The organism is Staphylococcus sp. HMSC055C03 (genome assembly GCF_001809385.1).
GTDB classification, from domain to species: Bacteria; Bacillota; Bacilli; order Staphylococcales; family Staphylococcaceae; genus Staphylococcus; species Staphylococcus simulans.
On sequence record NZ_KV797491.1, the window covers coordinates 239,157 to 296,827 of the forward strand.

The window sequence follows — 57,671 nt, forward strand, 5'->3', positions numbered from 1 at the left end:
TGTAGTTCACAATAATATCGATTAAAGGATACTGAATGACTTCGTAATCTCCATCTGCAATTTCTTCTATTAATTTATCTACTTCATGCGGCAGCCAATCTGCATAAAATCCTAAATGCCCTGTATGTACACCGACAAATGCAGTTTCATTCACACGATGACAATATTGATGGAAGGCTTCTAATAAAGTTCCATCCCCGCCGACAGAAATAACAATTTCAGGTTCGTCGGCATCTTTAATCATATTGTTCGCTTCCATTTGTGCTTCCATATTTTCTTTGATGCTGTTTGATTTGTGGTCCCCTTTAGACACGATATAATAACGCATAAAGCACCTCACTCTTGATTATGTTTTTTCGCACGTTTTTTAGAATAGTAACGTTGTGCTTCTTGTATTTCGTCTTTGATCTCAGACATCTCTTCATCTAGTGAAAAGGCAGCTTCTGCCGCATTTTCTAAGCGTTTTTGAATTTCAGGAGGATAGTCTCCATCGTATTTATAACGTAAAGTATGCTCAATAGTCGCCCAAAAATTCATCGCTAGCGTTCTGATTTGAATTTCAGCTAATATCGAACGTTGCCCATCCAACGTTTCAATCGGATACTGAATAATCACATGATATGAACGGTAGCCGCTTTCTTTTGTATTGTTGATATAATCTCTTTCTTCAACAACTTTAAAGTCTCTGCGTTGTCTAAGCAGATTAACGACAACGGGTATATCATCCACAAACTGGCACATAATACGTAAACCAGCGATGTCATACATTTCTTCATGCAGATGATCAAATGATATATCGCGCTCAGTCGCTTTTTCAATAATACTTGTCAACGGCTTCACACGTCCGGTTACAAATTCGATTGGCGACGCATCGGCTTCTAAATCATAAATTTTACGCAAACCTCTTAATTTTACTTTAAGTTCTTCAACTGCTTGTCTATAAGGTGCTAAAAATCGATCCCATTGATTCATTGCGATTCACTCCGCTTCACTCTAACTCAAACGTTTTTTCGACTTCCGCCACAAAATCCTTACCATAGTTTGAGTTCCCTTTGATATTACTTAAGATATAATCTAACTCTTGGTCAAATTGTTCTAATTTTAAATCGTCATTTACATAAATTGCTTTCCCCTTATTTTCATGAAGCATAGACCAAGTCTCTTGCACAAAGATAAGATAGGAATAGGATTGTCCATCATCAAGGATATGAGCAAACCCGTAATTGTCACTATCAACGAGCATTTGCCCTGCTTCAGTCAACCCTTCTGTCGATTTATCTGTATAGCAATAAATGCCATCATCTTTCACTTTTATTTCGTTCACATAAATACGCATAACCTAAATCCTCCTTGTGTTATTCCTACTTATTTTAACATATGTACATCACTCATTACACAACCTAAATGCTTTGTATCACGAAGCCTATAAATTGAAATACTTTCAAATAGTTTTCAAATCGTCCATAATATATAGTCACAGAGGTGAACTGATGACTATTAATCAAGAAATCGAATATAAGCAACTACTGACACATAATCAATACGAAGCATTAAGAAATAGATATTTTAATACATTAAAACCTTTTACGCAAAAAAATCATTATATTGATACACCGGATTTCGCTTTAGCTGAACACTTGATGGCACTCAGAATTCGTGAAATTGATGACACGTATGAAATGACATTAAAAGTACCTGCTAAAGTAGGTTTAACTGAATATAATCACATGACTGAAGTCGTGCCAAAACAAGACATGCATCTTACACCTGACAAACTGCCAGATCCGATTCATTCTGTCTTACAAGAAACAGGTATAGATGTTACACAACTTTATGTATTAGGGGCATTAACTACCCACCGCATGGAGACAGAGATTGATGAAGGTCTCCTTGTACTAGATCATAGCGAATACCTTGGTACTGAGGATTTCGAGCTTGAATTTGAAGTGGAACAACCCGAAGAAGGTTTGAAGAAGTTTCAAGAAATCTTACAAGATTTCAATATTCAATCGTATATTCCTAAAAATAAAGTCGCTCGCTTTTTTGAAGTAAAAAACAAATAATCATTAAGCACAATTCGGTAGCACTCAGTCAAAAGTCGTATTACTTTTAATTGTAAAAATTCATGTTATATTAGATATATATTAAAGAAACAGGGTGAGAAAATGGCTTTGACACCTTACGAAGTAATAGGCCAAGAACGTCTATATCACATGATAGATTACTTTTATTCTCTTGTTGAACAAGATGAAAGAATCAACCACCTCTTCCCTGGTGATTTTGCGGAAACCAGTCGAAAACAAAAACAATTTTTAACGCAGTTTCTAGGAGGCCCAGCACTTTATACTGAAGAACATGGCCATCCGATGTTAAAAATGAGACATATGGATTTTCGCATAACAACCTTTGAACGAGATGCTTGGTTAGAAAATATGAATAAAGCGATTCAACATGCAGAGCTGCGTGCGGGTGTTGATGAATACCTATATGAAAGATTGCGATTGACCGCAAATCATATGGTTAATTCTGAAAATTAATTGTAGGTGAATGAGATGTCTGAAGAGTTAAAGTTAATATGTAATCATAGACAAGATGAAATGAACCTTTCACCTGTGAGCAAGATAGAAATTTATTCTTTCTTCGATCCGTTTGATGAAGATTGTTTTAAACTATCCGCAATACTATCTAAATTAAGAGTTGAATATAAACAATATATCCGTATTCGTCATATATTAAACCCATCCTTACGCATACTGACGAAGTGCCAAGCTCAAAGTAGTTCAGAAAACGATAATATCGCATTGGCATATAAAGCTGCTGAACTTCAAGGGCGTGCACGTGCAGAACGTTTTATTCATTTAATGCAGAATGAAATTATACCGAAACGTGATATTATCACTGAAAATATGATTGAAGCGTCTGCGAAGAATGCAGGTTTGGATTATGACGTATTCAAAGAAGATTTAAAGAGTGGAAAGCTCACTGAAAGTCTGAAAGTCGACTTGCATATTGCGAGAGAAATGGAAGTCGATCAAGCACCTTCTCTTGTCTTTTTCAATGAAGATGTAACCGAAGAAGGTTTAAAAGTCGAAGGCTTATATCCTTACCACATTTATACTTATATCATTAATGAATTAATGGGCACACCTATAGAAAAGGAATTACCGCCTAAACTTGAAACGTATATTCAAGAACAGCAATTCGTTACACTAGAAGAGTTACTAACAATCTATGAATGGCCGAAAAAATTGCTGCAAAAAGAATTGAAAAAACTAGCTTTACAACAAAAAATTGAAAAATTAAGCAGTCCAGAAGGAGAATTCTGGAAAGCTAAATAATAGCTCGAGTGGAACACTTGTCATTGCGACAAGTGTTTTTTTATTTTATTTAAACCCGCACAACCCAATCATATTCAATTGTTTTCATTTAATAAAATTATCAATTATTCTTATCACAAACTAGAAACCGATAGTAATATCAAATACTTAAAAACTACCCTATTTTTTAAATTCTTTTATGTTATATTAAAAATGAGATATTTCACAAATCAATTTTATTGAATGGAGGAATAGCAATTGAATATAGCAAAAACATTTTTCAAAAATGCTTCCATGTTGCTGCTTGCAGCCATCATGGTCATCAGCGGTGCATTGTCATACGTCACACAACAAACAACTACCGCAAATGCTTCATCCGATTCACTTAAAATTAAAGTTGATAACACCGATGTTCCGGGTCAAGCAAAACAAGAAGCGAAACAACACTTCTCAAGTTATGCACAAGCCCTTTCTCAAATTGATCGTTCCGGTAATAACGGAGAATTCAAACTCGGTCACTCCTTTAAAATCTACAAATTCAATGGCCAAGAGGATGGCAACTTCTACTACCCTGTTATGCAAGGCGACACAATTAAGTATATCCTCACTGTAACGCCTAAGAGTGAAAATGACGTACACGCAAATAAAAATAATGCCAACTATAGTGTGCGTATTTCAAAATTCATCTCTGACGAATTAAATCAATATCGCCAAAACAATACCCCTATTACAATATTCACAAATAAAGACGGTTACTACATTGAACATGACAAACGTTTAGATCTAGTCATGCAAACAAAATTACCAAATGATAAAACAAAACCGTCAACACCTGCAGTTCCGAATTTAGAATTAAAACAAACCGTTAATGCGACACAAACAGAAGCTACACACAGCAGTGTTGCGACTAAATATGTCAACTTACTACCTAACTTCCAAATTCGTGAACAACAAGGCAACAATGGTTGGTGTGCAGGTTATACAATGGTTGCATTATTAAACGCTACTAAAAACACAAGCCAATATAGAGCACAAGACGTTATGCATCAAATCCACCCCGGACTATCTGGTCAAGCATTCCAATTCACTGGTTTGACTGCAGATGAAATGATTCAATACGGCCGTGCTCAAGGTAAAAATACATCTTATTATAATGGAATGCCAAGTTTTAATATGGTAGACCAATATACTAAGGACAATAAGGGTATAGCAATACTAGGAAAACAAATTGAAGCGACTCAAGGTATGCATGCTGGACATGCAATGGCAGTTGTAGGTAACGCAGTTACTGCAGATAACCAACAAGTCATTGTATTCTGGAATCCTTGGGATCGTGATTATTCATTACAACCAGCAGACAGTAACGTGATTCCTGTGTCTAATGGTGACCATTACCACTGGTACGGTTCTGTTGTTGGTTTCTAAAAGGACGGATAGCTAATATGGAAACAACTAGTATTAATGTGAAATATCTCAACTCGTTATCTGATTCAGAAGAAACGCTGTTAAATCATTTCCAAGGAGAGTGGCTAAGTCAAGACGATACCCTCTCTTTAGATATACGTATACTTTATTCAATCCCAAGCACTTTAGAAGATGTTTATGAAATTAAATCTATCAGTACAACAGATGACGAAATCGCCTTAACGCCGACATCTGACTCAGATTTTGTCATTTGTTTAAAGAAAAAAGATTTACAACACGTCAGCTATCAAGTGATCAATGCTGATCGTATGGGCAGTTCTCAGCCTTATATTTTAGAAAAAGGTTAATCCTTATCTAAAATACATCTCTCTACACCTATCGCGCAATAAACAAGACGCCGGCAGTTTCATGGTAACCCCTACCATGACTGCCGGCGCTTTTCTATATGTATCTATAAAATTTTAAAATTCACTTTATTAAATTTAAGCATAAAAAAAACGCCGTGTCTGAATACACGGCGCTAAACAAAGGGGATGGGAGAAATTTTTCACTTCAAACAAAGGGGTATGTTTGTTATGTGATTAATTTCATGGTCATAATATACCACGTGCCAAACCCTATTTCAAGGCGCTTAACCCATGAAAACGTTTTTGTCACAAACTTGTCATATTGTAAACGATTTCACAAACTTTACGCTTTAATTAGTTTTTCAAATTCATCTAATTTCTGTTCAAACATTTTACATGCTTGTTCGATTGGTTCTGGTGTTGTCATATCTACACCTGCATTTTTTAAGATTTCAATCGGATAATTAGAGCTTCCTTTTTTCAAGAATTCATTGATATAACGATCTACTGCAGGTTTACCTTCATTTAAGATTTGATAACTTAAACTTTGTGCTGCACTGTAACCTGTCGCATATTGATAAACATAATAATTCATATAGAAGTGCGGAATACGTGACCATTCTTTACTGATATCTTCATCAGTTTCTACAATATCACCGAAGTATTCACGATTTAATTTCGCATATTCTTCATTCATACGATTTGCAGTTAGTGGTTCCCCTGCTTCTTCAATTTGGTGAATTTTATGCTCGAACTCTGCGAACATTGTTTGACGGAATAATGTCGCACGGAAACGTTCTAATTCTTGGTTTAATAAGAGCAATCTGCGCTCATCATCTAAATTTTTCTCCATATAATCACTCAACAATGCTTCGTTTGTTGTAGAAGCAACTTCTGCGACGAAGATTGAGTAATCACTATGATTAGATGGTTGGAATTTTCTGCTGAAGTAGCTATGCGTTGAGTGACCAAACTCATGAATCAATGTAAATAAGTCTGAGACTGTATCTGACCAGTTTAATAAGATGAATGGGTTTGTTAAATGTGCACCTGAAGAATAACCGCCTGAGCGTTTACCTTTGTTTTCATACACATCGACCCAACGATTATTTAAACCTTCTTTAACGACATCTAAATATTCATCACCCATTGGTTCTAAAGCTTTTAACATCCATTCCACAGCTTCATCATAAGGCATTTCAAATTTGATATCTTTCACTAATGGTGTGTAGAGGTCATACATTTTCATATCTTCTAAACCTAAAACATCTTTACGTAATTGAGTGTAACGATGTAATAATGGCAGATATTTGTGTACTGTTTTAACTAAGTTATCATAAACCGCTTCAGGAATATGGTTGTTGCTTAAAGCTTTTTCACGAGCAGTTTTATAATTGTGTGTACGCGCATTGAACACATGTTTTTTCACTTCACCTGTTAATGTCGCTGCTAAAGTATTGTTGTAAGCACCATAAGCTTTATATAAGTTTCTGAATGCTGAACGACGAAGTTCACGATCATCAGATTCTAAATATTTAATAAACGTACCTTGAGTTAATGGGTGTTTATTACCATCTTTATCTACCGCATCTTCAAATTCTAAATCTGCGTTACTGAACATACCATATACGTTAGATGGTGTTGATAAAGCATCTTGCGCTTCTGTTAATAATTTTTCTTTATCTGCACTTAAGACATGCGGACGTTCTTCATTAATTAATTTTAAATCAAAGGCATAACGTTCTAAGTCTTTATTTTCATCGATGAATTTTTGAATTGTCTCTTCATCAATTTGTAAGATTTCAGGTACTAAGAAACTCCAGCTTGAGCTTAATTTAATCGCAAGTTGATGCGCACGAGCTTCATAGCCAGTATATTTATCGTTGCCTGTATCTTGGTCTTGTTTTAAGTGTGCATAGACATAGACCTTTTCAAGTTCAGTTTCAATTTTATCTTCTAAAGCTAATGCTTCATATAGCGTTTCAGCGCTGTCCCCTAAGTGCCCTTTGAATTTCTCTTCAGCACCTAAATAGCCTTCTACTTCTTTAAACGCTGCTTCAAATGCTTCATCGCTTTCAAAGATTGTTGTTAGATCCCAAGTATACTCAGGATATTTTTGTTCTTGTTGTTCTCTTGTTAATTGTTGACTCATAAAAAAAGCCTCCTCTTATGCTAATGTCAATACTTAGATTTTCTCATTATTTCGTTTATTTTGCACGTCATTACCTCTATTAACTTGTATAGAAGAAACAATACAAATTCAAAACAAAACTTCTACACCTCAACGTTGTCATTCCATTTCCCAGGAAATAGAAAAAACCTGTCCAACAAGGACAGGTTTAATCAATTAAATTTATATTATGCTTCTGTTGTATCGTTAAAGAAACGACGTACTTGTGCAGTTACATTATGGCTCATAATGATTTTACCGTAGTCATTTAAATAAACTTCAGAATGATCACTTGGCGTTGCAAATTCTAACAATTGACTGTAGAAGTCATTGATTGTTTCTTCTACTACGCTGTCATCAAAATGAATTGCATAATAATATTCGTTATTCAACATATATAATAAATCTTCAAAGTCATCAGTTGGTTGATTATGGTGATGTGCATAATCAATGACAGATTCTAAATCTTCAAATTTAACAATAACTAAACGACCATTAGTACGACGTGGTTGTTGGAAACGATCTCTTGCTTGAGAGCGATTTGAACGTGATTGCTGTTTTTGTTCAGCTTCTTCATGTTCTTCTTCGAAAGTCTGTTCAAGCAATTCGTTTAATTGACGATCGAATTCACTGTTCATACTATCATCATTTAAGTTCATCATTTCTTCGTTTTTAGATTTAGAAATAGTGACTTCCACACCTTTTTCAAAAGCATGTACTTGAATCCATAATGGACCTTCAACTACAAAGTCTTCTTCTTCATTGATTTCTTCCATCATTGACCAGAAGAATTCTTCACCACGTTGACGGTTTGTCCATAAGTCTTCTCTTTTGAAACCTCTTGCTTCAATGTCACCATACGTTATGAAAAGTTTAACTGTTGTATCATCTACGCGCTCTATTCTCATATCATCTCACTCCTTACAGTCGATGAATAGCAATATCTAGACTTTAGACAAACTTTTCTAGAGTCTAGGCAGCGTCTACTTTGTCGACAACCTAGAATAGTACCCATATTGTATAAAAACGGTGTGCAAATTACAATTTATTTGTTTATAAAGGCATAACTGCTCTACCGTTGGCCTATTATAATAACATATTCCCTGAAAACACTCTATAAAAACTACTTATATCAGTAGTTGATCTTTTTTATTACATGCAAAAAGCCACAGTACTTTTGCACTGCAGCCCCTCACATTCATTTAATTGGATTTTAAATCCTATAAGTCTACCATACGTTGCGCTTCTTGTAGTTGGAACGTACGCACTTTTCTTGGTAAGAAACGACGAATTTCATCTTCGTTATAACCAACTTGTAAACGTTTTTCATCTAAGATAATCGGACGACGTAATAAGCCTGGGTTATCTTGAATAATTGTATATAATTCTTGTAGTGGTAATGAATCAATGTCCACGTTTAGTTTTTGATATGTTTTAGAACGAGTTGAAATAATTTCGTCTGTTCCGTCTTCTGTCATTTTTAAGATTTGTTTAATTTCATCAATTGTTAAGTGTTCTGAAAAAATGTTACGCTCCGTATACGGAATGTCATGTTCTTGTAACCATGCTTTCGCTTTACGGCAAGATGTGCAGCTTGGTGATGTGAATAGTGTTACCATACATCTCACTCTCCTATTTATCATGAATTAAATTCATTGATTTTGTTGATTTAGTTAAGGAATTTATCTAAAATCAAAACGCAGTACTCATCTATGTCCAAATAACTCGTGTTACTTTCAACTTAAACTTTGTCTACACGTTAAAATTTCCTTCTCTTAACTCTATGATTAAAGTATACCCTTTCAACATTAAAATTAAATGAGAAAAAAAGGATTATTTATAGAAAATTTAAAACATACCGAATTCTTGAGATCGAATAGCTAAAATGACGATAGCTTTTCAATATTTTGAATATAAAATGCCACACGGGTATGAGGTTAAAAATTTAGCTACATCTATATTTTAACACACATTACAAATATTTAAAATACTGCTATAATGAAACCATTACTATATTACGTAAGAAAGTGGGCATCTTAAATGGAAACTCTATTTTCAGGAATTCAACCAAGTGGAATTCCAACATTAGGCAACTACATCGGTGCACTTAAACAATTCAGTGAAGTCCAAGATGATTATAATTGTTTCTTCTGCATCGTAGATCAACATGCGATTACAGTACCGCAGGACAGACTGAAATTGCGTGAGCGCATCCGTCAATTAGCCGCAATTTACTTAGCATCAGGAATCGACCCAGAAAAATCAACATTATTTATTCAATCAGAGGTTCCTGCACACGTTCAAGCAGGATGGATGCTGACAACTATTTCTTCTGTAGGCGAATTAGAACGTATGACACAATTCAAAGATAAATCATCTAAACAAACAGAAGGTATCCCTGCTGGTCTTTTAACTTATCCGCCACTTATGGCAGCTGATATCGTACTTTACAATACGAATATCGTACCTGTCGGCGAAGACCAAAAACAACATCTTGAATTAACAAGAAATCTTGTAGACCGCTTCAACAGCCGCTACAACGATGTCTTAGTAAAACCAGAAGTACGTATGCCGAAAATCGGTGGTCGTGTCATGAGTCTTCAAGACCCTACTAAAAAAATGAGTAAAAGTGATGATAATACAAAAAACTACATCTCTTTATTAGACAATCCAAATACAGCAGCTAAAAAAATCAAAAGTGCTGTAACTGACTCAGATGGTATCATTAAATATGACAAAGATAATAAACCAGGTATCAGCAATCTTCTTTCTATTTATTCAAGCCTAACTGACGAATCATTCTCAGACCTTGAAAAACGTTATGAAGGCAAAGGTTATGGCGACTTTAAAGGTGATTTAGCAGAAGTCGTTAAAAACTTCTTAACAGAATTCCAAGAACGCTATAACGATTACTACCATTCAGATAAACTAGATGAAATCTTAGATCTTGGTCGAGACAAAGCTATTAAAGCTTCTTCACGTACATTACAAAAAATGGAAAATGCGATGGGCTTAGGCCGTAAACGCAAAAGATAAATAGTGACCTATTGAACAAGTGCTCTTGTGAGTGCTTGTTTTTTTATTCATAAGAAAAGCACCATTACTAAAAAAGTAACAGTGCTTAATCTTATTTATTCAATTATTTCAATTCTACTTTATCTAAGCTGTAATCAGGACCTACTTGATGATTTTCTAATCCTTTTACATTAGTTCTTAAAAGTTGAGCTAGACCACGTTGATACAATGGTACAACGTTACCACTTTCTAATACTTTATCTTCTGCTTGTTGTAAAGTTTTTAAACGTTCAGCAGGATTTTTAAGCGCTGTATCAGAGTTAGCTTTTTCTAATAAACCATCATATTCATCACTAGCATAACCAGTTTGGTTGTGTGGACTGTCTTTTTTGAATAAATCTAAGAATGTTGTTGGATCTGGATAGTCAGGAGCCCAACCAGCATATGAAATGTCATAGTTTTTCTCAGATTCTACTTTTAATTTTTGTTTGAATGGTAATTGTTTGATTTTTAAAGTCACACCAGGTAAGTTTTTCTCGATTTGTGCTTTCATAAATTCTGTTTCAGTAATTGCATTATCTTTGTCGTATGTTAAGAATTCAATTTCAAATTTATCTTTACCTAATTCTTTTTTAGCTTTTTCATAGTATGCTTTTGCTTCTTTAGCATCATAGCTTAAAGATGATTTAACGCCATCAGTGTAATCACGACCATCTTCTTTAACGATACCTTTTGCTGTTAATTTATCAGTCGCTGCAGAACCATTGTCTAATAATTTTTTAACGAATGTTTCTCTGTCGATTGATTTCGCAATAGCTTTTCTTAAGTTTTCATTTGCTAAGTCTTTATTCTTAGTTTCATTGACTCTTAAGAAGAAGACAGCTGATTCAGGTGTTGTTTTATAGTTTTTGTTGCCGTTATATTTTTTGATGTTTTCAGGTGTTAAACTTCTTACATAATCTAAATCTTTAGATTCAAACATATTCACTGCTGTTTGTGCTTCTTTAACAACTTTATAGTGAACTTTTTCTAATTTGATTTTGTCTTTGTTGTAGTATTTATCATTTTTAACTAAGTCCCAAGAGTCTTCATTTTTCCAATTTTCCAATTTGAATGGACCGTTGAAGATAACATCTTTGTCAGTTGTACCAAAATTTTTCTCATGGTCTTTGACGAATTTTTCATTTTGAGGTAAAAAACTACCGAATGCTAATAAAGCTTTCATATATGGTAAGTCTTTAACCAATTCAATTTTCAATGTGTGTTTGTCTACTGCTTGAACACCAAGTTCTTCTACTTTTTTCTTACCTTCAGTAATTTCTTTGGCATTTTTAATGTTTTCGAACATGTAAGCATATTCAGCAGCTGTGTCTTTGTTTACAGTTCTACGCCATGAATATACGAAGTCATCAGCTGTAACAGGATCACCATTAGACCATTTTGCATCGTCACGAAGTTTAATTGTCCATGTTTTACCATCATCTGATTTTTTAGGTTCGCCTTTCGCAAGTGCAGGGATAATTTCATCTCCTTTACCTACTTTATAAAGGCCTTCATAAATTTGTTCGAATTGTGTGAATGCAACAGCGTCAGTCGCTTTTGATGGATCTAATGTCGGGATATCTGCTGATTCCGCGATTTTCAATGTCTTTTCGTCTTTACCTGCGTTGCCTCCGCCACTAGAACATGCTGTCAATACTAAAAGCGACGACAGAATACCAGTAGCTATCTTAGCTTTCTTATTCATGTTGTTTCCTTCTTTCTGATGTAATTTATATTAATGAATTAATATACTAGAGTTGTTGTGCTAATGCTTTCGCTTTTTCTTCAGTACAATAAACAAAATGTTTATCTTTCACTTCATATAATTTCAACGCTTCAGAGCGTTTAAAGCCAATGTTGCTGTCATCTTCAGGATGATACTCAATTATTTGTCTTTGGCGTTCAATATTCGGATTTGAAATCGGAATAGCTGATAATAAAGATTTTGTGTATGGGTGAAGCGGATTTTTGTAAATTTCTTCCACATCTCCAAGTTCAACAATTTTACCTTTATACATCACGCCAATACGATCCGAAATGTATTTGACCATAGATAGATCATGAGCAATAAATAGTATTGTTAATCCCATGCTTTCTTGAAGCTCTTGAAGCAAGTTAACCACCTGAGCTTGAATAGAAACGTCTAATGCTGAAATAGGTTCATCAGCAATAATAAGCTTAGGATTCACTGCTAAGGCACGTGCAATACCGATACGTTGACGTTGCCCACCTGAAAATTCATGCGGATAACGATAAGCACTTTCTTTATTAAGACCTACTAATTCAAGCAGTTCAAACACACGTTGTTTTCTTTCTTCTTTTGATTGATGTAACTTTTGTACATCTAACCCTTCCGAGATAATATCGATAATTTTAAATCTAGGATTCAAAGAAGCATATGGATCTTGGAAAATCATTTGGACATTCTGTGTGAATTCCAGTTTTTCTTTTCGTGATTTTATTTTTTGAGAATCCTTACCTTCAAAGATAATTTCACCATCTGTTGCTTGATACAAATGCATAATCGTTCTGCCTAGTGTTGATTTCCCACAACCTGATTCACCAACAAGTACGAATGTTTCTCCTTTAAAAACCGTTAAGCTGACATCATCAACCGCTCTCACTTCATTCGGTTTACCGATATTAAAATACTTTTTGACATGTTTCACTTCTAAAATTGGCTCTGTCATGCTTTACTTTCCTCCTCTACTTGAAGAAGTAAAGGTTTTTCAAAAGTCTCTTCTTCAAACTCTTCATTCAACACTTTAACTGCATCAGGTACTTCAAATGCTGGTGTTGCTTCATGATATAACCATGATTTAGCATAATGTGTTTTACTGAATTGATATGTTGGCGGTGCTTGTTCAAAATCAATGTCCATCGCATAGTCGCTTCGTCTTGCGAATGCATCACCCACCGGTGGGAACATTAAATCTGGCGGCGAACCTGGAATTGAGGCTAATTTAACAGACTTATCAGTTTCCAAATGTGGCATTGAACCTAATAATCCCCATGTATACGGATGTTTTGGATCATAGAATATTTCATTCACTGTGCCATATTCTACAATTTCACCTGCATACATTACCGCTACTTTATCCGCAACATTCGCAACAACACCTAAATCATGAGTAATAAAGATGATGGAAGTTTTATATTCTTGTTGTAATGCTTTAAATAGTTCTAATATTTTTGCTTGAACTGATACATCTAGCGCTGTTGTCGGTTCATCCGCAATAATGATTTTAGGATCTAATATTAATGCCATTGCAATAACAATACGTTGACGTTGCCCACCTGAAAATTGATGCGGATAATAATTAAACCGTTTCTCCGCATTAGGTACACCCACGCTTTCAAGTACTTTGATAGCTTCTTGTTTGGCTTCGTTATGTCCTATCCCTTTATGTACTTTTAATAATTCGGTGATTTGCTTTCCAATTTTCATTGTTGGGTTCAATGCTGTCATTGGATCTTGGAAAATCATTGAGATTTCTTTACCTCTAATTGATTGCAGTTCTTTATTCGTTAAATCAACAAGATTTTTATTTTCAAAAATAACACTGCCTTCTTTGATTTTAGCTATTCTTGGTGGCAATAATTTTGTAATAGCTTTTGTTAATACAGATTTACCAGAACCTGATTCCCCTACAATTGCTAATGTTTCCCCTTCTTCTAAATTCAAGCTTACATTACGAACGGCTTGAACAACGCCATTGTCTAAATGAAAATCTATATATAAATTCTTGATTTCTAATATCTTATTCATATGTTACACTCCTGATGTTTATTCTGATTTAGGATCAAATGCATCTCGAATTCCGTCACTAAACAAATAGAAACAAAGTATTAATAGACTTAAAACAATCGCCGGAATAAACAATTGATACGGGAATGTTAATAAGAACTTTCTACCAGTATTCACAAGAGAACCTAAAGAAGCTTGTGGTGCTGGGATACCAAGTCCGATAAAGCTTAAAAATGCTTCGAAGAAAATTGCACTTGGTACTGTGAACATAGAGGTTACAATGATTGCTCCAGTTGCATTTGGTAAAATATGTTTGAAAATAATTTTTAAATTTGAAACGCCTAAAGAGCGTGCAGCTAATACAAACTCTTCATTTTTTAATTTCATAAATTGACCACGTGTAATACGACTCATCCCAATCCAACCTGTCACACTCATGGCTAAAATGATAGTCCATATCGATGGTTCAAAAATAAGCACAAATAAAATCAATACAATCAAGTTAGGAATCGAGCTTAATATCTCAATTAAACGTTGTAAGAATAAATCTGTTTTACCGCCAAGATAACCTGATATCGCCCCATAGGTCACTCCGATTGTGACATCCATAAAAGCGGCTACTAAACCGATAAAGATTGAAATTTGTGTACCCTTCCATGTTCTCGTCCAAATATCGCGACCTAAATTATCTGTACCGAACCAATGGTATTTTTCAACATGTTGTTCTGCATATAAATCACGACCACTCGCGTCCTTACCATCAAACGGTAAAAATGACACTTTATCTAAGCCTTGTATTTTAGGCGGTAAATTGGCACTGTTTGTATCTTGTTCATAATACGTATATGAACTAACAAGTGGCCCTATTAGTGCAAATAATACGAGTATGATTAATCCGATCATGCCGTAAAAAGCTGCTTTATTTTTACGAATTTGCAACCAGACATGCTTAGCTGTCGAATGATATTCTCTTTCATTTTTCTCAATATCGTTCACATCAATCGTTCTGAATCTGAACTTCGATAAATCAACACGCTTTAGTTCATTTGATGACTTAGTCTCTGATGATAATTGCGTCATGATTCTTTACCTCCTTGTGTTCTGATTCGTGGATCGATAATGCCATAAAGAATATCTACAACAAAAATTGAAACTACAAATAAGAAACTGAATAATAATGTCAATGCCATAATAACTGGATAATCATTAGTTTGAATTGATCTTACAAATTGATCACCAATACCTGGTATGGCAAAAATTGTTTCAATTGTAAGCGTTCCTGTTAAAACGCTGGCTAACATTGGAATTGCAACCGTTACAAGTGGAATTAAAGTATTACGTAACGCGTGCACAAATAAAATTCTTGGTTCTGATAATCCTTTAGCTCTTGCTAATAAAATATAATCAGAACTCAACACTTCAATCATTTCTGATCTGATATACCTTGCAATAACTGCTATCAATCCTAGTCCTAACGAAGCAGTCGGTAATACAGCAGACTCTAATGATGTCCATCCACTAACTGGGAAAATTGCTAATTTCACTGCCAAGAAATATTGCAGCAATACAGCAAGTACAAAAGCAGGAACCGAAATGGCAAAGACTGTAATAACAGTAGATGTATAATCAATCCATGTATTCTTTTTAAATGCTGAAATCAATCCGAATAAGATACCGAATATTACAGCAACAATCATGGCATACAATCCAATTTCCATTGAAGGCCCTAAACGGGGTTGTATAAGAGACCAAACCTCTTTATTATCGTATTGAAAAGATACTCCGAAATCTCCTTTGATTACTTTTCCTAAATAATGTACATATTGAACAGGCAAACTATCGTTCAAACCATATTTTTCATTAATAATCGCTTTCTGCGCAGCACTCAGCTTTTCATCGTTAAATGGAGATCCTGGCATCAGTTTCATTAAGAAAAATGTGATAGACATAATTAAAAAAAGCGTGATGGCCATAAAGCCTATTCTTTGTAGTATATACTTAATCATGTTGTTCACTCTCTCGCTTGTATTTTCTGAATCTTTTGATAAGCGTATTATACCCACTTTCTTGGTTTAGTGCAATAAAGATTTTTATTTCATTAGTAATAAAAATACACTATAATAATTGCATATCATATCGAAGAGGTGGCTTGGCTTTGCAACCAAAAATCTATAAAATTTCAATCTCAATTATTTTAATTGCATATAGTTTGATTAGCTTGTTTGTCTATTTTAATGAATCACTTAATTCTCTTTTATTCGTATGTTCATTTTTAATATTTGCTTTACTTGTTATAAAACCATTGATTTTTAACGGTTCCTTACATCTTTTAAACTACGTTTTTAGTCGATTTAATTCAAAAATCAGTAAAAAGAAACAATCTAAAATACCTGATACCTTGTTTGATCATTACAAGAAAGTCTCTCAAATTAGAAAACCTAATTACTTTTGGATTTTAATCAGTCTTAGTTTCTTTATTGCTACTATTTTTATTGCTTTATTTCATTCTCATTGATTTAGAAAAGCATTTCTTATTTTATCTTTCTTGCCTTGAACAATCTAAATAGTAATACCTCTATTAACTTAAATGTTATATAATAACGATATAAAATGAATGAGAGGTGTAGCACATGCTTTCTACAATAATAAGAACAGTAGCTTGTATCGCAGCAACGATTTATGTGGGGTATAGTCTTTTTGTACATTACGATATGGTTATTAACACAATTTTATTTATTGGTTCATTTATCGTTTTTGCATTCTTTGTGGGTGTTTCATTGATTAAAAACGGTAACCTTCCGTTCTTTCATAATGCTCAACAACGTGCTGAATCTATCGGTACGAATTACTTTTGGATTTACGCGAGTTTGACTTTTTATATCGGTACAGTTTTTATTGCGGTTTTCCATGCGCTATAAGTAAAAAAAACAGCACCAGTACATTAATTTTCTTGTACTGGTGCTATCTTTATTAGTTTGCTTCTAACTATTGATAAATCTTACTGCCTTGTTCTACGAAATCTTTCGCTTTTTCTTTCATCGCATCTTGTCTTTCTTGCTCATCAAAATGATGTTGACGTAAATCATGAGAAATACGCATTGAACAGAATTTAGGTCCGCACATACTACAGAAGTGTGCAACTTTTGCTGACTCTTTTGGTAAGGTTTCATCATGATATTCACGCGCACGCTCTGGATCTAAAGATAAATTGAATTGGTCAATCCAACGGAATTCAAAACGTGCTTTACTAATTGCATCATCACGTTCTGATGCACCTTTCAAGCCTTTCGCTAAATCTGCCGCATGTGCTGCAATTTTATAAGTAATTACACCTTCACGTACATCGTCTTTATTTGGTAAACCTAAGTGTTCTTTAGGTGTAACATAACAAAGCATTGCGGTACCATGACTTGCGATTTGTGCTGCTCCGATGGCAGATGTGATATGGTCATAAGCTGGTGCGATGTCTGTTGTAAGTGGTCCTAATGTATAGAACGGTGCTTCTTTACAGTAAAAATCTGCTAAATCTTGGTTTTCTTTGATTTTATGCATTGGAATATGTCCTGGACCTTCAATCATAACTTGAACATCATGTTTCCAAGCGATATCTGTTAATTCACCTAATGTTTTTAATTCTGAAATTTGGCTTTCATCGTTCGCATCATAAATTGAACCTGGTCTTAATCCATCTCCTAAAGAGACCGCAATATCATAACGATTTAAGATTTCACAAATATCATCAAAGTATTCATATAAGAAGCTTTCTTCGTGATGCGCTAAACACCATTGCGCCATAATAGAACCTCCACGGGAAACAATGCCTGTTAAACGATCAACAGTTAATGGAACATAACGTAGTAATACACCTGCATGGATAGTAAAGTAGTCTACACCTTGTTCTGCTTGTTCAATTAATGTGTCACGATAGATTTCCCATGTTAAATCTTCCGCAATACCATTCACTTTTTCCAATGCTTGATAAATTGGAACTGTACCTACAGGAACAGGTGAATTTCTTAATAAATATTCACGTGTCGCATGAATGTTTTTACCTGTAGATAAATCCATAATTGTATCTGCACCCCAGTGTGTAGCCCATACTAATTTTTCAATTTCCGCTTCAATCGATGAAGACACTGCAGAATTACCGATATTCGCATTAATTTTTACTTGGAAGTTTTTACCAATAATCATCGGTTCAGATTCAGGATGGTTCACGTTATTAGGAATAATTGCGCGACCTCTCGCAATTTCATCTCTGACAAATTCTGGTTCGACACCTTCGCGTGCAGCTACAAATTTCATTTCTTTTGTGATGATACCTTGTTTTGCATAATACATTTGTGTCACACGTTTACCTTCTTGTGCACGTTTAGGCTGATATTTAAATGGCGTTTCAACGAATTTATGATGACCTTCTTTTTTAAAGCCATTATCAATCGATTGCACCTTACGTCCTTCATATACTTCTATATCTTCACGCGCTTCAATCCAGTTAGAACGTAATTTCGGAATACCTTTTTGGACGTCTACTTCATAACCTTCTTCGTGATATACACCCGCTGTATCATACACTGTAAGAGGTTCGTTCTTTTGTGTGCTATAATCTGTCACCGTATCACTGAGTTCAATTTCACGAAACGGCACACGAATATCTTCATCTGCCCCTTGTTTAAAGACACGTCTGCTTGCTGGAAAACCTTTTTTCAATTCAATTTCTTCTTGTTTCATAAAATAATTCCTCCCTGCATCATTGCTAGGAGGCCTATAAAACATCAAGACAAGACAAATAAGAAAACGCATTCATAATTTTATGAATGCGTAAGGATTTTATACATATACAACTAAAAATAAACATATCTCTATGTCCATCTATCGTCATATTGAATTTCTGTTTCTTAATCATCTATGTACGCTTCCCTACGCTAGTACTAACTAGATCAGGTTCAAAGGGTTGATGGTATATCTTTCAGCCATTTCGGCACCCCTAGCAATGAGATATTTAATTTACATTTTTATACTAACATTCAACAATCTATTATACAAGTCAATGTGCGGTATCACATTTTAAAAGTCATAGTTATGTTATTAAGTTAAGTGTTTTCTCATTCTATTTAATGTAATCATTGAGGCTTTTGCTTCACCCGCTTTTTCATAACCTAACTTTTGATATAGAGCATTTGCTTTGTAATTGATTTGATTTACAGTTAGCGAAATCTTATTAAATCCTGCTGCTTTAGCTTTATGTTCCGCTTCTTCTAACAAAGCTTGTCCGACACCTCTACGTTGAAACTCGGATGAAACAGATAACATACTGACATGATACTCATCATCTTCACCCTCTTGCATACAAATTAATGACAAGATAGATTGATAATAATTCAAAATATGCGGAAACACAAAAATGTGTTTTAACAAAGCAATTTGAATGACTGTCGAAACTAAACTTCGTTCTAAGTCACGATATGGCATACATGTCATCAACCCTGCTACTTTATCATTAATCGTTGCTTGAAGTGTATGTTCATAGCTGAAGCGATTCTTTTTCTTGCGATACATTTTCTGCATATAGTGTTCAATTAATCGGTCATTCTGACTCCCTAACATCGCATGACACATATCACCAATCGCGACATAGCTTAAATGTCCAGCTTGATCAAAATCACGTGATGCTGAAGTTATTTTTATAGTATCATTCACGCTTAGCGCTCCTTTTTTCTAGTTTGTTGGTGCAAGTTGTCTTACTGTATTCATACGCAATTTATGATTTGGAATCGGCATGTGCAACATCCACTCATCAATCATATGCTTCCTATTAATTTCATCTAACTTGCTTTGGACTTCTTCCTTATTCCCACTAATAATATGCATACGTTTTTCTGTCACTTCAAATTTTTCATCAGTTTGTGATAAATAATCATCAACTTGTGCTTTAGTATTTAAAACCGTGCGTCTGCCATCTTTAGAAATCAATTCAAAATGACGTTGTGAAAATCGAAATGGTAATTGATTATCACCAACTGCTGTAACCATTGCGGGTATACTTACAATAAAGCGTCCTTCTGGGAAGCGTGATTTATAAGCCTCTAAAGCCTCCTCTAGCGCTTCTTGTTCAGCGTTAATAAAGAATGCATAGATGACACCAACTTTAGCTTCTGCAGCTTGTATTACTGAATTTAAACTCGTGCCCAGTAAATATACAGGTACACTTGAGGTCTCACTTTGACGTTTGGACGTTTTTAATCCTGCGTATTTAGATGAATTATCAAAATTTTGAGTGTTCAAGCGATTCAATATCTCAAATTTCTCATCAAATGAAAAGTAGTTCTCTTTCAACTCTTCTTTTAAGATCTCAGTTACCTTAGGATATCCTCCTGGTGCTTTTCCTACCGCCAAATCTACACGATGGTTAGATAATTCATCCATTAAATGAAATTGTTCGATTATTTTAAGCGGATGATAATGCTGCAACATAACACCACCAGAACCTATGCGTAGATTTTTAGTTTGATTCAATAAATGCATCGTTAAGATTTCTGGAGATGTTCCAATCACATCTTTCAAATTATGATGTTCTGCGACTAAATAACGTGTATATCCTAATTGATCTGCAAGTTGCGCAAGTTCTATCGTTTGTTTTAAAGCTTCTTGTGACGTTTGATTTTTAGTAATGGGCGTTTGGTCTAATATACTGACCGGCAACATATAACCCTCTCCTGTTCTTGTCTCTCTTACTTGTCATGCTAGGGTTAAGCGTACATAAAGTCAAAGACTACGATTTTCTTAAATTATGCATAAAGAAAAACACGGCCAAAACTGACCGTGTTTCAATATTTAAATCCCCTTATTGTGTGAAAAATTATCCCTTTGTTTATTACTCTTTATCTTTCTTTTTCTTACCTGTTTTTCTATCGATATCTTTATCGATGTAGGCTGTTTTCAATGAATCTCTACCACCAACTTGGTGATAAACTACACCTTTAATTTGTGGATTTTTCAAGTAAGCTCTACCTTGTTGATAAAGTGGTGCAACTGGTGCTTCTTTCAACATTAATTCTTCTGCTTCTTTCAATTTATTAATTCTCTCTTTTGGATTCTTTAATAAAGGTCCATTAGCTTCTTTTAACATATCATCATACTGTTTACTGCCCCAATCTGTATTGTTTTGAGCATTTCCAGTAGTCATAATGTCTAAGAAAGTCATCGGGTCTGGATAGTCTGGTCCCCATCCAGATAGAGACATAGAATAATTCATTGATAATTCAGCTGTGACACGCTGTTTGAATGGTAATTGTTTAATATTGACAGTTACACCTGGTAAGTTTTTCTCCATTTCAGACTTGATAAATTGTGCTGAAATTTTTGCTGATGCTGTATCTTGAGTATTTAAAGTGAATGTGAATTCATCTTTACCAAGAGCCTTCTTCGCTTTTTCAAGATGTGCTTTAGCTTCTTTCGGATTATATTTCAATGGAGATTTTACCAATGAAGCATAATCTTTACCATCTTCAAGAATAGCTGTTTTCTTAGCTGTAAAGCCATCAAATGGTGCAGATCCATTATTTAAGACTGTATCAACGTAATCTTTTTTGTTGATAGATTGTGCTACTGCATAACGCATATCTTTGTTTTTAAATTCTTTTTGTTCTTTTTCATTGAGTTTCAAGAAGAACGTAGAAGCAAATAGTCTTTTGAACAGTGCAGGATTCTTTTCGTATTTATCTACCTGTTCAGAAGTTATTTCCGTAACATCTGCTGAACCCGTATCATATAAAGAAGCACCTGCTTGTTGGTCTTTTAGAATTTTATAGCTGACTTTATCCAATTTAACTGCTTTTTTGTCCCAGTAATCTTCATTTTTTTCTAAAAGAATTTTATCTTCTACTTTCCACTCTTTCACTTTGAATGGACCGTTATAGACAACTTTGTCAGCAGTTGTCCCATATCTCTTGCCATACTTTTTCGCAACTTTTTCATTTTGTGGCATGTATGTACCAAACGCTAGCATTTGATCAAAATATGGTAACGGTTTAGTTAGTTCAATTTGAAGTTTATATTTATTTAAAGCTTTAACGCCTAATTTATCGGGAGACATTTTACCTTCATTTATCTTCTGAGCATTCTTTAAATCATACATAATATATGCATATTCAGATGCTGTTTCAGGTTTCAATGCTTTTCTCCAAGCAAAGACGAAGTCATGTGCAGTAACTGGATCGCCATTTGACCACTTCGCATCTTTTCTAAGTTCAATCGTTAAAGTTTTACCGCCATTACTTTTTTTCGGCTTTTCTTTAGCAACACCTGGCTGGATTTTATCTTCTCCATCCAATGTATATAAACCTTCAAATACTTGGTTATATGTGTTGAATGAAACTTCATCAGAAGCTAATACACTATCTAATGTACTCATATCTTGAGAAATAACTTCTCGATAAACTTGCCCTTTATCATCATAAATACCGCCGCCTTGACTGCACCCACTGAGTATGAGGGCTGCTGCAGCAAGCATCATGGCTAATGAAATTAATTTTTTCTTCATCGCTTTATCCCCCTTACACTGTTTGTTGTAATCTTTGTTTTAATTCTTGCGCTTCCTCATCTGTCACAAAGACATAATGTCCTGGATTGATTTCTTGTAATGAACGTTCATCATTCTTTTCAGCATCTTCTTTATAGACAATACGTGTTCTTGTACGTTCACTTTCAGGATCTGGTTGAGGTACTGCTGATAGCAAAGATTGTGTGTAAGGATGTAAAGGATGATTATAGATTTCATCCGCAGTCCCTAATTCTACAATTTTACCGAAATGCATAACCGCAATTCTATCTGAAATATACTTCACCATAGATAGGTCATGGGCAATGAATAAGAAAGTAATACCTTTCTCACGTTGAAGTTTCAACAATAAGTTGACCACTTGTGCTTGAATTGAAACGTCTAGCGCTGAAATCGGTTCATCTGCGATGATGAATTCTGGTTCAACTGCCAAAGCACGTGCAATACCGATACGTTGTCTTTGTCCACCAGAGAACTCATGCGGATAACGATTCGCGTGTTCTTTATTTAAACCTACTGTTTCTAATAAGTCATATACGCGTTTTTTACGATCTTTCGTATTCTTTGCTAATTTATGAATATCAATACCTTCTGCAACGATATCCATCACTTTTAATCTCGGGTTCAATGAAGCGTATGGATCTTGGAAAATCATTTGGATTTTCTTATTGAATTTCAACATATCTTTACGCTTTTTAATATCTTGTATGTTAACCCCTTCGTAATAAACTTCTCCAGCTGTCGCATCATTCAACTTAATTAAGGCTTTACCAGTGGTTGACTTCCCGCAACCAGATTCTCCTACTAAGCCGAATGTTTCCCCTTTGAATATCTTGAATGAGATACCTTCAACAGCACGAACTTCATTACGCTTTCCGACATTAAAGTATTGTTTTAAGTTATTAACTTCAAGCAACACTTCTTGTGACGGTTCTTGTTGACGTTGTTCAGCTGTTTCCCTTTGTTCTTGTTCAATATTTTTTTGTTGCTCTAGCGCTGTATTTGATTCGTTAAATTTTTGTTCACGATTATCCTTCATTGAACGCCACCCCCTCTTGTCGTTGTGGTTTATCAAACTTATTCGCCATTTTTCTTTGACGTTGTTTCACAAGCTCTGGCGGTTCAACTTTCGGCGCTCTTTCATCTAACAACCATGATTTCACAAAGTGTGTCGGTGATACTTTAAACCATGGCGGCTCTTCTTCAAAGTCGATATCTAACGCATATTGACTTCGTGGTGCGAATGCATCTCCTTTTGGTGGGTGCAGTAAGTCTGGCGGTGTTCCTGGGATTGCTGTTAATTCAATATCATTACCTGTTTCTAAGTCAGGCATTGAAGATAACAGTCCCCAAGTATATGGATGTTGAGGGTCATAGAATATTTCATCAATTTCTCCTCTTTCAATCATTTGTCCACCGTACATAACTGCAACACGGTCTGCGATATTTGCGACGACACCTAAGTCATGCGTAATGAAAATAATTGATGTATCAATTTTTTGTTGCAGACGTTTCATCAAGTCTAAAATTTGTGCTTGCATTGTCACGTCTAATGCTGTTGTCGGTTCATCTGCGATTAATACTTTTGGTTCACATGCGAGTGCTGTCGCAATGACAATACGTTGTCTTTGCCCACCTGAGAATTGGTGAGGATAAGCTTTAAAGCGTTGTTTCGCGTTTGGTAAACCTACCATTTCTAAAATCTCTAGCGCACGTTTTTTTGCTTGTGATTTACTATAGTTACGATGTTTAATCAGAGGTTCCATCACTTGTTTACCTATTTGCATCGTTGGATTTAACGACGTCATCGGATCTTGGAAAATCATAGAGATGTCTTTACCTCTTAATTTGATTAATTCTTTTTCAGGTTTTTGTGCTAAGTCTTCACCTAAGAATAAAATTTCGCCTTTTTTAATTCGGCCAGCATCTCCTTGGAAGAGTTTTGTCAGTGCTTTCGTTGTCACTGATTTACCAGAACCTGATTCACCTACAATCGCAAGGGTTTCTCCCTTTCTCAAATAAAAGTCTACACCACGTACAGCTTGCACTTCTCCAGCATCAATATCAAAGGAGACATGCAAGTCGTTTACTTCTAATATTTTATCTGACATCCTTTTTGCCTCCCTTATTTACGCATTTTCGGATCGAATGCATCACGTAATCCATCACTGAATAAGTAGAAGAATAAAATCAATAAACTTAAAATCAATGCTGGAATAAATAATTCATGTGGATGAATCAATAACATCGCGCGTCCGTCATTTACTAATGAACCAAGTGATGTTTTAGGTGCTGGTACACCGATACCGATGAAGCTTAAGAATGCTTCGAAGAAAATTGCACTTGGTACTGTGAACATTGAAGTTACAACAATTGCTCCTAATGTATTTGGTAAAATATGACGGAAAATCAATTTCCCTTTAGAAGCCCCTAATGTACGTGATGCTAATACGAATTCTTGTCCTTTTAATTTTAAGAACTCACCACGAACAACACGGCTCATGCCAATCCATCCTGTAATGGCCATTGCTAAAATAATTGTCCAAATTGAAGGTTCGAAAATCAATACGAATAAAATTACGACAATCAAGTTCGGAATAGAAGCGATGATTTCTATAATCCGCTGCATGACGTCATCTGTTCGTCCTCCAAAGAATCCGGATATTGCCCCGTAAACTACACCGATAAAGATATCTAATGCGGCGGCAACAACACCGATGAATAATGATACTTGTGCACCTTGCCAAGTACGTGACCATAAGTCACGACCTAATTGGTCTGTCCCAAACCAGAAGTTCTCTTTCACACCAGCTTCTTTATATGCGTCTTTGCCATCTGCACCTACACCGTCAAACGGTAAGAAAGGTATTTTGTCTAAGACAGGTATTTTTGCTGGTAAGTTTCTGCGGTCTACATCTTGTTCAGCATAATCATGGCTGCTGATTAAAGGACCGACAAGTGCCATGATGATGATTAAAATTAATCCGATCATCCCGACTACTGCAAGTTTATTTCGTCTTAATTGGCTCCAAGCATCTTGCCAGAAGTTTTTACTTTCACGTTGAATTTCTGGTTCTTTATCAATATCTTGTTCTACTAAGATAAAGTCAGGCGCATTCTCGCCATCTGTCGTATGTGATAACGTTGCATTGGAGTAATCTCCATGCAAGTGTTGTTTTTTGTCTTCTGCCATTATTTCTTACCTCCTTGTATCCTAATACGCGGATCGATAATTCCATATAAAATATCCACTATGAAAATCGATACGATGAATAACGTACTGAATAAAAGAGTGGTTGCCATAATGACAGAGAAGTCATTCGTTTGAATCGATCTTACGAACTGATCCCCTAGTCCTGGAACCCCGAAGATATTCTCGATTGTAAGTGTCCCTGTTAAAATTCCAGCTAACATCGGCACGATGATTGTGATAACTGGAATCAATGCATTTCGTAATGCATGGCCGAATAGCACACGCATCATTGAATTCCCTTTGGCTCTCGCAAGTAAAATATAATCAGAACTCAGCACTTCGATCATTTCCGCTCGTATGTATCGTGCGACTGTCGCAAGTACGCCTGCTGAAAGTGCGAGTGATGGCAGAATAGCTGTTGAAATACCTTCCCAACCTGCTACTGGGAACAATCTTAATCTTACTGAGAACACATATTGTAATAATACTGCTAATACGAATGATGGTACTGAAACAGCGATAACTGAAATAACTGTCGCTGAGTAATCCACCCATGTATTTTGTTTTGTTGCTGCTGCAACACCCAAAATCAATCCTAAAACAATCCCGATGACCATCGCCGCAAGTCCCATTTCAATTGACGGAATCAAACGAGGTTGAATTAAATCCCACACTGGTTGGTTATGATATTGGAATGAAACCCCAAAATCTCCTGTGACTACGTTCTTTAAGTAGTGCAAATATTGTACAATGACTGGATCATTCAAACCGTAGGTCTCGTTCAAAATCTCCTTTTGATCTGCGCTTAACTTTGCATCATTAAACGGTGAACCTGGCATCAATTTCATTAAGAAGAAAGTGATAGTCATAATGATAAACAAAGAAATAAGCATGTACCCAAAACGCTTGAGTATATATCTAAGCATTGACAATCCCCCTTATAGATTCAAATTAAACATTCCCTTCTAATTATCAGAAATATTTTAATATTAGTATATCGGTACTTTACATTTAAAATCAACACAATTTTTTGAATAATTTAAATGTTATAACAAAAAGTTCCGTCACACATGTGTAACAAATATAGCAATATCAATAGATTACGTGCTTTTTGTTTCTTGTATTTCTATTAAAAAAACTTTATAGTTATTACTAAATAAATGCTGATGAATTACTTTTAAATTTTTAATGAATCGAGAGGTAATCGTGATATGAATAAACATTTCCGATGGATTTTCTGGGCAATATTCTCACCTGTTTTAAGTTTGATTATTTGGCTGTTTCGCGAACATACGTGGACCCAATTTATCGACATCTTATTCATTGTCAGTATGTTGCTTTTTATTGTCGGCTTCGTTTTCATCTTAGTTCAAGATGGTATCTTTGATGCGACAAGCTATGGTTTCAGGCGTTTGCGCTACCAAATGTCTAGTGCCAAACATCGTAAAGCACATGTTGATGATGAATTTATTAATCCTAAACAAGTTAAAAGAGAGGTCTATATTGTAGAACGTTGGACGATCTATTTAACTTTAGTCAATGTGGTTTATGTCATTTTATGTTTGCTGGCGACTTTCACTTTTTAACCACAAAAAAACGGCAGAGTGATTTCACTTTGCCGTTTTTTCTACCTATTTAATTGCTAGTTTTATTTACCACACTTAATTTCAATTGTCTATTCAGGATATACAAAGGAAGCTTTTCACATATTATACATCATTGACAAAATCTAAATTTTTAGTACTAAACAAGAAAATTCAACATAAGTTATTTATCTATTTTTTGTATTTCTTATTAATTTAATACGTTCATTGTAGGGTTTTCAGTGAAATATAGTAATAATCGCATGTCTTTTTGTATATTAAACCTGAAAAATCCATTCATTTTGTTACACTATCGCATCTGTATATTCAATATGAATGCTTCTGCATAAAATACAATTGTATTTTCAGTAAAGACAAAAGCCAGATATTTGCACTCTGATTTAGAGTCCAAACATCTGGCTTATTTTTAGGTCTATTTAAAATTAGTCTTCAAATTTTTTCAATACTAATACTGCGTTGTGACCACCGAAACCTAAACTGTTACTCATCGCATATGTGATGTCTAAGTCTTGTGCTTCATTTGGCACGAAGTCTAAATCACATTCAGGATCTGGTGTTACTGCATGGATTGTTGGCGCAACTTTACTATCACGAATAGAAAGCGCTGAGAAGATAGCTTCTAAACCACCTGTAGCACCTAATAAGTGGCCAGTCATTGATTTAGTTGAGCTGACTTTTAAGTTTTTCGCAGCATCGCCGAATGTATTTTTAATCGCAAGAACTTCTGTCAAGTCACCTACTGGTGTACTTGTACCATGTGCGTTTAAGTATTGTACATCTTTCGGTTCGATACCTGCATCATCCATCGCAGCTTTCATTGCGCGAGAACCGCCTTCACCCTCAGGCGCTGGTGCAGTGATATGATACGCATCACCTGTTGAACCATAACCAACGATTTCAGCGTAAATTTTCGCACCACGCGCTTGTGCTGATTCTAACGACTCAAGCACTACGATACCTGCACCTTCACCCATTACGAAGCCATCACGGCCTTCTTGGAATGGACGACATGCTGTTTCTTTGTCATTGTTTGTAGATAACGCACGGCTTGCGCTGAATCCAGCAATTGCCATATGTGTAATCGGCGCTTCACTACCGCCAGTTACCATCGCATCTGCATCACCGCGTTGGATAATTTTAAATGCTTCACCAATTGAGTTAGTACCTGTTGCACAAGCTGTCACTGTTGAACCGTTTGGTCCTTTAGCACCTAAATCAATTGATACTTGGCCTGTTGCCATATCAGGAATCAACATTGGTACGAAGAACGGGCTGACACGGCGTGGCCCACGATTTAACAATTGGCTATGTGCCACTTCGAAAGTTTCCATGCCTCCGATACCTGAACCAATCCATACACCGATTCTGTCAGCTGTTTTATCATTAATATCCAACTTCGCATCTTGTACCGCTTCACGTGCCGCTACTACCGCATACTGTGTGAAACGATCCATACGACGTGCTTCTTTTCTATCGATATAATCTTCAACATTGAAGTCTTTTAATTCTCCGCCTAAATGAACATTGTAATCAGATGTGTCAATACGAGTAATCTCATCAATTCCGTTAACACCTTTTAAAGCGTTTTCCCATGACGTTTCTGCATCATTTCCTAATGGAGATAATGCGCCAATTCCTGTAATTACAACGCGTTGCTCTTTGCTCATACCTTATCCTCCTATTTTCCCCATCTTAATGTAATTGCGCCCCAAGTCAGGCCGCCGCCGAAACCGACTAGCACTAAGACATCGCCGTCTTTAATTCTGCCGTTTTCGAGTTCTTGTCCAATACTTAACGGAATAGAAGCCGCTGAAGTATTGCCGAATCTATCTACTGATACACTCATTTTTTCTTTTGGAATACCTAAGCGTTCACGAGCAGATTCCATGATTCTGATGTTCGCTTGATGCGGTACGAACATATCGACATCATCAGCAGTTAATCCGGCTTTATCCACTACATTTCGAGAAGCTTCTCCCATAATACGAACCGCAAATTTAAACACTTCACGACCGTTCATAAAGATTTTGCCGTTATCGTGGTTCAAGTATAAATACTTGCCGCCACTGCCGTCAGAACCCATTTCATAGCTTAAGATACCATGTCCTTCAGATACTTCACCGATTACTGCTGCACCTGCACCATCACCGAATAAAATAGCAGTCGAACGATCTGTTAAATCAGTAATTTTAGAAAGTTTATCCACACCGACTACTAAAATATTATGATAGTCACCTGACTGTATGTACTGTTTGGCAGTAATCAAGGAATACATAAATCCTGAACATGCTGCTAATTGATCCATCGTCGCAACTTTTCCTAAACCTAAACGGTCTTGCAACATATTAGCTACAGTTGGAAACGGGAAGTCTCCTGTTGATGTTGCGACAATTACCATATCTATATCTTCAGGTTTAATTCCTGCATCTTCAATTGCTTTCACACTTGCTTCATAAGCAAGATCTGATGTTTCTTCGTCTTCGCCTGCCCATCTACGTTCTTTGATTCCAGTCATTTTAGAAATCCATTCATCAGATGTTTCTAAAAACGATTCAAAATAGGCATTGTCTACTACTTTTTCTGGAACGTAAGTTCCAAAACCTTTAATACCCACATTCATGGTTCTACACCTTCTTAAAAATAATTTTAATACCAGGTATTAATTTATCATATTCTACTTTTTGAATACAAGTGCTTTATTCGTATCCATCATGACATTGCTTACACTATTATAATATTTGAACGCGCGTATCACAATAAATGTGATGTTGTTTCATCTTCTACAACTTGGCTCTTGTGTCGAATTTCCTGATTTCACTATACAAAGCAATCACTCTATTTTATAATTGAACTAAAGATGAAATATGGAGGCACAACAGATGAAATACATTATGGTACTATTCTGGTCTGTTTTGCTGCTTCAAATGGTTAACTTCGTGTTAAACAGTTTAGCCGGCGGCGGAACATTAGATATGGTTCTTCCATTAGTTTTAGCAGTTGTCTTTACATTTGCTATCGTTGCTTTAGACGCACTAATGAAACCTATTAAGCCATCTGCTGCAGAAGAAGACAGTAAACAATAACAGCCCGCATTTCGCATCCAGCAAAAGTTCTTGCTGGATTTTTTTATGTATGAAAACAGCCGTATCAAATGCGATACGGCTGTTTCTTTATATTAATCATTATATTTGTGCTTTTTCTACATCAAATTGTAAACCATCATCATCTAAGTCAACTTTAATTGTTGTACCTTCTGGTAATGATTCTTTAATCATCATACGTGCTAATGGCGTTTCAATTTGACGTTGTACAAAACGTTTTAATGGACGCGCACCAAATTGCGGTTCATATGCTTCTTCACCCAACCATTTTTTCGCTGCGTCTGACACTTCAATTGAAATTCGTTGATCTAATAAGCGGATATTCAATTCTGCTAAGATTTTTTCTACAATCAAGCTCATGTCATCTACTGATAATGGACGGAATAATACAATATCATCCATACGGTTCAGGATTTCAGGTTTGAAGAATTGATTTAAATTATTCATGACTGCTTTTTCTGTGTCTTCTGTAATTACACCTGTTTCTTTCACTTGTTCAAGTAAGATTTGCGAACCAATGTTACTTGTCATAATGATGATTGTGTTTTTGAAGTCTACGTTACGGCCTTTAGAATCTGTTAAGTGACCTTCATCTAATAATTGTAATAACACGTTGAAGACATCAGAGTGTGCTTTTTCTACTTCATCTAATAAGATAACTGAGTAAGGATTACGACGCACTGCTTCTGTTAATTGACCGCCTTCATCATGACCGACATAGCCTGGAGGCGCTCCGATTAAACGAGAGACAGAGTGTTTTTCCATATACTCACTCATGTCGATACGAATCATGTGTTTTTCTGAATCGAATAAGCTAGAAGCTAAAGCTTTCGCAAGCTCTGTTTTACCGACACCTGTTGGTCCTAGGAATAAGAAACTTCCGATTGGACGGTTAGGGTCTTTAATACCTGCACGTGCTCTAATAACCGCATCTGCAACTAAATCAACGGCTTTATCTTGACCTACGACACGTTCATGCAAGATATCGTTTAAGTGTAGTAATTTGTCACGTTCACTTTCCACTAATTTTGTAACTGGAATACCTGTCCATTGACTGACGATATCTCCGATTTCTTCATCTGTCACAATTTCACGGATAATACGTTCTTCATCACCAACTTGATCATCTTGGAACGCATCTTCTAATTCACGTAATTCTTTTTCTAATTGAGGGATTTTACCGTGTTGCAATTCCGCTGCTTTTTCAAGATTATAGTTATTTTCAGCATCTTCTAATGCTTTACGGCTTTCATCAAGTTCTGCACGTTTTTCTTGTAATTTCGCAATTTTTTCTTTTTCTTGTTCTACACGAGATTGTAACGCTGCTTGTTTTTCTTTTTCATTTGAAAGCTCTTCTTGAAGTTCTTTCAAACGTTGTTGGCTGACACTGTCTGATTCATGTTGTAGCGCATTTTCTTCAATTTCTAACTGCATTACACGACGGTTGACTTGGTCGAGTTCTGTTGGGTTAGAACCCATTTCTGTACGAATTGTCGCACATGCTTGGTCTACTAAGTCAATTGCTTTATCTGGTAAAAAACGATCTGTGATATAACGATCTGATAATTCTGCCGCAGCAACTAATGCACGGTCTTGAATACGTACACCATGATACACTTCATAGCGTTCTTTCAATCCACGTAAAATAGAGATCGTATCTTCTACATCAGGTTCAGACACGTTTACTTTTTGGAAACGACGTTCTAATGCTGAGTCTTTTTCAATATATTCACGATACTCATTTAAAGTTGTTGCACCGATACAGTGTAATTCACCACGTGCTAACATCGGTTTCAACATGTTGCCTGCATCCATCGCACCGTCTGTTTTACCTGCACCGACTAGCATATGCAATTCGTCGATAAAGAGAATAATACGACCGTCAGCATCTTTAATTTCTTTTAAGACTGCTTTTAAGCGTTCTTCGAATTCACCACGGTATTTTGCACCAGCCACTAATGCACTTAGGTCTAATTCGAAGATTGTTTTATCTAATAAGGATTCCGGCACGTCTTTTTTCACAATTCGTTGTGCTAATCCTTCAACAATCGCAGTTTTACCGACACCTGGTTCCCCGATTAAGACAGGGTTATTTTTCGTTTTACGACTTAAGATACGAATCGTATTACGAATTTCTTCATCTCTTCCGATAACTGGATCCATATTTCCTTGTCGGACTTCTTCTACTAAATCACGACCATATTTTTCAAGTGCTTCATAGTTTGCTTCTGGATTTTGTGATGTCACGTGATTTCCTCCTCTGATCTTCTTAATAATTTCTTTGATTACTTCATTTTTATTACCGACGTATGATTTAGTTGTGTCATCAACTTCCATGGCTGCTAACAACACATGTTCCATTGATACAAACTCATCATCATAGTCTTTCATAATAGCTTCTGCTTTATTAAACAGCGTATTGGTTTCATTGCCGATATATTGACCATATTGAATATTATCGCCTTTAACTGTCGCATGGCGTTTTAATTTTGAATCATATGCGTTCGCTAATTCACTCGTATCAATATTGGCACGTTCTAATACACTATTAAATAAACTATCTGTTTCTTTTAAGGCAGCTAATAACACTGCTTCTATTTCTACGTTTTGTTGTTCATAGTCTTGTGCAAGTTGAATCGCTTGTTGTAACGCTTCTTGCACGGCATAGGTCATCTTATTTGCATCCATTCTCTTCACCTCTGTTACTCAGTATGCTTGCAAGTCCTTTTGACTTTGACTTTCTTTGACCTTATACATAGTATAGAGCATCGACCCTTTATTTTTCAACTTATAACGCTTCGTTTCAGTAAATTTTTCTCTTCTTTTTAAATCATTCCTCATATGCTTACCACAAAACTTTTACCTATAACAAACTCACTCTAAATATAAGAAAAGAACTGAAATCAGCATTCATTTTCTGATTTCAGTTCTTGTATTCGTTTCTATTTACTTGTCTTTTTTACTGAGACCCATTGTTTTAATGATTTCATCAGATAATGCTTTAACACCTGGATACTCTAAATGAATACCGTCATATGCGAAGTATTCAGGATGTCCTGCCGAACGTTTATACCAATCTACGAGTTTAACGTTTTTATGTTCTTTAGCCGCTTCTTTCATCAATTGGTTAACGTGTCCTTCATAAGAACGCGGCACACGTGTGTTGACTAAATAGATGTCCGCTTTACCGAATGATGCGATGACATCATCTAATTGTTCTTTATTGAAGTCACCATTCGTACCTAATTCAATAATGACTTGGTCGCCTTTTTTATTATAGTGACTGTAATTTTGTTCGATTAATGGTTTAGCTTGGTACATATTACGTCCCACTTTACCATCAATGACTGAATGCGGTACTTGTTCTTTAAAGCGTTCACCAATATCAACCATAACAGAGTCACCGATTAATAAAGGTTTCACTTTATTGTATACTTCAACTTGTTCTTCTGGCTGCTTACCGCCGCCATTGCCTAAGAAATCAATTTTGCCATACGGCACTGGGCGTACCACATATTTATCAATTGAATTTGTATTGAATTGAGTCGCTTTATCCGCAGTTTTATCTTTACCGTAATGATCAAAGACACCTGCTAAAATTACCGCAAACGGAATCGCAATGACTAATAATGCCAGCCAATGAACCCAAATACGTTTTGATTTCGTTCTAAATGACAACATTTTGAAGCCTTGTTTTCTAAATGGTGTTTCAACATAACGATAAGACACTTCGGCCATAATGAATGTTAAAACAACATCTACGACATACACCCATACTGGAATTTGTCCTGCTACAAAGTAGCGATGCAATAATACGATAATTGGGAAATGCCATAAATATAAACTATATGAGCGTTGTCCGATATATACAAATAATGGATTGCCCATAAAGCGTGCTAATAAGCCGCTCGGATGTACCACACTTGCAATTAAGAAGAGTGTAATCCCTGAAATCAAGTAGAAACCACCGTTATAAATCCAGTAACTTTGGTCTTCTACAACGACAAATAAAGTCATTAAAATTGCTAATGAGATAACTCCCATCAAATCAACTGACATACGTACCGCAAGTGGTGGATCTTTTCTCAAACGGTTCGGCGGCCATAAAAATGCAAGAATGACACCGAGTAATAACGTTTGCAAGCGTGTATCTGTACCGAAGTACACACGCGAGAAGTTCATGCCAGGATGTGTAATCCACACCATTGCTAATAATGAAGCTAATGAGATAATCCAAAATATCAATACAATTTGTTTATGTTTCTTAACTTTAGCCAGTAATAAAATCAAAACTAAAGGAAAGAATAAATAGAATTGTTCTTCAATCGCAAGAGACCATAAATGTTTTAAAGGTTCAAATGAAAATTGGTCGAAATAATTGACATCTTTAGCGATATACCACCAGTTAGAGACGTAAAAAATAGCCGCAATCGCATCTTGTTTAACACGAAGTATTTCATCTCTTTGGAATAACAACGTGAATATCGTAGTTACACTGACCACAAATAACATTGCTGGAATCAAACGTTTAATACGTCTGTACCAGAAGCGCTTTAAACTGATCGTTCCTGTTTGATGATGTTCTATTAATAAAAGACTTGTGATTAAATATCCAGAAATAACAAAGAACGTATCTACACCAAGAAATCCGCCTGAAAGCCATTGTTTATTTAAATGGTAGATAAGAATACCGAGCACAGCAATTGCCCTTAACCCATCTAAACCAGGCATATAGTTCATTTTTTTAGGTTTTTCAGGTGATGCACTGTTCTGAGCTGAACTGCGTTTCAAATTAGTCATGCATTTACCTTTCTTTCTGATTTAAGATTTTGCGTGGTTCATTGTGCTCTATGTATGTGACAGAACACGTGAGTGTCATAATTACCAATTGTAATATTAATGTAATATTCTTGCAATATCAAGATATTTTATAGTTATTTGAATAAATCTTTTATTTAGCATGAGTCGCACAACTCATTTATAACAATTTTGTGAACAAGTACAATTCGGGATAAAAAAAACGACTTATCGTCTTCAGCTATTTTTCATTAGCTTTAAACAAATAAGTCGTTTCATTTCTTATATCATTGGCATGATATCTCTTAGCTCACGCCTAAAGCGATTTTCGCATAGCGTGACATCATATCTTTATTCCATGGCGGATTCCAAACAACATTCACTTCAGTATCTTGAATTTCCGGAATTTCTGCAAGCGCCATTTTGATTTGTTCAATAATTTGTGGTCCTAAAGGACAACCCATTGATGTTAGTGTCATCTCTACTTTACATAAACCATCGTCTTCGAGATTGACTTTATATACTAAACCTAAGTTGACGATATCAATGCCGAGCTCAGGGTCAATTACGTTTTCTAATGCACCTAAGATATTATCTTTTAATGCTTCATCCATTATATTCACCTCTTTTATGCAATTATGGTTATTATCAATATATCAAATATCCGACAAAACTCCAATAAAATGCTATTATAGGAATACATTCACAAAAAATGAATCAGCCTATTTATAGACAATGTTTCATATAAGGAGATTGAGCAGTGTTTATACTCAATTCATCCATTTCATGCGTCAAACCGCATTTAGATTTATTTATCAACTTAAGCACAAGGAGATTATACTATGGAACCTTATTTAATTTGTTTAGATTTAGACGGAACATTATTAAACGATGAAAAAGAAATTTCAACATATACATTTAAAGTTTTACAAACGTTAAAAGAACAAGGCCACCATATCATGATTGCGACAGGCAGACCTTTCAGAGCCAGCCGCCCTTATTATGACCAATTAGGCTTAAATACGCCGATTGTCAACTTCAATGGTGCCTATGTGCATAATCCGACAGATGCTGACTTCCCTGTCACACATGAGACATTGGATCCAGACTTGGCCTCAAGTATTATTAACGCATTACGTAATATGCAGGTAAAAAATATTATCGCAGAAGTAAAAGACCATGTCTTTATCGATACGTACGATGAACATCTATTCGAAGGTTTCTCTATGGGCAATCCTAAAATTGAGACTGGAGATATCGTCAGCCAATTAAATGAATCACCGACTTCTATTTTAATCGAAGCCGAAGAGCATATGATTCCAAGAGTAAAACAAATGTTGTCACGTTTCTTCGCAGAAAGTATTGAACATCGCCGCTGGGGTGCGCCATTCCCAGTTATAGAGATTGTTAAACGGGGTATAAGTAAAGCGAGAGGAATTGATAGTGTGAAAGATGCACTCGGTGTAGACCGCAATCACATTATCGCTTTCGGCGACGAAGATAACGATACCGAAATGATTAAATACGCGAAACATGGCGTAGCGATGGATAACGGCTTAGATGAACTGAAACACATCGCAAAAGAAACAACTTATTCTAACAACCAAGACGGTATCGGCCGTTATTTAAATGACTTTTTCAGTTTAAATATTCCTTATCAAGAAAACGCAAACGTGCATTCTTGTTAATATAAATCTTATCAATTCAAGGTTTGCAAGTGTTTTAAAGACAATCTATTATGACACTTTGTATCAACCTTGTTTTTTTATTACATCATATTGGAGGTAAAAACATGACACATATTATTATTGTCGGCGGTGTCGCTGGCGGCGCAACAGTCGCAAGCCAATTACGCCGATTAAATTCAGACTATAAGATAACGGTGTATGAGAAAGATCGTGATGTGACTTTTGCGAACTGTGGTCTTCCCTATTATTTAGGCGGTATTATTCCAGATCGTTCGCAATTGCTCAATTACACACCTAAAGGTTTAAAAGAACAAAAAGATATCGATGCACATGTCTATCACGAAGTCATACATGTTGATCCTTCTAAAAAAGAAGTGACAGTCAAAAACAGAGAGACTGGCGAAACATTCACAGACAATTACGATAAATTAATTTTAAGTCCAGGTTGTCGCGCAAACTCACTCCCACTGGGCACTGATATGGCCTTTACACTACGTAACCTAGAAGATACAGATGCGATTGAAAACTACATTAAACAAAATAATGTTAAAAAGGTGCTGATTGTCGGTGCCGGCTACATTTCATTAGAAGTCTTAGAAAACTTATATCATCACGGTTTAGAAACTGTATTAATCCACCGCTCAGATAAAGTCAATAAATTCATGGATCAAGATATGAACCAAGTGATTTTCGATGCGATGGATGAACGCAAAATTGATTATCGACTCAATGAAGAAATTGACACTGTAGAGGGTAAAACGGTGCACTTCAAATCAGGTAAACAAGAAGACTTCGACATGATTATTGAAGGTCTCGGTATTGTACCGAACAATGAATCATTTAAAGATACTGACATCAAATTAGATGACGATGGTTATGTCCCAGTCAACGCATACTTCCAAACGAACTTTGAAGACATTTATGCGATTGGCGACATTGCCTCTTACTATTATCGTCATGTTGACTTACCAACACGTGTACCGCTAGCTTGGGGTGCACATCGTGCTGCCAGCATTGTAGCACAACATATCGCTTTAGACAGTGCTCCGCCGTTTAAAGGCTTCTTAGGCGCAAATGCGGTGAAATTCTTTGATTATACTTTAACGAGTGTCGGTATCTCACCAAACGAATTGAAACACTTTAATTATGGTATGACTGAAAATGAACAATACAACCATGCCAGCTACTTCCCTGGCGCAGAACGTGTCCATTTACGTGTCTATTTCGACAAAGATACACGTCGTATTTTACGCGCTGCCGCAGTCGGTAAAGCAGGTGCAGATAAACGTATTGATGTACTATCTATGGCCATGCAAAACAATATGACAATTGATGAACTAACTGAATTCGAACCAGCCTATGCGCCGCCTTATAGTTCACCTAAAGATATTATTAATATGGTGGGTTATAAAGCGCAATCTAAATAATATATATTATTTAGAGAAAATCCATAAAACCATCAAGCATTCAAAAATAAATTCAAAATAATTATAATCATTATAATTAAACTAAGGTTATATGTTATCATAGATACGGAATATTGAAGAAATGGGGAAATTACATGTTACATTTACACATTTTCAGCTGGGTCATCGGGATTATTTTATTTATCGCAGCTTATTTCAGTTTTAAATCACCCGGTGCACCTAAGAAAGCTTACAAACCGTTGCACATGGCATTACGTTTGTTCTTAGTACTGATCTTATTCAGTGGTGTGTGGCAAGTTGTTGTAGAATTCGCTACTGCAACAGGTAGTGCACATATGTTACTCACATTAAAAATGATTTGCGGTATCGCAGTTGTTGCTTTAATGGAAGTAACATTAATCCGTAAAGAACGTTCAGTTTCACACACAGGTTTATTCTGGGGTACGATCGTTCTAATCATTATCACAATGGCATTAGGCATTATCTTACCAGAAGGACCAATCTCAAGCCTATTCGGCATTGGTAATTAATAAACTATTTAAAGCTCGTCACTACATGTGATGAGCTTTTCTTATTATGTTTAAACTTTAAGTGAAAATTAATTTTTCTATTTTGGATATTAAAAGACCCGAGTTGAAACAAATTCATTTCAATTCGGGCTTTATTATAATAATATGCTTAATTAAAAAGCATGATGATTATTAATTACTCTTCTTCTTTAGAGATAAAGTTAGTTAAAGTACCGATATTATCAATTGTAACTTTAACTTCATCACCAGGTTGTAAATATTGAGGTGGATTCATACCTGCCCCAACACCTGATGGTGTACCTGTCGCAATGATATCACCTGGGTGTAAAGCAACAAATTTAGAGATTTCTGCGATCAATTCATCAATTTTAAGAATCATTTGACTTGTATTGCCATCTTGACGAATTTCATTGTTTACTTTTGTGACAATATTTACGTCTTCAGGTGTCGGTAATTCATCTTTAGTAACGATATAAGGACCCATAGGGCAACCGCCAGTTAAGCTTTTAGATAAAAAGGCTTGGTCTTGTTGACGTTGTGCTGTACGGTCTGTGATATCGTTAATGATTGTATAACCGTATACATAGTCTAATGCTAAACCTTTAGGAATTTTCTCGCCTGATTTACCGATAACAACCCCTAATTCACCTTCATAATCCAATGTATCTGTAATATCTTTATGGTTAGGAATTGTTGATTCATCACCTGTTAAAGATGATGCTGCTTTTGTGAACACGTATAAGCGTTCTACACTATGATTCAATTCATCCGCATGCTCTTTATAGTTACGTCCGAATGCAATCACATTGTTCGGCGGTGTCACAGGTGGTAAAAATTCTAAGTCTGCAAATTGTACTTTATAGTCTTCTGAATTTGGACTATCTGTTGCTGCGACAACTGCTTTACGCACTTGCTCTTGGAAATCTAATGTATGGTTTTGTTCTAAACCTTCTAATAAAGTCTTAGGATGGAAGTCGCCTTCACCAAAATCTGCGAAAACTTTTCTTAAATCCCAAGCTGCTTCTTCACGTTTTACTTTCACACCATACGATGTTTCATCATTATATTTGAATGATAAAAATTTCATTCAATATCAGCTCCTCATCTCAATCTTAATTTACATTATAACTGTATTTTCAGAAAAATAACAAATATTTAATAAACACTTCCAAATATAGGGAGTGATAATATGAAAATATAAACTAAACGTCTAATCCTCTTAATTATCTCTACCCTGTCCATTTGGAATTAATGCGAAGTGTCATCTAATCTTAATTCACCGTATTGGAAGAAATACAGCGAACCTTTGACTTTCGTGTTTAAAATCGTCTCAAGTGCGGCTTGATAATAGTACATTTGTACTTTATAACGCGCTTTTAATTTTTCGCCGACTTCTTCATCTGTTTCACTTTTTCGTTGGTTAAAGGCGTCAGTTTTATAGTCCACAAAGTAATACTGATTATCTTGTCGGTAAATCAAGTCAATCATCCCTTGGATAATAGAAACATCTTCATTTTGATCCATTTCGTGATCAACTTTACTTTGGTTAACCACAAAAGGTACTTCGCGCATAATCTGATCACTTTGCGCAATCTTCATATAAAGATCACTATTGATGAATTTAACAACTTCTTTCATACGAATGTCCTGTTTCGCATCATCTTCGATAATATTCTTCTCAATCAAATGATCAATATATTGATCTAATTCATCTTCAGTCATACGCTCAGTTTTAAACGGTAAATGCTGCATCACTGTATGCATCAATGTCCCGATTTCATTAGCTTTACGTTTTTGATGTTGACGTAAAAATTGCGGACGTTCATAAGTCGAAGCACCTAAACGGTATTGGCGGACACGTTCATAACTTGTGCCGCTTTCTTCTGTTTCTAACTGACGTTTCAATTCAGATACAGATTGTTTCGTCGGTTTGACCATATCTTTTTGATATGGATATTCAAACGCTAATTGTTGTTCAATTTGACGTTCTACTTCTGGTTGACCAGACTGATAATCAATAATATCTGCCACCGTACGATAATCCTCTTTGTCTTCTTCTGTTTCATCTGGTTTGATATCACTATAATCATCGATTTGAATTTCTACTTTAGGTTGAAGCGGTAATGCTAAATCATTAATATCTTGTTCAAACTTCAAATCATTAGTAATACTGTGAGATTGATATTTCGCATAAATCGGATAAATCAGTTCAAATGGCGTTTTCGCACTCAAACGGTAACTAACAGGCAATTTATCTCCTGCAATCGCTGTACCAACCATTTTATCTAATGCTTGTTCGCTCTTCACACGTCCAATTAAGAATAATTGCTCTTTGGCTCTTGTTAAGGCTACATACATTAAACGCATTTCTTCAGAAATAATTTCATTTTCATTAATGGCTTTAAGTGTCACAGAGGCAAGTGATGGGAACGTGATATCTAGTTCAGTATCAAAGTAAGTCAAACCTAATCCGTATTTTTGATTTAAAATCACTGGTTGACTTAAATCCTGTTTATTAAACTGTTTACTTAATCCAGAATAAATCACAAATGGGAACTCTAAACCTTTACTCGAGTGAATGGTCATCATACGTACCACATCATCATTCGGACCAACGACATTCTCTTCACCGAAGTCTTGACCTCTTTCGATTAATTCATCAATAAATCGAATAAATTGGAAGAGTCCTCTGAAACTGGATTTCTCGAATTCTACAGCTTTATTGAATAAACCATAAAGGTTTGCACGTCTGCCTTTACCGCCGATTAAACCACTGAAATATTGAATCACAAAGCGATCATTGTAGAAGCGGTCAATCAATTGATAGACTGGATGTTTTAAACTGAACGCTTGATAAAACGCTAAATCATCTAAGAAGTCTTGAAGTTTTTGAACTAAGCGCACATCCGCTTCTTCACTCTGCATATAATGCTGAATCGATTGATAGAAATAATCATCATTCGGACTGACAATACGAATACTTGCGAGTTCATCTTCTGTAAATTGATAGATAACAGAACGCATCAGACCGACTAAATAGATGTCTTGAAGCGGGTTATCTACCGTTCTTAAGAAAGATAAGACCAGTCTGACTTCAGTTTGTTCAAAGTACCCTTCTTTACTATTTACATGAAACGGAATATCTCGGTCTTTAAACACCTGCTGCAATGCACGAGAACGACTATATCCACGCTCTAAAATCACAATATCTTTATACGTCGGTTTACGATAAGTCTTGTTCTTAATGTCATAGACTTCATGTTGATTTAAAATGGTTTCAACTTGATCTGCAATATATTCCGCTTCTTGTTCATCACCTGTAAGTTCAGATTCTGCTTCTTCTACTAAAACATTTAAATGTAATGGATGCGGTCTATCATCAAACGGTGCACCGAAATACAATTGTGCCGCTTCATCATAAATAATCTCACCGACTGCTTCATCCATCATATGCTTAAACAAATAGTTGGTTGTAGATAATACTTCAGGTCTAGAACGGAAGTTTTTCGATAAATCAATGCGCATGCCAGAACTGCCATCTATATTGAAACGATTGTATTTTTCAATAAACAAACTAGGATCCGCTTGTCTGAACTTATAAATCGATTGTTTCACGTCACCAACCATGAAGAGATTGCCATTTGTTTCGTCACCGCGTTTCAAACAACTTAAAATCTGTTCTTGTACGCGGTTGGTATCTTGATACTCGTCCACTAAGATTTCGTCGAAGCGGTCACGGTAATGACGTGCAATTTCAGTCGGATTCCCTGCTTCATCCATTAAAATTTGCAACGCAAAGTGTTCATAGTCAGAGAAATCTAAGATATTACGACTACGCTTTTTGAGGCTGAACTGTTCAATCACATCTTGTGTAATTTGTGCTAATACCGCTACTCTAGGTGCTAGCGTCTGCATATCTGCTTTTAAATCTTCTGCTGAACGTGAGAAATAATCTTTTTTCACTTTCTCAACTGCTGCTTTATAGTCATCATAATATGATTTTGCGAGTTTTAAGCCGTCTTCAAAGCCTTCATTCGCTTCTTTAAGCTTCTTGGTAATACTTGGAAAACGCTTTGGCAATTGATGTTCACTGATTAACTCAGTGTTTAACACATCTCCTTCCATAGCACGTGCTAAAAACGCACGCTCACCTTCAACCACTTCTAAATGTTTTTCAACACCTGCGAATTCATGGTATAAGTCGTAACTCTTATTTAAATTTTCAAGTGCCGTATACATATAGACTTTCGCAATATTGATCAATAAGTCTAAGTACTCATCTTGAGTGTCAGTATTGTTATAAGGTTCTACTAATGATGACAGCCAAGCCATCGGTTGTGGATTCGCAACTGAAAAATAATACAGATTCTTAATGATTTTTCTGAACTTGTCATCACTTCTATCAGAAGATAAATGTTCTGTTAAATCAATAAAGGCTGGATCTAACGCATCATAATATTGTTCTAATACTTCATCTATAGTTTGTTCTAAGAGTAAGATGTTTTCAGCCTCGCTGCTGGTTCTGAAATTCGGATCAATTTCTAGCACATCATAATGTTGCTGGATAAGTTTTAAACAAAAACTATGCAACGTCGAAATTTGAGCTTGATGAATTTTAACGCGTTGATTTTTCAAGTGTGTATTACTTGGATTTTCTAAAGATGCTTGTTGGATACGTTGTTCGACGCGGTGCTTCATCTCACGTGCACTTAAATTGGTAAACGTCACAACTAATAAACGGTCAACATCAACCTCATCACGTAAGATACGTTGAATAATTCTTTCAACCAATACAGCCGTTTTACCAGAACCCGCTGCAGCTGCTACTAAAGTATCTTGGCCTTTCGCGTAAATACTTTTCCATTGGCCGTCTGTCCAAATCACATCATTCGGTTTTTCTGGTATCATGCGTCATCCTCCTCTTCTTCTGATGCTACTTTCAATAATTCTATCGGGTTAATCGTTTCATCTACTGTACGATAACGTTTACTGTCAATCATGCCGTCCACATGACACACGGAACGATAATTACAAAAACGACACGGTAACTTTTGATCATATTTCATCGGAGCGACCTCAGTATGGCCATCCATTATATCAGACGCAATTTGTGTGAAGTTCTGTTTATTATGTTCAATAAATTTATAAATTGTATCTGTATCTGCGACTGGATTGCTTTTACCTAATGCGCCGCTTTTCAACATATTCAACGGTACAATATCAGAAGTAAATTGAGGTTCTAAGCGTGAATCTTCTGCCTCAATCACATCTGGATCATTGTTGACCAAACCGCTTAATCTAAAGGATTTCAATAATTCTTTTTGACGTTTCTCTTCATCAATATCTGCCCAATTTGAGAACGTAACACGCGGTTCATGGACATGGAAATAAAGTAAGCCGCCAGGTTCAGTTTGTGCTGCTAAGTTTAGTCTTTCTTTATTTTGAAGCACGACATCCATATACGTCATCATCTGCATTTGTAGTCCATAATACACTTTAGTTAAATCTAATTCTGAACTGCCTTTTGATGACTTGTAGTCGATAATGTTCACAAAACTGCGGTCTTGGTTCGTATACGTGTCAATACGGTCGATTTGGCCACGGATATTAATCGGTATGCCTTGTGTTGTATATAACGCTTCTGCTTGAAGCTGATCTGGATTTTTCGGTTTTCTTCTAAATGATTTTTCAAACGCTTGAGGTCTGAATTTAGAGAAACTGCCTTGGTATTTCAACGCAGTCAATGTAGATTGAACAATCGCACCGATACGTTGAGACATATAACGATAATGCGCAGTAGAATTCAATAGATTGTATTGCACTGTCGGCAATATTTGTTCTAAAGCTTCTGTTGTTAATTGACGTATCTGTTGATTTGTCAGGTTTTTGAAATCCCCTTGAACTTTATCCGCAATATATTTTAAAACCGCATGGAAGATATCACCTAAATCAAAGTTTTCTAGTTTATATTTTGTACGTTCGTTCAAGCGTAAACCATGAGAGGCATAGTGTTTGAATGGACAATTTTGGTAACCTTCAAAACGCGATACACTGGCATTAATAGTTGACCCATACAAATCTTTTGTTTGTGTTTCATTCAGTTGTACGGTTTTATTATCATACGTCAATGCAGATGTCAGATAGTTTAAACCTTGTTTCAATTTATCGTGATGCATCATTGCTTGATACGCATCTAACCAAGACTCTGCGGTTAATTCATGATGCAACCAACTTTGAAGAGCTTCAAATAGATTGATTTTTGTTTGATGTGGGTGTTCCATTAACGTTAATGGATTTTGTTGTGCAATAAAGGCGATATTTTGCACCTCTAAATTCGTATATAAATCTTTGATACTTTGGATAAATGGACTTGCTTCTTTTTCATCATTATTTAAGCCCATTAAGCTATATGAGAACGTCACATAAGTAGTTGCACGTGTCATCGCAATATAGCACACAAAGGCTTCATCCATTTGTAAGATATCTGCTGTCGGACTCAGTTCTAATTGCGTTTCTTCTTGGAAGTATTTTTTCTCTTCATCACTGATTAAGCTTGAATTAGAAATCGCTTGGGGCATAATGCCGTCATTCATACCCACAATATAGACATGCGTTTTATTATCTACTTTTGCTAAGTCCATCGTACCGATAGACACTTGATCTAAAGTTTGTGGAATCATGACGAATTCTAATTGTTCTAAGCCGACATCGAATAATTCTAAGAAGCGTTTTTGTGACATTTCAGTATCTCCAAAGACTGTCGCAAGATCATCTAATGTTTGAATCAAACCATTCCAAACTTGATCAAGTTCTTCAGCTTGTTGATGTTTGCCTGCTAAGTCTAACTCATCACGTTCAGTCATTAATTGACTCGGTAAATTAAAGGCTTCGCATACTTTATAGAAAGCAGCCGCAAATTCTACTGCGGTATGTGCTTCACTTAAACCTTGTTCAAATTTTAAAATATGATGCATCACAAAATCTTTTAAATCAATGACACGACGATACACTTCTTCTGTTTCTTCTGTCATCGGTTGGCGCTTTAAGCCCATTTGATTAAATTGTTCGATTTTGAAGTAGCTGCCATCTATCCAACGCTTTCCATAAATACCTCTTTCTAAGACAAAGTTTTCTAAGATATCGGTAAGGTAACGACTATCTTCGTATTTACGTGTCAGCACTTGTGTTTTAAATAAGCGCATCAATGGTTCAAAACTCCATTTTGTTTCGATAACTTCAATGAGTGAACGTAGCATCTCCATCACTGGATGATGTGTCATAGATTTTTTTGTATCAATATTAAATGGAATATCGTATTCAGGCATGACACTTTCCATTAAATGCGCGTAGGCTTCATCACGGTAGAGAATAGCGACGTCTTGGAAGCGGATATTTTCTTCACGCGCTTTACGAATAATATCTCGCGCAATCGCATTCACTTCTTCACGTACATTAGAAGCTTCTAAAATATTAACGTGTCCGTTGTTTGGTTGCGGATTAACTTGAAGTGCGTCAAATTGTGTTTCTAATTGATTTAAATCTGAATTGTCGAAGCGATATTGTGTCGTAAACAGACGTTGGTTCAAGTTAATATTTAATCGATTCGCAATCTCTTCTAAATGCGTTAATACAGATGATGTCTTTCTAAATAAACTAAATGGGTCTTTATTGCCATCAGTTGTCAGTAAAACATTTACAGACTTGGCATGTTTAACTAATGTTTCAATCATTAAATACTCAAGTGTTGAGAAGTTATGGAAACCATCTATGTATATCTCAGCACGTTTTAACCACTCAGAGTTTTCCATACATTCTACAAACTTATAAAGTGTATCTTCTGAAGAAACAAAGTTGCCTTTTAATCGTTCTTCTAAATGATGATAAACTAACGCAATATCATGCAGCTTATCTTGTGTTCTCGGTTGAAGCTGATTTTCAGCGATAAATAAATCTAATTGGTCAGGTGTGACCGCATACTTTTTAAAGTCTTGGATTTGGTCTGTCAATTTAGAACTGAAACCATAATACTTAACTTGCGATTGGTATAAATTTAATGATTTACGTTGGTCTTGCAAGATATCAAAGACCATCATTTCCATAGCACCTTTTGAAACGTAATCTTCTGTCAGACCACCGATTTCTTGAAAGATTCTATGACTGAGTCGTTCAAAGTGAAGGACTTCTGCACGTAAACTCCCGTTTAACTCTGGATCTTTCACAAAGTCTTGTTCAATTTGGAATGTACTTTGTGTCGGCGCAATGATAATAATCGGATCACCTAAAGGGTCTTGTTTCATTTTTTGTTTGATTTCGTCTAACATCGCATGGGATTTTCCAGTTCCCGCGCGACCGATATATGCGTTAAATTCAGTCATCTTTCTCACCTCTTTGTCATTTATTGTAGCACATATGTTCTCATAGTTTCGTGCTTCTTCCCTTATGAATGTAAAAAGAGTTGATACTTATTTTTGAATGAAAGTATCAACTCTTTTTCGTCTAATCTATCTTAACATTTAATTTTCTGCTGGATTGAAGTTCACTTTGAATTTCGTTAAAGGCCAGTAACGTAAGCTGACTTTACCGACAACTTGATCTTCTTTAATTAAACCGAATGAACGGCTATCTTTACTCACTTCACGGTTATCCCCAAGGACTAATAATTTTCCTTTTGGAATTTTATTTGTGCCGTCTGAGTTAGGCAAGTTTTTAACTTGAAGTGTACCTGTGATTTCATCGTAACTTTTATGTTTTTCATTATAATCTAAGTACGGTTCTTTCACTTTTTTACCATTTACATACAATACATCATGTTTATATTCTACACTGTCACCAGGTGTTCCGATGACACGTTTTACATAGTCGCTGTTTTTATCTGCATGGAAGACAATTACGTTACCTTTATCAAGACCGCCCATTTTAAAGCCGATCACATTGACGATAACTTTTTCACCGTCTTTTAACGTCGGGAACATAGAATCTCCGCGTACAGTATAAGATTTAGCAACAAAATTATAAATCAATAAGATTAAAACCAATGCGATAGCTATGGCTATAATCCATTCTTTCAATTCTTTTTTCACTGTAAAAACACCTCAATTATTCATTAAATGAAATTTTAAAATCACGCCATGGATAATATCTTAAAAACATAGTCCCCACAATATCTTGTTGATGTATCGTTCCGAATTTTCTCGAATCGTTTAAATCAGAGCGATCATCATTCAATATTAAATAGTGTTTAGGTGCTAAGATATCTCCTTCTGAATGTTTAATATTGCGTAATGCTAGGGTTTGAATAGGATGTTGTACCTGATAACTTTCATGTACTTGTTGGTCATCTCGATACAATTGACCCGCTTTTATTTCGACAGACTCACCAGGTGTCCCAATGACTCGTCCAAAATAGATACGTCCTTGATGACGATACATGATGATATCACTATTATGTATTTGGTTGAAAGTGGTTTGTACTTTACTGACCAAAATACGATCATCCTGATGCAATGCAGGTGACATCTGATTAGAATGTACCACTGCACCGATTAAGATAAAAGCTTGAATCAACATTACAATAATAATCGCAATTATCAAGGAAAGCAAATATTTTACAATTTTTCTCACTATTTATCTCCTTCGTTATTTTATGAAACGACGCTCCAACTTTCTGCTGATTATCCAAAGTCCAGCTAAAATCACAATCACTAACACGACACGAATCGGGCTTTCTAAAATGCTATGCATTTCTCTGCCTAAAATACCTGTTAAAGCCATCGCAATCAAGTTTGAGACAGCTAATATAATGAAGAAAGTCTGACGTTTCATTTGAGACAAGCCAGCCACCACATTCATTAAAGAACTTGGGGTAAATGGAAAGCACAATAAAATGAAAATAGGTGTCACACCTTGATGATTCACAAACCCCAAAAACTTTTGAACTTCTTTTCGTTCTTTGACTTTATCCATGAATTTAGTGTTCGCAAAATAACGTATGATTAAAAAAACAACGAAACTCCCTAAAAATGTGCCCAGCCATGAGATTATAATTCCTAAAAATAATCCGAATGTATCTACATTAACAAACACAAATACGAACATTGGTAAAATAGGAATAAATGATTCTAAAAACGGTAATAAAAACCCAAGTATATCCCCATAGTCCCCCATTGCTCGCATCCACTGTTCAATTTGATGTGCTGACATAACTCCACCTGTCTCTCATTCATCTTCGATTACTACTATTATATAGGGAACAGGTGTATTTTGAAACTAAAAAAAGAACTCCCATATTACTAGTCAGCAATATGAGAGTCTTATATTTATTTCAGAATTATAAACGTTCTTCTAATTCTTGTTTTTTATCTTCGTAACCTGGTTTACCAAGTAATGCGAACATATTTTGTTTATATGCTTCTACACCTGGTTGGTTGAATGGGTTAACACCTAATTGGTAACCGCTCATCGCACAAGCTAATTCGAAGAAGTATACTAAATAACCGAATGTTTCTGGATCAATGCTTGGCACTTTAACCACTAAGTTTGGTACTTCGCCGTCTGTGTGCGCAAGTAATGTACCTTCAAACGCTTTTGTATTTACTTCATCAATTGTTTTACCAGCAAGGTAGTTCAAGCCATCTAAATCATCTGCATCTTCTTCGATTGTAATATCGAATTTAGGATTTTCAACTTTAACCACTGTTTCGAATAAGAAACGACGGCCTTCTTGTACGTATTGTCCTAATGAATGCAAGTCAGTTGTGTAGTTAGCACTTGAAGGATAGATACCTTTGAAGTCTTTACCTTCAGATTCGCCGTATAATTGTTTCCACCATTCATTGAAGTATTGTAATGATGGTTCATAGTTGATCAACATTTCAGTTGTATAACCTTTAGCGTATAAAATATTACGTAATGTCGCATATTGATATGCGATGTTTTCAGATAAGTCATCTGATTTCAATTCTTCACGCGCTTTAGCAGCACCATCCATCATCGCTTGGATATCAATGCCTGCAGCTGCAATTGGTAATAAACCTACTGCTGTTAATACTGAATAACGGCCGCCTACATCATCAGGCACTACGAATGTTTCGTATCCTTCGTTTGTTGCTAATTGTTTTAAAGCACCTTTTTCTTTATCTGTAGTCGCAAAGATACGTGATTTTGCTTCTTCTTTACCGTATTTATCTTCTAATAACTGTTTAAAGAGTCTGAAAGCAACAGCCGGTTCAGTTGTTGTACCTGATTTAGAAATAACGTTGACTGAATAATCTTTACCGTCAAGGTATTCAATTAAATCATGTAAGTAAGTTGATGATAAGTGGTTACCCGCAAATACGATTTCAGGATATTCATCACTTGTTCTGAATGCTGAACTTAACATTTCAATCGCAGCACGCGCACCTAAATAAGAACCACCGATACCGATCACAACTAATACATCAGAATGTTCTTTGATGCGTTTAGCTGCTTCTAAGATACGAGAGAATTCTTCTTTGTCATAATCTACTGGTAAATCTAACCAGCCTAAAAAGTCGTTGCCTGCGCCTGTACCTTCGTGAATAACACGATGAATTGTTTTTACGATTTCTTGTTGTTGTGTTAATTCGTGTTCGTCAACGAATTTTAAAGCTTTACTATAGTCTAGCTCAATATGTGTCATTTGAACTGCCTCCTGCTTTTTGATTTCACTCATATTTTACTAAATTTCTGATAATACAATCAATAAAACTGTCTATGAAATTGAAGGACTCGTCTTAATTGTGAAAAAATCGTCATTTTTTACTATTTTTCTAGGAAATAAAGTGTTGTACATTCTATAGTTTTTATGAATTTTGCATACATTTAGAACAAGCCTTGCTGTCATAGGGTATAAATGAGTGAGATTTCATCTTTTTGTATATTTATGTAAAATAATGGTTTATTTCTCATCTTCAATCTGCTATGATAATAACATGTTAAAAAATTCAAACTATTCTAACGAGGTGTAAAGATTATGAAGGATAAAATCGTATTAGCCTATTCAGGCGGATTAGATACTAGTGTGGCAGTAAAGTGGCTGATCGATAAAGGTTACGATGTAGTTGCTTGTTGTTTAGACGTCGGCGAAGGAAAAGATTTAGATCAAGTTTATCAAAAAGCATTAGATATGGGCGCAGTAGAATGCTATATCATTGATGCGACTAAAGAATTCAGCGATGACTATGTTGCTTATGCAATTAAAGGTAATTTAATGTATGAAAACACATACCCAGTTGTTTCAGCATTATCTCGCCCATTAATCTCTAAAAAATTAGTTGAAATTGCTGAAAAAACAGATGCAGTAGGTATTGCACATGGCTGTACTGGTAAAGGTAACGACCAAGTACGTTTTGAAGTAGCCATCAAAGCGTTGAACCCTAAATTGAAAGTATTTGCACCGGTACGTTCATGGGGTTGGAGTCGTGAGGAAGAAATTGATTACGCAATCAAAAATAACATTCCAGTACCAATCAACCATGACTCTCCTTACTCTATCGACCAAAACTTATGGGGCCGTGCCAACGAATGTGGTATTTTAGAAGATCCTTACGCAGCACCGCCTGCAGATGCATTTGATTTAACTCGAGAAATCGAAGATACACCAGATACACCTGATGAAATCGTTTTGAAGTTTGAAAAAGGAATTCCAGTAGAAGTCGATGGAAAAGCATATCCATTAGATGATTTAATTCTTTATTTAAACGACTTAGCAGGCAAACATGGTATCGGCCGTATTGACCATGTTGAAAACAGATTAGTCGGTATTAAATCACGTGAAGTCTACGAAACACCAGGCGCTGAAGTCATTCTGAAAGCACATAAAGCTTTAGAAACTATCACATTGACAAAAGATGTGGCACACTTCAAACCTGTGATTGAAAAACAATTCGCAGAACAAACCTACAATGGTTTATGGTTCTCACCTTTAACTGATTCATTAAAAGCATTTATTGATTCAACTCAAGAACATGTCAGCGGTGAAGTACGTGTGAAATTATTTAAAGGTAATGCGGTTGTAAATGGCAGAAAATCTCCATATTCTCTATACAACAAAGAGCTTGCGACATATACAAAAGAAGATGCCTTCAACCAAGAAGCAGCAGTAGGATTCATTGAAATTTACGGCTTGCCGACTGAAGTCAATTCTATGTTGCATGGAGGTTATTCACATGAGTAAAAAAGCCTGGGGCGGTCGCTTCCAAGCAGAACCTGAAGCGTGGGTAGATGCTTTTAATGCTTCTATTCACTTTGACCACCTATTAATAGATGAAGATATTCAAGGAAGTATTGCACATGCGACGATGCTTGCACAACAAGGCATCCTTACTTCTGAAGAAAGCGACACCATTATTAAGGGACTCCAGGACATCCAACAAGATTACCACGATGGTAAAGTTGAATTTACAGAAGCTTTAGAAGATATTCACTTAAACATCGAACATGAATTAATCGAACGTATCGGCCCTGTCGGCGGTAAGTTGCACACTGGCCGCAGCCGTAATGATCAAGTCGCAACAGACATGCATCTCTATACAAAGAAAGCAGTCAAAGAAATCATTGAATTGATTCATTCTTTACAAGAGACGATTGTTTCACTTGCAGATAAACACGTCGATACGATTATGCCAGGTTATACGCACTTACAACGTGCACAGCCAATTTCTTTTGCACATCATGTCATGACTTATTTCTGGATGCTTGAACGTGATAAAGCCCGCTTTAACGATGCTTTAAAACGTATCGATATCAATCCATTAGGTGCTGCTGCTTTAAGCGGTACAACACATCCGATTGATCGTCAGAAAACACAAGAACTTTTAGATTTCGCATCACTTTATGAAAATAGTTTAGACGCTGTAAGTGACCGTGATTATATTGTCGAAACACTCAATGCGATTTCGCTTGTCATGATTCATTTATCACGTTTCTCTGAAGAAATTATTTTCTGGTCAACAGATGAAGCAAAATTCATCACTTTATCTGATGCATTTTCAACAGGTTCATCTATCATGCCGCAGAAAAAGAATCCAGATATGGCAGAATTGATTCGTGGTAAAACTGGCCGTACTACTGGCCATTTAGTCAGCATGCTGATGACATTAAAAGGTTTACCATTAGCTTACAATAAAGATATGCAAGAAGATAAAGAAGGTTTATTCGATGCAGTGCATACAGTCACAGGCTCATTACGTATCTTTGAAGGGATGCTCGCTACATTGACTGTGAATACAGACCGTTTAAACGAAACCGTACACAAAGACTTCTCAAACGCAACAGAACTTGCGGATTATTTAGTGGAAAAAGATATTCCATTCCGAGAAGCACATGCGATTGTAGGACAAATTGTTTATTGGTGTATTCAACACGATTGTTATTTACTCGATGTGCCACTTGAAAAATATCAAGAATTCTCACCTACTATTGATGAAACAATCTATAGTTATTTAAAACCTGAAAATTGTTTGAAACGTAGAAAAAGTTACGGTTCAACAGGACAAGAATCCGTACGTCATCAAATTGAAGTCGCAAAAGCTTTATTATAATACGAAAAACCATTACCCGAGCGTTATCAGGTAATGGTTTTTTTATTCGTTATGATTTATAAAATTAAAAGTAAAAAAAGACCCTACCAGTTTTCACTGATAAGGTCTTAATTTCGTTATGAGCTATAAATTTAAGCCCAACCACGATAGCGTGCTGCTTCTGCAGTACGTTTAATACCGATAATGTATGCTGCTAAACGCATGTCAATTTTACGGTTTTGTGCTAATTCATAAATATCATTGAATGCTGTGATTAATTTATCACGCATTTTTTCGTTTACTTCATCTTCTGTCCAGTAGTAACCTTGGTTATTTTGAACCCACTCGAAGTAAGACACAGTTACACCGCCGGCACTCGCAAGTACGTCTGGTACTAATAAGATACCGCGTTCGTGTAAGATACGTGTTGCTTCTAAAGTTGTAGGTCCGTTTGCTGCTTCTACTAAGATATCCGCTTTGATGTTTGGTGCGTTATCTTTTGTAATTTGGTTTTCAATTGCAGCTGGAATTAAGATGTCGCAATCTAATTCAAAGAGTTCTTTGTTAGAAATTGTTTCTTCAAATAAGTTTGTTACTGTACCAAAGCTGTCTCTACGGTCTAATAGGTAATCGATATCTAAACCTTCTGGATCAGATAATGCACCGTATGCATCTGAGATACCGACAATCTTAGCGCCTTTATCAAATAAGAATTTCGCTAAGAAGCTGCCTGCGTTACCGAAACCTTGAATTACAATTCTTGCTCCATTTAAATCAAGGTTTTTAATTTTAGCCGCTTGTTCAATCGCAATAACTACCCCTAATGCTGTTGAACGGTCGCGTCCTTCAGAACCGCCAAGCACAATCGGTTTACCAGTGATAAATCCAGGTGAGTTGAATTTATCTAATGCACTATACTCATCCATCATCCAAGCCATGATTTGTGAGTTTGTCATTACGTCTGGTGCTGGAATATCTTTAGAAGGTCCAACAATTTGTGAAATTGCACGTACATAACCACGAGATAATCGTTCTACTTCATGAATACTCATTTCACGTGGGTCACAGATGATACCGCCTTTACCGCCGCCGTATGGTAAGTCGACAATACCGCACTTCATTGTCATCCACATTGATAATGCTTTTACTTCATCTACGTTAACGTTCGGATGGAAACGAACGCCACCTTTAGTAGGTCCGACTGCATCATTATGTTGTGCACGATAGCCAGTGAAAGTTTTAACAGTACCGTCATCCATTCTTACTGGAATACGAACTTCTAAAAATCTTAAAGGTTCTTTCACTAAATCATACATACCGTCATCAAAACCTAATTTATGCAAAGCTTCTTTGATAATTTGTTGTGTCGATGCCACTAAATTATTGTTCTCAGTCATAATCCTTCTCGCCTCTTTTTCCTAACAATGATTTCGCTTTCATTTGTATTGTAACATAAGCGCTACCTTTTTAAAGGGTTTTCATTCCTTTTGTTACAACTTTTTGAACTCAGCTGAAAACCTTCTTAATTCTCTCTAATGCGTCATCAATTTCTTCCTTAGAAATAATCAATGGCGGCGCAAATCGAATCACCGTTTCGTGTGTTTCTTTGCACAATAATCCTTGTTCTTTTAATGCTTCAGCATATGGTCTCGCATTCTCTTTTAGTTCTAAACCGATGAATAAACCACGACCACGTACCTCTTTAATAGCTGGGTGATCAATCTTTCTTAATTCTTCTTGGAAGTAATCACCGAGTTCTCTTGAACGTTCTGCGAGCTTTTCATCTACCAACACATCTAATGCCGCAATAGAAACTGCTGCAGCTAATGGATTACCACCGAATGTAGAACCATGTGAACCTGGTGTGAAGACATCTAACACTTCATGATCAGCTGCTACAGCTGAAATTGGCAGTACCCCACCGCCAAGTGCTTTACCTAAAATGTACACATCTGGTTTTACATCGTCCCAGTCTGTCGCAAACATTTTACCTGAACGACCTAAGCCAGATTGGATTTCATCTGCGATAAATAAGACATTGTGCTCATCCGCAAGTTCACGAATCGCTTTCATATAACCTTCAGGTGGTACATTAATACCCGCTTCACCCTGAATCGGCTCTACTAAAATCGCAGCTGTATTTTCGTTAATAGCTGCTTTTAATGTATCGACATCTCCGAAATCTACTTTTTTGAATCCCTCTAGTAAAGGACCATAACCGCGTTGATATTCCGCTTCAGAAGACAATGATACCGGCGCCATCGTACGTCCATGGAAGTTGCCGTTAAACGCGATAATCTCAGCTTTATCTGGATCAATACCTTTAACTTCATAAGACCAACGACGTGCAGCTTTAACCGCTGTTTCAACTGCTTCTGCACCTGTATTCATTGGTAAGATTTTTTCTTTGCCTGTTAATTCACTGACTTTCTCGTACCAGTCCCCTAAATTATCACTGTTGAACGCACGAGAAACGAGTGTCACTTTATCCGCTTGATCTTTTAGTGCTTGAATAATTTTAGGATGACGGTGGCCTTGGTTAACTGCTGAATAAGCCGCTAACATGTCCATGTATTTATTGCCTTCAGGATCTGTTACCCAAATACCGTCTGCCTCAGAAATGACAATTGGAAGTGGCGTATAGTTGCGCGCCCCATAGTGTTCTGTTTTTTTGATAATATCTTCTGTTCTTGTCATAAATGATTCCTCCTCTATATCCCTTTGTTTTTATTTTTCTTATAGAATGTCACTCCATTGTATAATTTCCACACTTTAAAATATTTTTGAAAAAATCACATTATAGATACCGCATAATGCGACTAGAGCTATAATGTGATTTGTGTTGCTTACTTCAATCTTCTTTCAAGTTGTTTATATTGTTATATTTTATAGGTGTTCAGATACTGTACGACCTTGTAGGTGAAGCACTAGATAGTCTGGGCCACCTGCTTTAGAGTCTGTACCTGACATTTTGAAGCCGCCGAATGGTTGGTAACCGACAACTGCACCTGTACAACCACGGTTGAAGTAAAGGTTGCCGACCATGAAGTCCTGACGTGCTTGTTCGAGTTTGAAGCGGTTATTAGAAATAACTGCACCTGTTAAACCGTATTCAGTAGCGTTCGCATATTCAATCGCTTGATTGAAGTCTTTCGCTTTACTGAAACCAACAACAGGTCCGAAGATTTCTTCTTGCATCACACGGCTGTCATAAGCTAAGTCCGCAAATACTGTCGGATATACAAAGTTTCCGACTTCATCGTCTACTTTACCGCCAGTTACTAAACGACCTTCATCTTCGCCGACTTTCAAGTAACTTTTAATTTTCTTCAATGCTTTCTCATCAATAACAGGTCCCATAAAGTTATTGTAGTCTGAAGCATCACCGACTGTTAAAGCTTCAGTTGCTTTTTGAACACATTCTAATAAGTCATCGTAAATATCTTCTACTGCGATAACACGTGAACAAGCTGAACATTTTTGTCCAGAGAAACCGAATGCTGAGTAAACAATCGCATCAGTCGCAACATCTAAATCTGCTTCACTATCAACCACAATTGTGTCTTTACCGCCCATTTCTGCAATGACACGTTTCAAGTGGTTTTGACCTTCTTGGATTTTAGATGCTTTCTGCATAATGCTTGTACCGACATTTTTAGAACCTGTGAATGAAATTAAACCGACATCTTTATTTTCTACTAAGAAGTCACCGATATCACTAGAATCGCCAGGAATCCAGTTTACTACCCCTTTTGGAAGTCCTGCTTCTTCTAATACTTCCATAAATTTGTATGAAATAACCGGTGTGTTTGATGATGGTTTTAATAATACCGTATTACCTGTTACTACAGGTGCTACTGTTGTACCTGCCATAATCGCATACGCAAAGTTCCAAGGAGAGATAACGACAGAAACCCCGATTGGTAAATAATCAAATTGGTTGTATTCTCCTGGACGAGAGTTGACAGGTTTACCGTCTTTCAGTTCTAACATTTGACGTCCATAGTATTCCATGAAGTCAATCGCTTCTGCAGTATCAGCATCTGCTTCTTTCCATGGCTTACCGCCTTCTTTTGTAAGCAATGCTGAAAATTCGTGTTTACGACGACGTGTAATCGCAGCAGCTCTGAATAAAATATCTGCCCTAACTTCAGGAGCTACAGTACG

At 35.9% G+C, this 57,671-nt stretch carries 48 protein-coding genes and 1 riboswitch (2 of these 49 cut by a window edge); of the genes, 14 read left to right on the top strand and 34 right to left on the bottom strand.

From position 1 onward, the window contains the following. The 3 genes in view from HMPREF2603_RS06540 to HMPREF2603_RS06550 are tightly spaced (at most 16 nt apart) and all read right to left on the bottom strand, a layout consistent with a single transcriptional unit that may run on beyond the window. Positions 1-328, bottom strand: partial view of an NAD kinase gene (locus HMPREF2603_RS06540; protein ID WP_002480405.1) — the 5' portion only. The gene continues 482 nt to the left of window position 1, outside the view; only the first 328 of its 810 coding nucleotides appear in the window; the start codon lies at positions 326-328; its stop codon lies beyond the left edge, outside the window. Positions 329-336: 8 nt separating this feature from the next. Further along, positions 337-972, bottom strand: coding sequence for a GTP diphosphokinase (locus HMPREF2603_RS06545; protein ID WP_002480404.1), 636 nt, complete (start codon positions 970-972; stop codon positions 337-339). A 16-nt stretch (positions 973-988) separates the two neighbouring features. Then, a complete protein-coding gene (locus tag HMPREF2603_RS06550; protein ID WP_002480403.1) occupies positions 989-1,336 on the bottom strand; it encodes a UPF0738 family protein in 348 nt (115 codons plus the stop codon). Between the two features lie 154 nt (positions 1,337-1,490). On the opposite strand from HMPREF2603_RS06550, the gene HMPREF2603_RS06555 reads away from it, so the two are divergent. From HMPREF2603_RS06555 to HMPREF2603_RS06575, 5 genes are all read left to right on the top strand, one after another. Beyond that, positions 1,491-2,063 (top strand): CYTH domain-containing protein, encoded by a 573-nt coding sequence (locus HMPREF2603_RS06555; protein ID WP_060803850.1) that lies wholly within the window; start codon positions 1,491-1,493, stop codon positions 2,061-2,063. A 102-nt stretch (positions 2,064-2,165) separates the two neighbouring features. Continuing rightward, a complete protein-coding gene (locus HMPREF2603_RS06560) occupies positions 2,166-2,537 on the top strand; it encodes a truncated hemoglobin YjbI (RefSeq protein WP_070502004.1) in 372 nt (123 codons plus the stop codon). 15 nt (positions 2,538-2,552) lie between these two features. Continuing rightward, complete coding sequence (yjbH, locus tag HMPREF2603_RS06565; protein ID WP_060803849.1) at positions 2,553-3,338, top strand: protease adaptor protein YjbH; 786 nt, start codon at positions 2,553-2,555, stop codon at positions 3,336-3,338. A gap of 237 nt (positions 3,339-3,575) precedes the next feature. Next, positions 3,576-4,742, top strand: a complete 1,167-nt coding sequence (locus tag HMPREF2603_RS06570) for a C47 family peptidase (protein ID WP_060803848.1) — start codon at positions 3,576-3,578, stop codon at positions 4,740-4,742. Positions 4,743-4,759: 17 nt separating this feature from the next. Beyond that, positions 4,760-5,089: a hypothetical protein gene (locus HMPREF2603_RS06575; protein WP_002481954.1), complete on the top strand. Its 330-nt coding sequence runs from the start codon at positions 4,760-4,762 to the stop codon at positions 5,087-5,089. Between the two features lie 343 nt (positions 5,090-5,432). Here HMPREF2603_RS06575 and pepF read toward each other — a convergent pair whose 3' ends face one another. The 3 genes from pepF to spxA form a co-directional block, all read right to left on the bottom strand. Beyond that, complete coding sequence (gene pepF, locus HMPREF2603_RS06580; RefSeq protein ID WP_023015808.1) at positions 5,433-7,241, bottom strand: oligoendopeptidase F; 1,809 nt, start codon at positions 7,239-7,241, stop codon at positions 5,433-5,435. A gap of 206 nt (positions 7,242-7,447) precedes the next feature. Next, positions 7,448-8,167 (bottom strand): adaptor protein MecA, encoded by a 720-nt coding sequence (mecA, locus tag HMPREF2603_RS06585; protein ID WP_002481952.1) that lies wholly within the window; start codon positions 8,165-8,167, stop codon positions 7,448-7,450. A gap of 312 nt (positions 8,168-8,479) precedes the next feature. Continuing rightward, the gene (gene spxA / locus HMPREF2603_RS06590) at positions 8,480-8,878 is read right to left on the bottom strand and encodes a transcriptional regulator SpxA (protein ID WP_002481951.1); all 399 of its coding nucleotides are present in this window, start codon (positions 8,876-8,878) and stop codon (positions 8,480-8,482) included. Between the two features lie 421 nt (positions 8,879-9,299). Between spxA and trpS the strand changes: the two genes are divergently transcribed. Further along, positions 9,300-10,295 (top strand): tryptophan--tRNA ligase, encoded by a 996-nt coding sequence (gene trpS / locus HMPREF2603_RS06595; RefSeq protein WP_002481950.1) that lies wholly within the window; start codon positions 9,300-9,302, stop codon positions 10,293-10,295. A 103-nt stretch (positions 10,296-10,398) separates the two neighbouring features. Here trpS and HMPREF2603_RS06600 read toward each other — a convergent pair whose 3' ends face one another. From HMPREF2603_RS06600 to opp3b (HMPREF2603_RS06620), 5 genes are read right to left on the bottom strand one after another with little or no spacing between them, the layout of a single operon-like run. Continuing rightward, complete coding sequence (locus HMPREF2603_RS06600; RefSeq protein ID WP_060803847.1) at positions 10,399-12,021, bottom strand: peptide ABC transporter substrate-binding protein; 1,623 nt, start codon at positions 12,019-12,021, stop codon at positions 10,399-10,401. Positions 12,022-12,067: 46 nt separating this feature from the next. Next, a complete protein-coding gene (locus HMPREF2603_RS06605) occupies positions 12,068-13,006 on the bottom strand; it encodes an ABC transporter ATP-binding protein (RefSeq protein ID WP_060803846.1) in 939 nt (312 codons plus the stop codon). After that, positions 13,003-14,085, bottom strand: a complete 1,083-nt coding sequence (locus HMPREF2603_RS06610) for an ABC transporter ATP-binding protein (RefSeq protein WP_060803845.1) — start codon at positions 14,083-14,085, stop codon at positions 13,003-13,005. Before HMPREF2603_RS06610 ends, HMPREF2603_RS06605 begins: the two co-directional genes overlap by 4 nt. A gap of 18 nt (positions 14,086-14,103) precedes the next feature. Then, entirely contained in the window at positions 14,104-15,144 is a 1,041-nt protein-coding gene (opp3C, locus tag HMPREF2603_RS06615) for an oligopeptide ABC transporter permease (protein WP_057510797.1), read from the bottom strand. After that, the gene (gene opp3b / locus HMPREF2603_RS06620; protein WP_060803844.1) at positions 15,141-16,070 is read right to left on the bottom strand and encodes an oligopeptide ABC transporter permease; all 930 of its coding nucleotides are present in this window, start codon (positions 16,068-16,070) and stop codon (positions 15,141-15,143) included. The genes opp3C (HMPREF2603_RS06615) and opp3b (HMPREF2603_RS06620) overlap by 4 nt, the downstream gene beginning before the upstream one ends. Positions 16,071-16,694: 624 nt before the next feature. On the opposite strand from opp3b (HMPREF2603_RS06620), the gene HMPREF2603_RS06630 reads away from it, so the two are divergent. Continuing rightward, positions 16,695-16,982 (top strand): hypothetical protein, encoded by a 288-nt coding sequence (locus HMPREF2603_RS06630; protein WP_002481949.1) that lies wholly within the window; start codon positions 16,695-16,697, stop codon positions 16,980-16,982. Positions 16,983-17,049: 67 nt separating this feature from the next. On the opposite strand, the gene thiC is transcribed toward HMPREF2603_RS06630, so the two are convergent. From thiC to opp3b (HMPREF2603_RS06670), 8 genes are all read right to left on the bottom strand, one after another. Further along, the gene (thiC, locus tag HMPREF2603_RS06635) at positions 17,050-18,795 is read right to left on the bottom strand and encodes a phosphomethylpyrimidine synthase ThiC (RefSeq protein WP_060803842.1); all 1,746 of its coding nucleotides are present in this window, start codon (positions 18,793-18,795) and stop codon (positions 17,050-17,052) included. A gap of 169 nt (positions 18,796-18,964) precedes the next feature. Continuing rightward, positions 18,965-19,063: riboswitch (TPP riboswitch) on the bottom strand. 89 nt (positions 19,064-19,152) lie between these two features. After that, positions 19,153-19,764 carry a GNAT family N-acetyltransferase gene (locus tag HMPREF2603_RS06640; protein ID WP_060803841.1) on the bottom strand — a complete coding sequence of 204 codons (612 nt, stop codon included), beginning with the start codon at positions 19,762-19,764 and terminating at the stop codon, positions 19,153-19,155. 18 nt (positions 19,765-19,782) lie between these two features. Continuing rightward, a complete protein-coding gene (locus HMPREF2603_RS06645) occupies positions 19,783-20,769 on the bottom strand; it encodes an MsnO8 family LLM class oxidoreductase (RefSeq protein WP_060803840.1) in 987 nt (328 codons plus the stop codon). Between the two features lie 169 nt (positions 20,770-20,938). Further along, positions 20,939-22,606 (bottom strand): peptide ABC transporter substrate-binding protein, encoded by a 1,668-nt coding sequence (locus tag HMPREF2603_RS06650; protein WP_060803839.1) that lies wholly within the window; start codon positions 22,604-22,606, stop codon positions 20,939-20,941. A 13-nt stretch (positions 22,607-22,619) separates the two neighbouring features. Beyond that, positions 22,620-23,663, bottom strand: a complete 1,044-nt coding sequence (locus tag HMPREF2603_RS06655; protein WP_002481943.1) for an ABC transporter ATP-binding protein — start codon at positions 23,661-23,663, stop codon at positions 22,620-22,622. Continuing rightward, positions 23,653-24,735, bottom strand: a complete 1,083-nt coding sequence (locus tag HMPREF2603_RS06660; RefSeq protein WP_002481942.1) for an ABC transporter ATP-binding protein — start codon at positions 24,733-24,735, stop codon at positions 23,653-23,655. The genes HMPREF2603_RS06655 and HMPREF2603_RS06660 overlap by 11 nt, the downstream gene beginning before the upstream one ends. A gap of 14 nt (positions 24,736-24,749) precedes the next feature. Further along, positions 24,750-25,817 (bottom strand): oligopeptide ABC transporter permease, encoded by a 1,068-nt coding sequence (opp3C, locus tag HMPREF2603_RS06665; RefSeq protein ID WP_002481941.1) that lies wholly within the window; start codon positions 25,815-25,817, stop codon positions 24,750-24,752. Further along, positions 25,817-26,743, bottom strand: a complete 927-nt coding sequence (gene opp3b / locus HMPREF2603_RS06670) for an oligopeptide ABC transporter permease (RefSeq protein WP_060803838.1) — start codon at positions 26,741-26,743, stop codon at positions 25,817-25,819. The genes opp3C (HMPREF2603_RS06665) and opp3b (HMPREF2603_RS06670) overlap by 1 nt, the downstream gene beginning before the upstream one ends. 285 nt (positions 26,744-27,028) lie before the next feature. On the opposite strand from opp3b (HMPREF2603_RS06670), the gene HMPREF2603_RS06675 reads away from it, so the two are divergent. Then, positions 27,029-27,403, top strand: a complete 375-nt coding sequence (locus tag HMPREF2603_RS06675) for a DUF3899 domain-containing protein (RefSeq protein ID WP_002481938.1) — start codon at positions 27,029-27,031, stop codon at positions 27,401-27,403. A gap of 440 nt (positions 27,404-27,843) precedes the next feature. Here HMPREF2603_RS06675 and fabF read toward each other — a convergent pair whose 3' ends face one another. Beyond that, positions 27,844-29,088: a beta-ketoacyl-ACP synthase II gene (fabF, locus tag HMPREF2603_RS06680; protein ID WP_002481937.1), complete on the bottom strand. Its 1,245-nt coding sequence runs from the start codon at positions 29,086-29,088 to the stop codon at positions 27,844-27,846. A gap of 11 nt (positions 29,089-29,099) precedes the next feature. Next, positions 29,100-30,041 (bottom strand): beta-ketoacyl-ACP synthase III, encoded by a 942-nt coding sequence (locus HMPREF2603_RS06685; protein ID WP_023015800.1) that lies wholly within the window; start codon positions 30,039-30,041, stop codon positions 29,100-29,102. 259 nt (positions 30,042-30,300) lie between these two features. On the opposite strand from HMPREF2603_RS06685, the gene HMPREF2603_RS06690 reads away from it, so the two are divergent. Beyond that, complete coding sequence (locus HMPREF2603_RS06690; protein ID WP_070502008.1) at positions 30,301-30,504, top strand: YjzD family protein; 204 nt, start codon at positions 30,301-30,303, stop codon at positions 30,502-30,504. A gap of 99 nt (positions 30,505-30,603) precedes the next feature. Here the strand turns inward: HMPREF2603_RS06690 and clpB are convergent, their stop codons facing one another. The 3 genes from clpB to HMPREF2603_RS06705 all read right to left on the bottom strand — a co-directional run bounded on the left by clpB (position 30,604) and on the right by HMPREF2603_RS06705 (position 35,933). Beyond that, complete coding sequence (gene clpB / locus HMPREF2603_RS06695) at positions 30,604-33,210, bottom strand: ATP-dependent chaperone ClpB (protein ID WP_060803837.1); 2,607 nt, start codon at positions 33,208-33,210, stop codon at positions 30,604-30,606. A gap of 258 nt (positions 33,211-33,468) precedes the next feature. Further along, the gene (locus tag HMPREF2603_RS06700; RefSeq protein WP_023015798.1) at positions 33,469-35,322 is read right to left on the bottom strand and encodes an acyltransferase family protein; all 1,854 of its coding nucleotides are present in this window, start codon (positions 35,320-35,322) and stop codon (positions 33,469-33,471) included. A gap of 302 nt (positions 35,323-35,624) precedes the next feature. After that, positions 35,625-35,933: a metal-sulfur cluster assembly factor gene (locus HMPREF2603_RS06705; RefSeq protein ID WP_002481879.1), complete on the bottom strand. Its 309-nt coding sequence runs from the start codon at positions 35,931-35,933 to the stop codon at positions 35,625-35,627. 228 nt (positions 35,934-36,161) lie between these two features. Here HMPREF2603_RS06705 and HMPREF2603_RS06710 point away from each other — a divergent pair, with 228 nt between their 5' ends. From HMPREF2603_RS06710 to HMPREF2603_RS06720, 3 genes are all read left to right on the top strand, one after another. Then, the gene (locus HMPREF2603_RS06710; protein ID WP_060803836.1) at positions 36,162-37,007 is read left to right on the top strand and encodes a Cof-type HAD-IIB family hydrolase; all 846 of its coding nucleotides are present in this window, start codon (positions 36,162-36,164) and stop codon (positions 37,005-37,007) included. Positions 37,008-37,111: 104 nt separating this feature from the next. Beyond that, positions 37,112-38,434 carry a CoA-disulfide reductase gene (locus tag HMPREF2603_RS06715; RefSeq protein ID WP_060803835.1) on the top strand — a complete coding sequence of 441 codons (1,323 nt, stop codon included), beginning with the start codon at positions 37,112-37,114 and terminating at the stop codon, positions 38,432-38,434. Between the two features lie 134 nt (positions 38,435-38,568). Next, positions 38,569-38,964, top strand: a complete 396-nt coding sequence (locus tag HMPREF2603_RS06720) for a YisL family protein (protein WP_002481876.1) — start codon at positions 38,569-38,571, stop codon at positions 38,962-38,964. Positions 38,965-39,139: 175 nt separating this feature from the next. On the opposite strand, the gene HMPREF2603_RS06725 is transcribed toward HMPREF2603_RS06720, so the two are convergent. The 7 genes from HMPREF2603_RS06725 to HMPREF2603_RS06755 form a co-directional block, all read right to left on the bottom strand. Then, a complete protein-coding gene (locus tag HMPREF2603_RS06725) occupies positions 39,140-40,051 on the bottom strand; it encodes a fumarylacetoacetate hydrolase family protein (RefSeq protein WP_002481875.1) in 912 nt (303 codons plus the stop codon). A gap of 161 nt (positions 40,052-40,212) precedes the next feature. Then, a complete protein-coding gene (addA, locus tag HMPREF2603_RS06730; protein ID WP_060803834.1) occupies positions 40,213-43,872 on the bottom strand; it encodes a helicase-exonuclease AddAB subunit AddA in 3,660 nt (1,219 codons plus the stop codon). Beyond that, the gene (gene addB, locus HMPREF2603_RS06735; protein WP_060803833.1) at positions 43,869-47,339 is read right to left on the bottom strand and encodes a helicase-exonuclease AddAB subunit AddB; all 3,471 of its coding nucleotides are present in this window, start codon (positions 47,337-47,339) and stop codon (positions 43,869-43,871) included. The genes addA and addB overlap by 4 nt, the downstream gene beginning before the upstream one ends. 138 nt (positions 47,340-47,477) lie before the next feature. After that, positions 47,478-48,044, bottom strand: coding sequence for a signal peptidase I (gene lepB / locus HMPREF2603_RS06740; protein ID WP_002481872.1), 567 nt, complete (start codon positions 48,042-48,044; stop codon positions 47,478-47,480). A 16-nt stretch (positions 48,045-48,060) separates the two neighbouring features. Further along, positions 48,061-48,585: a signal peptidase I gene (gene lepB / locus HMPREF2603_RS06745; protein ID WP_060803832.1), complete on the bottom strand. Its 525-nt coding sequence runs from the start codon at positions 48,583-48,585 to the stop codon at positions 48,061-48,063. A 15-nt stretch (positions 48,586-48,600) separates the two neighbouring features. Further along, entirely contained in the window at positions 48,601-49,164 is a 564-nt protein-coding gene (locus HMPREF2603_RS06750; protein WP_002481870.1) for a TVP38/TMEM64 family protein, read from the bottom strand. 127 nt (positions 49,165-49,291) lie between these two features. Next, complete coding sequence (locus HMPREF2603_RS06755) at positions 49,292-50,623, bottom strand: glucose-6-phosphate isomerase (RefSeq protein WP_002481869.1); 1,332 nt, start codon at positions 50,621-50,623, stop codon at positions 49,292-49,294. A 333-nt stretch (positions 50,624-50,956) separates the two neighbouring features. On the opposite strand from HMPREF2603_RS06755, the gene HMPREF2603_RS06760 reads away from it, so the two are divergent. Both HMPREF2603_RS06760 and argH read left to right on the top strand, forming a co-directional pair. Beyond that, positions 50,957-52,159, top strand: coding sequence for an argininosuccinate synthase (locus HMPREF2603_RS06760; RefSeq protein ID WP_002481868.1), 1,203 nt, complete (start codon positions 50,957-50,959; stop codon positions 52,157-52,159). Further along, positions 52,152-53,525, top strand: a complete 1,374-nt coding sequence (gene argH, locus HMPREF2603_RS06765; RefSeq protein WP_023015792.1) for an argininosuccinate lyase — start codon at positions 52,152-52,154, stop codon at positions 53,523-53,525. The genes HMPREF2603_RS06760 and argH overlap by 8 nt, the downstream gene beginning before the upstream one ends. A 131-nt stretch (positions 53,526-53,656) precedes the next feature. Here the strand turns inward: argH and HMPREF2603_RS06770 are convergent, their stop codons facing one another. From HMPREF2603_RS06770 to pruA, 3 genes are all read right to left on the bottom strand, one after another. Beyond that, positions 53,657-54,901 (bottom strand): Glu/Leu/Phe/Val family dehydrogenase, encoded by a 1,245-nt coding sequence (locus HMPREF2603_RS06770; RefSeq protein ID WP_002481866.1) that lies wholly within the window; start codon positions 54,899-54,901, stop codon positions 53,657-53,659. A gap of 109 nt (positions 54,902-55,010) precedes the next feature. Further along, entirely contained in the window at positions 55,011-56,201 is a 1,191-nt protein-coding gene (locus tag HMPREF2603_RS06775; RefSeq protein ID WP_060803831.1) for an ornithine--oxo-acid transaminase, read from the bottom strand. A 189-nt stretch (positions 56,202-56,390) separates the two neighbouring features. Then, a protein-coding gene (gene pruA / locus HMPREF2603_RS06780) for an L-glutamate gamma-semialdehyde dehydrogenase (protein ID WP_060803830.1) crosses the window boundary here: on the bottom strand, positions 56,391-57,671 show its 3' portion. The gene runs 264 nt beyond the window's last position; only the last 1,281 of its 1,545 coding nucleotides appear in the window; its start codon lies beyond the right edge, outside the window; its stop codon occupies positions 56,391-56,393.

Bases quoted from the DNA above. Each gene is read 5' to 3' on its own strand.
- HMPREF2603_RS06545 (WP_002480404.1), bottom strand. From the start codon at position 972: ATGAATCAATGGGATCGATTTTTAGCACCTTATAGACAAGCAGTTGAA.
- HMPREF2603_RS06550 (WP_002480403.1), bottom strand. From the start codon at position 1,336: ATGCGTATTTATGTGAACGAAATAAAAGTGAAAGATGATGGCATTTAT.
- HMPREF2603_RS06555 (WP_060803850.1), top strand. From the start codon at position 1,491: ATGACTATTAATCAAGAAATCGAATATAAGCAACTACTGACACATAAT.
- HMPREF2603_RS06560 (WP_070502004.1), top strand. From the start codon at position 2,166: ATGGCTTTGACACCTTACGAAGTAATAGGCCAAGAACGTCTATATCAC.
- yjbH (WP_060803849.1), top strand. From the start codon at position 2,553: ATGTCTGAAGAGTTAAAGTTAATATGTAATCATAGACAAGATGAAATG.
- HMPREF2603_RS06575 (WP_002481954.1), top strand. From the start codon at position 4,760: ATGGAAACAACTAGTATTAATGTGAAATATCTCAACTCGTTATCTGAT.
- pepF (WP_023015808.1), bottom strand. From the start codon at position 7,241: ATGAGTCAACAATTAACAAGAGAACAACAAGAACAAAAATATCCTGAG.
- mecA (WP_002481952.1), bottom strand. From the start codon at position 8,167: ATGAGAATAGAGCGCGTAGATGATACAACAGTTAAACTTTTCATAACG.
- spxA (WP_002481951.1), bottom strand. From the start codon at position 8,878: ATGGTAACACTATTCACATCACCAAGCTGCACATCTTGCCGTAAAGCG.
- trpS (WP_002481950.1), top strand. From the start codon at position 9,300: ATGGAAACTCTATTTTCAGGAATTCAACCAAGTGGAATTCCAACATTA.
- HMPREF2603_RS06600 (WP_060803847.1), bottom strand. From the start codon at position 12,021: ATGAATAAGAAAGCTAAGATAGCTACTGGTATTCTGTCGTCGCTTTTA.
- HMPREF2603_RS06605 (WP_060803846.1), bottom strand. From the start codon at position 13,006: ATGACAGAGCCAATTTTAGAAGTGAAACATGTCAAAAAGTATTTTAAT.
- HMPREF2603_RS06610 (WP_060803845.1), bottom strand. From the start codon at position 14,085: ATGAATAAGATATTAGAAATCAAGAATTTATATATAGATTTTCATTTA.
- opp3C (WP_057510797.1), bottom strand. From the start codon at position 15,144: ATGACGCAATTATCATCAGAGACTAAGTCATCAAATGAACTAAAGCGT.
- opp3b (WP_060803844.1), bottom strand. From the start codon at position 16,070: ATGATTAAGTATATACTACAAAGAATAGGCTTTATGGCCATCACGCTT.
- HMPREF2603_RS06630 (WP_002481949.1), top strand. From the start codon at position 16,695: ATGCTTTCTACAATAATAAGAACAGTAGCTTGTATCGCAGCAACGATT.
- thiC (WP_060803842.1), bottom strand. From the start codon at position 18,795: ATGAAACAAGAAGAAATTGAATTGAAAAAAGGTTTTCCAGCAAGCAGA.
- HMPREF2603_RS06645 (WP_060803840.1), bottom strand. From the start codon at position 20,769: ATGTTGCCGGTCAGTATATTAGACCAAACGCCCATTACTAAAAATCAA.
- HMPREF2603_RS06650 (WP_060803839.1), bottom strand. From the start codon at position 22,606: ATGAAGAAAAAATTAATTTCATTAGCCATGATGCTTGCTGCAGCAGCC.
- HMPREF2603_RS06655 (WP_002481943.1), bottom strand. From the start codon at position 23,663: ATGAAGGATAATCGTGAACAAAAATTTAACGAATCAAATACAGCGCTA.
- HMPREF2603_RS06660 (WP_002481942.1), bottom strand. From the start codon at position 24,735: ATGTCAGATAAAATATTAGAAGTAAACGACTTGCATGTCTCCTTTGAT.
- opp3C (WP_002481941.1), bottom strand. From the start codon at position 25,817: ATGGCAGAAGACAAAAAACAACACTTGCATGGAGATTACTCCAATGCA.
- opp3b (WP_060803838.1), bottom strand. From the start codon at position 26,743: ATGCTTAGATATATACTCAAGCGTTTTGGGTACATGCTTATTTCTTTG.
- HMPREF2603_RS06675 (WP_002481938.1), top strand. From the start codon at position 27,029: ATGAATAAACATTTCCGATGGATTTTCTGGGCAATATTCTCACCTGTT.
- fabF (WP_002481937.1), bottom strand. From the start codon at position 29,088: ATGAGCAAAGAGCAACGCGTTGTAATTACAGGAATTGGCGCATTATCT.
- HMPREF2603_RS06685 (WP_023015800.1), bottom strand. From the start codon at position 30,041: ATGAATGTGGGTATTAAAGGTTTTGGAACTTACGTTCCAGAAAAAGTA.
- HMPREF2603_RS06690 (WP_070502008.1), top strand. From the start codon at position 30,301: ATGAAATACATTATGGTACTATTCTGGTCTGTTTTGCTGCTTCAAATG.
- clpB (WP_060803837.1), bottom strand. From the start codon at position 33,210: ATGGATGCAAATAAGATGACCTATGCCGTGCAAGAAGCGTTACAACAA.
- HMPREF2603_RS06700 (WP_023015798.1), bottom strand. From the start codon at position 35,322: ATGACTAATTTGAAACGCAGTTCAGCTCAGAACAGTGCATCACCTGAA.
- HMPREF2603_RS06705 (WP_002481879.1), bottom strand. From the start codon at position 35,933: ATGGATGAAGCATTAAAAGATAATATCTTAGGTGCATTAGAAAACGTA.
- HMPREF2603_RS06710 (WP_060803836.1), top strand. From the start codon at position 36,162: ATGGAACCTTATTTAATTTGTTTAGATTTAGACGGAACATTATTAAAC.
- HMPREF2603_RS06715 (WP_060803835.1), top strand. From the start codon at position 37,112: ATGACACATATTATTATTGTCGGCGGTGTCGCTGGCGGCGCAACAGTC.
- HMPREF2603_RS06720 (WP_002481876.1), top strand. From the start codon at position 38,569: ATGTTACATTTACACATTTTCAGCTGGGTCATCGGGATTATTTTATTT.
- HMPREF2603_RS06725 (WP_002481875.1), bottom strand. From the start codon at position 40,051: ATGAAATTTTTATCATTCAAATATAATGATGAAACATCGTATGGTGTG.
- addA (WP_060803834.1), bottom strand. From the start codon at position 43,872: ATGATACCAGAAAAACCGAATGATGTGATTTGGACAGACGGCCAATGG.
- addB (WP_060803833.1), bottom strand. From the start codon at position 47,339: ATGACTGAATTTAACGCATATATCGGTCGCGCGGGAACTGGAAAATCC.
- HMPREF2603_RS06750 (WP_002481870.1), bottom strand. From the start codon at position 49,164: ATGTCAGCACATCAAATTGAACAGTGGATGCGAGCAATGGGGGACTAT.
- HMPREF2603_RS06755 (WP_002481869.1), bottom strand. From the start codon at position 50,623: ATGACACATATTGAGCTAGACTATAGTAAAGCTTTAAAATTCGTTGAC.
- HMPREF2603_RS06760 (WP_002481868.1), top strand. From the start codon at position 50,957: ATGAAGGATAAAATCGTATTAGCCTATTCAGGCGGATTAGATACTAGT.
- argH (WP_023015792.1), top strand. From the start codon at position 52,152: ATGAGTAAAAAAGCCTGGGGCGGTCGCTTCCAAGCAGAACCTGAAGCG.
- HMPREF2603_RS06770 (WP_002481866.1), bottom strand. From the start codon at position 54,901: ATGACTGAGAACAATAATTTAGTGGCATCGACACAACAAATTATCAAA.
- HMPREF2603_RS06775 (WP_060803831.1), bottom strand. From the start codon at position 56,201: ATGACAAGAACAGAAGATATTATCAAAAAAACAGAACACTATGGGGCG.